General features: G+C 39.5%; 57 protein-coding genes and 1 riboswitch (1 of these 58 running past the window's edge). Of the genes, 15 read left to right on the top strand and 42 right to left on the bottom strand.

The window, feature by feature from the left end; translation table 11 throughout:
• Positions 1–266 precede the first annotated feature (266 nt).
• On the bottom strand, positions 267–1,214 hold the full coding sequence (locus DIZ30_RS06020) for an NADP-dependent oxidoreductase (protein ID WP_002298358.1): 948 nt from the start codon (positions 1,212–1,214) through the stop codon (positions 267–269).
• Between the two features lie 189 nt (positions 1,215–1,403).
• Between DIZ30_RS06020 and rpsN the strand changes: the two genes are divergently transcribed.
• Positions 1,404–1,673, top strand: a complete 270-nt coding sequence (rpsN, locus tag DIZ30_RS06025) for a 30S ribosomal protein S14 (protein WP_002293413.1) — start codon at positions 1,404–1,406, stop codon at positions 1,671–1,673.
• Between the two features lie 175 nt (positions 1,674–1,848).
• On the opposite strand, the gene DIZ30_RS06035 is transcribed toward rpsN, so the two are convergent.
• The 6 genes from DIZ30_RS06035 to DIZ30_RS06060 form a co-directional block, all read right to left on the bottom strand.
• Entirely contained in the window at positions 1,849–2,211 is a 363-nt protein-coding gene (locus DIZ30_RS06035; RefSeq protein WP_002289874.1) for a type II toxin-antitoxin system PemK/MazF family toxin, read from the bottom strand.
• Positions 2,212–2,221: 10 nt separating this feature from the next.
• On the bottom strand, positions 2,222–3,343 hold the full coding sequence (gene alr / locus DIZ30_RS06040) for an alanine racemase (RefSeq protein ID WP_002294207.1): 1,122 nt from the start codon (positions 3,341–3,343) through the stop codon (positions 2,222–2,224).
• 15 nt (positions 3,344–3,358) lie between these two features.
• Complete coding sequence (acpS, locus tag DIZ30_RS06045) at positions 3,359–3,709, bottom strand: holo-ACP synthase (protein WP_002296554.1); 351 nt, start codon at positions 3,707–3,709, stop codon at positions 3,359–3,361.
• A gap of 129 nt (positions 3,710–3,838) precedes the next feature.
• A complete protein-coding gene (gene cshA / locus DIZ30_RS06050; RefSeq protein WP_002294211.1) occupies positions 3,839–5,350 on the bottom strand; it encodes a degradosome RNA helicase CshA in 1,512 nt (503 codons plus the stop codon).
• A 321-nt stretch (positions 5,351–5,671) separates the two neighbouring features.
• Positions 5,672–7,024, bottom strand: a complete 1,353-nt coding sequence (gene murF, locus DIZ30_RS06055; protein ID WP_002317074.1) for a UDP-N-acetylmuramoyl-tripeptide--D-alanyl-D-alanine ligase — start codon at positions 7,022–7,024, stop codon at positions 5,672–5,674.
• A 152-nt stretch (positions 7,025–7,176) separates the two neighbouring features.
• The gene (locus DIZ30_RS06060; protein WP_002293424.1) at positions 7,177–8,253 is read right to left on the bottom strand and encodes a D-alanine--D-alanine ligase; all 1,077 of its coding nucleotides are present in this window, start codon (positions 8,251–8,253) and stop codon (positions 7,177–7,179) included.
• Positions 8,254–8,448: 195 nt separating this feature from the next.
• Between DIZ30_RS06060 and DIZ30_RS06065 the strand changes: the two genes are divergently transcribed.
• Positions 8,449–10,194, top strand: coding sequence for an AarF/ABC1/UbiB kinase family protein (locus tag DIZ30_RS06065; protein ID WP_002317554.1), 1,746 nt, complete (start codon positions 8,449–8,451; stop codon positions 10,192–10,194).
• A 248-nt stretch (positions 10,195–10,442) separates the two neighbouring features.
• Here the strand turns inward: DIZ30_RS06065 and DIZ30_RS06070 are convergent, their stop codons facing one another.
• The 7 genes from DIZ30_RS06070 to DIZ30_RS06105 form a co-directional block, all read right to left on the bottom strand.
• Complete coding sequence (locus DIZ30_RS06070; protein WP_002294214.1) at positions 10,443–10,910, bottom strand: YaiI/YqxD family protein; 468 nt, start codon at positions 10,908–10,910, stop codon at positions 10,443–10,445.
• Entirely contained in the window at positions 10,894–12,267 is a 1,374-nt protein-coding gene (locus tag DIZ30_RS06075) for a hypothetical protein (protein ID WP_002294217.1), read from the bottom strand. Before DIZ30_RS06075 ends, DIZ30_RS06070 begins: the two co-directional genes overlap by 17 nt.
• A 321-nt stretch (positions 12,268–12,588) precedes the next feature.
• A complete protein-coding gene (locus tag DIZ30_RS06080) occupies positions 12,589–13,077 on the bottom strand; it encodes an N-acetyltransferase (RefSeq protein ID WP_002296548.1) in 489 nt (162 codons plus the stop codon).
• A gap of 21 nt (positions 13,078–13,098) precedes the next feature.
• On the bottom strand, positions 13,099–13,701 hold the full coding sequence (locus DIZ30_RS06085; protein WP_002294220.1) for a TVP38/TMEM64 family protein: 603 nt from the start codon (positions 13,699–13,701) through the stop codon (positions 13,099–13,101).
• A gap of 503 nt (positions 13,702–14,204) precedes the next feature.
• Positions 14,205–14,834, bottom strand: coding sequence for a uridine kinase (gene udk / locus DIZ30_RS06095; protein WP_002289751.1), 630 nt, complete (start codon positions 14,832–14,834; stop codon positions 14,205–14,207).
• Positions 14,835–14,917: 83 nt separating this feature from the next.
• The gene (locus DIZ30_RS06100) at positions 14,918–15,613 is read right to left on the bottom strand and encodes a YjjG family noncanonical pyrimidine nucleotidase (RefSeq protein ID WP_002289749.1); all 696 of its coding nucleotides are present in this window, start codon (positions 15,611–15,613) and stop codon (positions 14,918–14,920) included.
• A 12-nt stretch (positions 15,614–15,625) separates the two neighbouring features.
• On the bottom strand, positions 15,626–16,342 hold the full coding sequence (locus DIZ30_RS06105) for a 16S rRNA pseudouridine(516) synthase (RefSeq protein ID WP_061573544.1): 717 nt from the start codon (positions 16,340–16,342) through the stop codon (positions 15,626–15,628).
• A gap of 329 nt (positions 16,343–16,671) precedes the next feature.
• Here DIZ30_RS06105 and DIZ30_RS06110 point away from each other — a divergent pair, with 329 nt between their 5' ends.
• The 3 genes from DIZ30_RS06110 to DIZ30_RS06120 all read left to right on the top strand — a co-directional run bounded on the left by DIZ30_RS06110 (position 16,672) and on the right by DIZ30_RS06120 (position 19,480).
• A complete protein-coding gene (locus DIZ30_RS06110) occupies positions 16,672–17,280 on the top strand; it encodes a 50S ribosomal protein L25/general stress protein Ctc (RefSeq protein WP_002299254.1) in 609 nt (202 codons plus the stop codon).
• A 324-nt stretch (positions 17,281–17,604) separates the two neighbouring features.
• Positions 17,605–17,928, top strand: coding sequence for a DUF960 domain-containing protein (locus DIZ30_RS06115; protein WP_002289744.1), 324 nt, complete (start codon positions 17,605–17,607; stop codon positions 17,926–17,928).
• 181 nt (positions 17,929–18,109) lie between these two features.
• Complete coding sequence (locus tag DIZ30_RS06120) at positions 18,110–19,480, top strand: MATE family efflux transporter (protein WP_002289277.1); 1,371 nt, start codon at positions 18,110–18,112, stop codon at positions 19,478–19,480.
• 129 nt (positions 19,481–19,609) lie between these two features.
• Here the strand turns inward: DIZ30_RS06120 and DIZ30_RS06125 are convergent, their stop codons facing one another.
• The 5 genes from DIZ30_RS06125 to rpsO all read right to left on the bottom strand — a co-directional run bounded on the left by DIZ30_RS06125 (position 19,610) and on the right by rpsO (position 26,759).
• On the bottom strand, positions 19,610–20,911 hold the full coding sequence (locus DIZ30_RS06125; RefSeq protein ID WP_002294228.1) for a hemolysin family protein: 1,302 nt from the start codon (positions 20,909–20,911) through the stop codon (positions 19,610–19,612).
• Positions 20,912–21,264: 353 nt separating this feature from the next.
• Positions 21,265–23,256, bottom strand: a complete 1,992-nt coding sequence (locus DIZ30_RS06130; RefSeq protein ID WP_002289279.1) for a KUP/HAK/KT family potassium transporter — start codon at positions 23,254–23,256, stop codon at positions 21,265–21,267.
• Between the two features lie 143 nt (positions 23,257–23,399).
• Positions 23,400–23,666, bottom strand: coding sequence for a GlsB/YeaQ/YmgE family stress response membrane protein (locus tag DIZ30_RS06135; protein ID WP_002289280.1), 267 nt, complete (start codon positions 23,664–23,666; stop codon positions 23,400–23,402).
• A gap of 509 nt (positions 23,667–24,175) precedes the next feature.
• Positions 24,176–26,302 carry a polyribonucleotide nucleotidyltransferase gene (pnp, locus tag DIZ30_RS06140; protein WP_061573545.1) on the bottom strand — a complete coding sequence of 709 codons (2,127 nt, stop codon included), beginning with the start codon at positions 26,300–26,302 and terminating at the stop codon, positions 24,176–24,178.
• Positions 26,303–26,489: 187 nt separating this feature from the next.
• Positions 26,490–26,759, bottom strand: a complete 270-nt coding sequence (gene rpsO, locus DIZ30_RS06145) for a 30S ribosomal protein S15 (RefSeq protein WP_002289282.1) — start codon at positions 26,757–26,759, stop codon at positions 26,490–26,492.
• A gap of 250 nt (positions 26,760–27,009) precedes the next feature.
• Here rpsO and def point away from each other — a divergent pair, with 250 nt between their 5' ends.
• A complete protein-coding gene (def, locus tag DIZ30_RS06150) occupies positions 27,010–27,573 on the top strand; it encodes a peptide deformylase (protein ID WP_002289284.1) in 564 nt (187 codons plus the stop codon).
• Positions 27,574–27,825: 252 nt separating this feature from the next.
• Here def and DIZ30_RS06160 read toward each other — a convergent pair whose 3' ends face one another.
• From DIZ30_RS06160 to DIZ30_RS06170, 3 genes are read right to left on the bottom strand one after another with little or no spacing between them, the layout of a single operon-like run.
• Complete coding sequence (locus DIZ30_RS06160; RefSeq protein ID WP_002294232.1) at positions 27,826–28,347, bottom strand: transcription repressor NadR; 522 nt, start codon at positions 28,345–28,347, stop codon at positions 27,826–27,828.
• Between the two features lie 2 nt (positions 28,348–28,349).
• Positions 28,350–29,192, bottom strand: a complete 843-nt coding sequence (locus DIZ30_RS06165) for a chorismate mutase (RefSeq protein ID WP_002294234.1) — start codon at positions 29,190–29,192, stop codon at positions 28,350–28,352.
• Positions 29,185–29,910 (bottom strand): NAD-dependent protein deacylase, encoded by a 726-nt coding sequence (locus DIZ30_RS06170; RefSeq protein WP_002297083.1) that lies wholly within the window; start codon positions 29,908–29,910, stop codon positions 29,185–29,187. Before DIZ30_RS06170 ends, DIZ30_RS06165 begins: the two co-directional genes overlap by 8 nt.
• A gap of 175 nt (positions 29,911–30,085) precedes the next feature.
• Here DIZ30_RS06170 and DIZ30_RS06175 point away from each other — a divergent pair, with 175 nt between their 5' ends.
• The 4 genes from DIZ30_RS06175 to DIZ30_RS06195 all read left to right on the top strand — a co-directional run bounded on the left by DIZ30_RS06175 (position 30,086) and on the right by DIZ30_RS06195 (position 34,812).
• A complete protein-coding gene (locus DIZ30_RS06175; protein ID WP_002293448.1) occupies positions 30,086–30,382 on the top strand; it encodes a hypothetical protein in 297 nt (98 codons plus the stop codon).
• Between the two features lie 255 nt (positions 30,383–30,637).
• Positions 30,638–30,812: riboswitch (Lysine riboswitch) on the top strand.
• Between the two features lie 137 nt (positions 30,813–30,949).
• Positions 30,950–32,542 (top strand): ABC transporter permease subunit, encoded by a 1,593-nt coding sequence (locus tag DIZ30_RS06185; RefSeq protein ID WP_002297081.1) that lies wholly within the window; start codon positions 30,950–30,952, stop codon positions 32,540–32,542.
• 12 nt (positions 32,543–32,554) lie between these two features.
• Complete coding sequence (locus DIZ30_RS06190) at positions 32,555–33,295, top strand: amino acid ABC transporter ATP-binding protein (protein WP_002294240.1); 741 nt, start codon at positions 32,555–32,557, stop codon at positions 33,293–33,295.
• A 167-nt stretch (positions 33,296–33,462) separates the two neighbouring features.
• The gene (locus DIZ30_RS06195; RefSeq protein ID WP_002294242.1) at positions 33,463–34,812 is read left to right on the top strand and encodes an amino acid permease; all 1,350 of its coding nucleotides are present in this window, start codon (positions 33,463–33,465) and stop codon (positions 34,810–34,812) included.
• A 127-nt stretch (positions 34,813–34,939) separates the two neighbouring features.
• On the opposite strand, the gene DIZ30_RS06200 is transcribed toward DIZ30_RS06195, so the two are convergent.
• Positions 34,940–35,530, bottom strand: a complete 591-nt coding sequence (locus DIZ30_RS06200) for a TMEM175 family protein (RefSeq protein ID WP_002297079.1) — start codon at positions 35,528–35,530, stop codon at positions 34,940–34,942.
• A gap of 146 nt (positions 35,531–35,676) precedes the next feature.
• Between DIZ30_RS06200 and brnQ the strand changes: the two genes are divergently transcribed.
• Positions 35,677–37,029 (top strand): branched-chain amino acid transport system II carrier protein, encoded by a 1,353-nt coding sequence (gene brnQ / locus DIZ30_RS06205; protein ID WP_002294246.1) that lies wholly within the window; start codon positions 35,677–35,679, stop codon positions 37,027–37,029.
• 799 nt (positions 37,030–37,828) lie between these two features.
• On the opposite strand, the gene DIZ30_RS06210 is transcribed toward brnQ, so the two are convergent.
• The 7 genes from DIZ30_RS06210 to treR form a co-directional block, all read right to left on the bottom strand.
• Positions 37,829–38,203: a hypothetical protein gene (locus DIZ30_RS06210; RefSeq protein WP_002289815.1), complete on the bottom strand. Its 375-nt coding sequence runs from the start codon at positions 38,201–38,203 to the stop codon at positions 37,829–37,831.
• Positions 38,204–38,361: 158 nt separating this feature from the next.
• Positions 38,362–38,802, bottom strand: coding sequence for a low molecular weight protein-tyrosine-phosphatase (locus tag DIZ30_RS06215; protein ID WP_061573431.1), 441 nt, complete (start codon positions 38,800–38,802; stop codon positions 38,362–38,364).
• A gap of 51 nt (positions 38,803–38,853) precedes the next feature.
• On the bottom strand, positions 38,854–39,432 hold the full coding sequence (locus DIZ30_RS06220; protein WP_002289813.1) for a TetR/AcrR family transcriptional regulator: 579 nt from the start codon (positions 39,430–39,432) through the stop codon (positions 38,854–38,856).
• Positions 39,433–39,460: 28 nt separating this feature from the next.
• Positions 39,461–40,462, bottom strand: coding sequence for a Holliday junction branch migration DNA helicase RuvB (ruvB, locus tag DIZ30_RS06225; protein WP_002289812.1), 1,002 nt, complete (start codon positions 40,460–40,462; stop codon positions 39,461–39,463).
• A gap of 12 nt (positions 40,463–40,474) precedes the next feature.
• The gene (ruvA, locus tag DIZ30_RS06230; protein ID WP_002290528.1) at positions 40,475–41,077 is read right to left on the bottom strand and encodes a Holliday junction branch migration protein RuvA; all 603 of its coding nucleotides are present in this window, start codon (positions 41,075–41,077) and stop codon (positions 40,475–40,477) included.
• Between the two features lie 169 nt (positions 41,078–41,246).
• Positions 41,247–41,693: a peptide-methionine (R)-S-oxide reductase MsrB gene (msrB, locus tag DIZ30_RS06235; protein WP_002294252.1), complete on the bottom strand. Its 447-nt coding sequence runs from the start codon at positions 41,691–41,693 to the stop codon at positions 41,247–41,249.
• Positions 41,694–41,769: 76 nt separating this feature from the next.
• Positions 41,770–42,483 (bottom strand): trehalose operon repressor, encoded by a 714-nt coding sequence (gene treR, locus DIZ30_RS06240; RefSeq protein WP_002294254.1) that lies wholly within the window; start codon positions 42,481–42,483, stop codon positions 41,770–41,772.
• Positions 42,484–42,705: 222 nt separating this feature from the next.
• On the opposite strand from treR, the gene treP reads away from it, so the two are divergent.
• On the top strand, positions 42,706–44,694 hold the full coding sequence (gene treP / locus DIZ30_RS06245; RefSeq protein ID WP_002297133.1) for a PTS system trehalose-specific EIIBC component: 1,989 nt from the start codon (positions 42,706–42,708) through the stop codon (positions 44,692–44,694).
• An 84-nt stretch (positions 44,695–44,778) separates the two neighbouring features.
• Here treP and DIZ30_RS06250 read toward each other — a convergent pair whose 3' ends face one another.
• Genes DIZ30_RS06250 through DIZ30_RS06270 form a run of 5 tightly spaced genes read right to left on the bottom strand, consistent with a single transcriptional unit; the run spans position 44,779 to position 51,304 of the window.
• Positions 44,779–45,339, bottom strand: a complete 561-nt coding sequence (locus DIZ30_RS06250) for a nucleoside triphosphate pyrophosphatase (RefSeq protein WP_002294256.1) — start codon at positions 45,337–45,339, stop codon at positions 44,779–44,781.
• 21 nt (positions 45,340–45,360) lie between these two features.
• Complete coding sequence (gene mutL / locus DIZ30_RS06255; RefSeq protein ID WP_061573432.1) at positions 45,361–47,469, bottom strand: DNA mismatch repair endonuclease MutL; 2,109 nt, start codon at positions 47,467–47,469, stop codon at positions 45,361–45,363.
• A 17-nt stretch (positions 47,470–47,486) separates the two neighbouring features.
• Complete coding sequence (mutS, locus tag DIZ30_RS06260; RefSeq protein WP_002297135.1) at positions 47,487–50,132, bottom strand: DNA mismatch repair protein MutS; 2,646 nt, start codon at positions 50,130–50,132, stop codon at positions 47,487–47,489.
• A complete protein-coding gene (locus DIZ30_RS06265) occupies positions 50,116–50,529 on the bottom strand; it encodes a YlbF family regulator (protein ID WP_002297923.1) in 414 nt (137 codons plus the stop codon). Before DIZ30_RS06265 ends, mutS begins: the two co-directional genes overlap by 17 nt.
• Complete coding sequence (locus DIZ30_RS06270; RefSeq protein ID WP_002297139.1) at positions 50,507–51,304, bottom strand: TIGR00282 family metallophosphoesterase; 798 nt, start codon at positions 51,302–51,304, stop codon at positions 50,507–50,509. The genes DIZ30_RS06265 and DIZ30_RS06270 overlap by 23 nt, the downstream gene beginning before the upstream one ends.
• Positions 51,305–51,556: 252 nt before the next feature.
• Between DIZ30_RS06270 and DIZ30_RS13655 the strand changes: the two genes are divergently transcribed.
• On the top strand, positions 51,557–51,715 hold the full coding sequence (locus DIZ30_RS13655; protein WP_002297924.1) for a hypothetical protein: 159 nt from the start codon (positions 51,557–51,559) through the stop codon (positions 51,713–51,715).
• Here DIZ30_RS13655 and DIZ30_RS06280 read toward each other — a convergent pair.
• Genes DIZ30_RS06280 through DIZ30_RS06290 form a run of 3 tightly spaced genes read right to left on the bottom strand, consistent with a single transcriptional unit; the run spans position 51,712 to position 53,899 of the window.
• A complete protein-coding gene (locus DIZ30_RS06280) occupies positions 51,712–52,485 on the bottom strand; it encodes a Cof-type HAD-IIB family hydrolase (protein ID WP_002294261.1) in 774 nt (257 codons plus the stop codon). The two genes, DIZ30_RS13655 and DIZ30_RS06280, sit on opposite strands and share 4 nt — an antisense overlap.
• A 19-nt stretch (positions 52,486–52,504) precedes the next feature.
• Positions 52,505–53,140, bottom strand: coding sequence for a DNA alkylation repair protein (locus DIZ30_RS06285; protein WP_002294262.1), 636 nt, complete (start codon positions 53,138–53,140; stop codon positions 52,505–52,507).
• Between the two features lie 27 nt (positions 53,141–53,167).
• Positions 53,168–53,899, bottom strand: a complete 732-nt coding sequence (locus DIZ30_RS06290) for a formate/nitrite transporter family protein (protein WP_174130979.1) — start codon at positions 53,897–53,899, stop codon at positions 53,168–53,170.
• A gap of 261 nt (positions 53,900–54,160) precedes the next feature.
• Here DIZ30_RS06290 and rpsD point away from each other — a divergent pair, with 261 nt between their 5' ends.
• Complete coding sequence (gene rpsD / locus DIZ30_RS06295) at positions 54,161–54,772, top strand: 30S ribosomal protein S4 (protein ID WP_002294265.1); 612 nt, start codon at positions 54,161–54,163, stop codon at positions 54,770–54,772.
• 139 nt (positions 54,773–54,911) lie between these two features.
• Positions 54,912–55,451, top strand: coding sequence for a biotin transporter BioY (locus DIZ30_RS06300; protein WP_002297927.1), 540 nt, complete (start codon positions 54,912–54,914; stop codon positions 55,449–55,451).
• 69 nt (positions 55,452–55,520) lie between these two features.
• On the opposite strand, the gene DIZ30_RS06305 is transcribed toward DIZ30_RS06300, so the two are convergent.
• The 4 genes from DIZ30_RS06305 to DIZ30_RS06320 all read right to left on the bottom strand — a co-directional run.
• A complete protein-coding gene (locus tag DIZ30_RS06305; RefSeq protein ID WP_002294268.1) occupies positions 55,521–56,030 on the bottom strand; it encodes a QueT transporter family protein in 510 nt (169 codons plus the stop codon).
• A 380-nt stretch (positions 56,031–56,410) separates the two neighbouring features.
• Entirely contained in the window at positions 56,411–57,172 is a 762-nt protein-coding gene (locus DIZ30_RS06310) for a 3-oxoacyl-ACP reductase (RefSeq protein WP_002297929.1), read from the bottom strand.
• On the bottom strand, positions 57,169–57,390 hold the full coding sequence (locus DIZ30_RS06315; protein WP_002290506.1) for a DUF2829 domain-containing protein: 222 nt from the start codon (positions 57,388–57,390) through the stop codon (positions 57,169–57,171). The genes DIZ30_RS06310 and DIZ30_RS06315 overlap by 4 nt, the downstream gene beginning before the upstream one ends.
• Positions 57,380–57,671 carry the end of a helix-turn-helix domain-containing protein gene (locus DIZ30_RS06320; RefSeq protein ID WP_002348592.1) on the bottom strand. 1,322 nt of this gene lie beyond the right edge of the window, so the window shows 292 of its 1,614 coding nt (coding positions 1,323–1,614); its start codon lies beyond the right edge, outside the window; its stop codon occupies positions 57,380–57,382. Before DIZ30_RS06320 ends, DIZ30_RS06315 begins: the two co-directional genes overlap by 11 nt.

The following is a 57,671-nucleotide window of genomic DNA, read 5'->3' on the forward strand; positions in this document are numbered from 1 at the left end:
GAGTTTTGAGACTACTATATGCGTTTTTTTGTTGATTTACCAACATGTTTAGACATTTTCCTCTAGGAAAAAATTAACTAGCACCACGGGTATATTGAGAAATAATTAAGGATTACAGCCTTTACTTTATCATGAAATAAAAGGGAAAGATAATTTTATGCCAAAGTTTTTATCTATTATACGTATACGCAAAAAAGCTAAAACATTTTTTGTCTTTGCCCCTACAAAAATGTTTCAGCTTTTTTCGTTTTTTATTCCTGTATTTCTTATTTTTCGAATGACAGGATGATTTTCCCAGCAGGAGGATGTCCTTCAACTAGCTGATGTGCTTGGATGACATGCTTAAGTGAAGCAGACAGATTCATTGAAATAAAAACATGAAAGGCTCCTTTTTGGTAGGCTTTGATTATGCCAGCAAAGGCTTCTGCATCTAGATATTCCTTTCTTGGAACAAACGATTCATAAAAGCCTTCCTTTTTTTGCCGCAAATCTAGATCTGGGAGGTCATTTAATGCAACATACCTGCCGCCTGGTTTCATGATCTGGATGCCGGTTTCTCCTTTGATACTTCCTTTCGTCGCATCGATTACAAGGTCTGCCTGATCAGCAAATTGCAGACCTGGATTTGTTTTATCATAAGCAGCAAATGCTGAAGCTCCTAATTTTTTTACCTTTTCCTCACTTTTACTGGATGCACTGGTTAAGATTCGGATTCCCTTTTCATGGAGAAGCTGGATCAGACTTGACCCGACCGCACCTGATGCTCCTAGTATCATTACAGTATCTGTCGGCTGGATTTCCGTCAAATGGTTGATTAGATTATAAGCCGTAATTCCTGGCGTGACCATTCCGGCTGCTTCTTCCCAACTCATTTTATCTGGAATTTTTGCTACTTTTGCTGATGGCAACACGACTTCTTCTCCGTAAGTCCCGCCGACTGCATGGACAGCTACTCGATCACCTACATGAACAGTTGTGACATCTGAACCAATCTCTGTCACAATACCAGCGCCATCATTACCTGGTACATAAGGGAATTTCAATGTTCGTATCTCTTTCATTTCTCCTAAACGCAAGGCAACATCATAAGGATTCACACTGAATGCTTTTATTTCTACACGAACATGTCCAGAACCGACTTCTCTGGGATGAGCATCGATTTCTTCAAAAACATCTTGTGCTTCTCCGTAACCGTTAATTGCAAATCTTCGCATGGTCACCATCTCCCTTTTTCTTTAAGTTTACGTTTATGCCTTTATTTTGACAAAAAAAATGTCTTTTCGTTTTGGCGCATGATTCAAAACAAAATAATTGTCTTTTTTCGCGAAACGTGTTAAATTATTTATCTAAAAGCGTAAAGATTACGATTTACGCTAATAAAAAATAATTGGAGGAATTTGTTGATGGCTAAAAAATCAAAGATTGCCAAAGCAAAAAAACAGCAAGAAACGATTGAACGCTATGCTGCTTTACGCCAGGAATTAAAAGCGCAAAAAGATTACGAAGGCTTGCGCAAACTTCCTTTAGATGCTCGTCCAGAACGATTGAAAAATCGTGATTTGATCGATGGACGCCCTCGCGGATACATGCGTAAATTCGGGATGTCCCGTATAAAATTCCGTGAATTAGCACATAAAGGTTTGATTCCAGGAGTAAAAAAAGCCAGCTGGTAATCCAAGTCTGGCTGTAATATAAAGGAGGAGGGCGCATGGACCACTCCTTGGATCATCAAAAAAGATACGTTCGCTTCTTCTAGCAGAAATGCTGGTACTAGAAGCAGACGTATCTTTTTTTACGCACAGCTGGTCCTTTTTTATATGTAAAGGCTGCATGGTTACTTCGCTATATTTATTTAGTAACAGGAGTCAGTGCTTCGATACCCACACTAATTTTCAATGCTCGGTCAACTTCTGCCATAATGGGTCGATCCAAATGGCAGACCTTTTCTTTCAATCTTGATTTATCGATCGTTCTGATCTGCTCCAACAGGATAACGGAGTCTCTTTCTATTCCTGTTCCAGTAGCTTTGATCCCAATGTGAGTCGGAAGCTTAGGTTTAGCCATTTTTGCCGTTATGGCCGCAACAATGATCGTCGGGCTAAAATGGTTACCTAGATTATTTTGAATAACCAAAACTGGGCGTGTTCCGCCTTGCTCCGATCCCACGACTGGAGAAAGATCAGCAAAATAAATATCTCCTCTTTTTACCATAGGATCCTCCTTATTCTTGATATTCTCTTGGTATCCGCTGTCCTAATCCGCAAGCCACTTCATAGTGGATCGTACCTAATTGATCTGCTATATCCTGCATAGTGATTTCTTTGTCTGCATTTTTGCCGATAAGCGTCACTTTTGTTCCGACAGGAAATTCTTGAGGCAATCGGATCATCAGTTGATCCATACATACACGCCCAATCGTTTCACAGTAGTTCCCTTCTACCAATAGAGAAAAACCCTGCATCTTTCGTGGCCAGCCATCTGCATAACCGATCGGTATCGTTCCGATCCACTCTGCTTCAGGAGTGATATATGTTTCTCCATAGCCGATTCCTTCACCTGCTGGGAGTTTTTTGACTTGAATTAATTCAGAAACCAGCTCAAGTGCTGGCTGCAATGGATAAACTTCCGGTAGTGCGTGCCCAGAGGGATTAAGTCCGTACATTGCTACTCCATAACGAATCATATTGCCGATTGTTTCATCATGCCATAAAGCCGTTGCACTATTGCTGACATGTATATATCGAGGAAGTTCGGGAAGTTTTTTTAGCACTTCTATAAAGCGTTCTTTTTGCAGATTCCAATATGTATCATCTGCCTGATCTGCTGTAGAAAAATGGGTAAATAAACCTTCCCATTCTAATACACGACTTTCTTTGATGAATGCAGCTGCCTCTTTTACTTCTTCAGGTGTACAAAATCCGATACGACCCATCCCAGTGTCTGCTTTTAGATGAATCGAAAGAGGCGTCTCTAGCTTACTTTTCTCTAAAACAGCAGCTGCTGCCTGCAACCATTCCCGTGTACCTGCAGTTACTGATAAATCATGAGCAACAGCTACAGTCAGTGCGTCGTAAGGAACCATATTCAAGATAAGGATGGGCTGAGTAAATCCAGCTTCTCTCAACTCGACTCCTTCATCTAAATTTGAAACACAAAAGCCCGAAGCTCCACCTGCAACTGCTGCCTCAGCTGTTTCAATAGCTCCATGACCGTATCCGTTTGCTTTTACTACTGCAAACAATTCTTTTCCTTGCGGAAGTCTTGCAACTTCATTTGCTACATTTTCAGTTATAGCTTTTTTATGTATCACTGCTTTCGTTGGGCGGTGCCAAGCGACAACCATCGTTTTTCCTTCTTTCTAGTCTTCCAAAATAATTTGTGCAAAAGCTGTTTCATTTGTATGAGTAATACTGACCCATACATTGCCTTCATGAGGTGAACGCGTCACAACAGGCTGACCATTTTCATTTTTTAAAATCTCGACATCTTGAAAGGTAACTTTTCCGATCCCAGTTCCCCAAGCTTTAGAGAAAGCCTCTTTGCAAGCGTAACGCCCGCCTAAAAATTCTACTTGGCGATGAAAAGGCAAGGACTGGAATAGTTTCATTTCATCAGAGGTCAAGATTCGTGCAATGAATTTTGGTTTTTCTTCGATCAGCCGAGTGATCCTAGGAAGTTCGACTGCATCGATCCCAATTCCTTTTATCATATGCTTTTCTCTTTTCAATAAATTTAGAACACTCTCATTCTACCAAATTATAACCATTTTGCCACAAATAAGTCCACAAATAACAAAAATGAAAGTTTCTCTTAAAAAAGAGAAACTTTCATTTTATGTTTAATCGTTATTTGAACGGATTACAAATCCGCGTTTTTTATCATTGTGACGTTTACCGCCATCTTTTTGGCTGTTATTATTTTTGCTATAACCGCCTTTTGATTTGTTTCCACGATAATTACCGCCGTCACGACGATTACGGTTGTTTCCGCCACCACGTTTGCCATTTTTATTGTATCCTTTTTTCTGCATTGGCAATGGGCGTTCTGGTGTGATCTTCACTGGCACTGCATCAGCTGGATCTTTTGCTGTCGTTTTTAGCAAAAGTGCAACTAAATCTTGTGCAGAATATTCTTCTAATAATTTATCTGCTGTTTGCAGGTATTTATCTAGACCATTTTCTGCAAGTTTTGTTTCGATTTGTTCAACTGCAGCACCTAATTGACCTTTGAATGCTTCTTTTTCGGTTGGTGGACGTAAAGTCGTCATCCGTTTTTTCGTCAAGTTTTCAATCACATGCAAGTAGTCCATTTCATTTGGTGTAACGAAAGTCACAGACATACCGCCTTTTCCGGCACGGCCTGTACGTCCGATACGGTGAACGTAGCTTTCTGGATCTTGAGGGATATCATAGTTGTACACATGAGTGACACCTGAAATATCTAATCCACGTGCAGCAACGTCTGTCGCTACAAGGATATCTAAATGACCGCTCTTAAATGAACGCAATACGCTCATTCGTTTTTGTTGAGACAAATCGCCATGGATTCCTTCTGCACGGTAACCGCGTGCTTCTAATCCGCGTGCCAATTCATCTACACGGCGTTTTGTACGTCCGAAGACGATTGTTAGTTCAGGTGTTTGAACATCAAACAAGCGAGTCATGATATCGAATTTTTCGTATTCTTTTGCGCGGACATAGTATTGATCGATCAAGTCAGCTGTCATTTCTTTCGCTTTGATCTTCACATGATGTGGATTTTTCATGAATTTAACGCCAATATTCTTGATAGCTGGCGGCATCGTTGCTGAGAAAAGTAATGTTTGTCTTTGATCAGGAACTTGTGAAATGATTTTTTCGATATCTTCCAAGAAGCCCATATTCAACATTTCATCTGCTTCATCCAAAACTAATGTTTGAACGGTTCCAAGTTTCAATGTGTGGCGGTTGATGTGGTCAAGCATACGTCCTGGTGTACCCACAACGATATGTGGACGATCTTTCAAGCCACGGATCTGACGGCCAATATCTGCTCCGCCGTAAACGGCTTGTACACGTACTTTTTTGTCGCGCCCTAAACGATATAATTCTTCTTGTGTTTGGATAGCTAATTCACGTGTTGGTGCGATAACTAAACCTTGTAATTCGTGACGATCTGGATCGATTTTTTCTAACATTGGTAATCCAAATGCAGCTGTTTTCCCTGTACCTGTCTGTGCTTGTCCAATAACGTCTTTTCCAGCTAATGCTAGTGGAATCGTTTCTGATTGGATAGGTGTTGCTTCTTCAAAACCAGCGCGTTCGACTGATTTCAACAATTCTGGTGATAATTCTAGTTCTTTAAATTTCAAATGAATCCTCCTATATGGTTGTTAACTGAGGATGTAGCTTTTTTGCTACCCCGTCGATTTGTTCGGTCAAAGTGTATTGTTTCTTTTTGACAGTGGCCACGCACGTTTTTATCCATTCTTAGCCCCTGTGGCACCACCGAAAAATCACTTTGCGAAGTTTAGGCATTAGAAAAGCCAAACGGGTCGCGTTCAGCTTTATCATTATTATGACATCTGGCTTCAACAAGTTGTTTCTATGGCAAAACCAGTCCAATTTCTCTTCATCTTTCGGCAATAGGTTATTCTAACATAGTTTTTCGTTTTCTGCAAGTTTACAGATTTTTATTTCATTTGCTGAAGCTGTTCTACCACTTCAAATAAGCCCATGCTGTTGCTGCCTTTTAGCATAATACTATCTGTTGCTTCAAGATTTTGTTTTACAGCATCAATCAATTTATTCTTTTCTTTTTCAAAATAGAACACAGGTAGTTGGGGGTATTTTTGGTTCAATTCTTCTTTTAGTGCATGCATTTGTTCCCCATAAAGGAAAATCATGGCGAATTTCTCAGGATCGATATGTTCACTCATTTGCGCATGCATATTTAAAGACTCTTTCCCTAATTCCAGCATATCTGCTAACACAGCGATTCTGCGTCCTTTTGTTGGTAGATTTTTAAAAGTATCTAATACCAGTCCCATGGCTGTTGGATTTGCATTATAGACATCGCTCAAAATAGCTGCACCATTTCCTGCCGTTAGCCATTCGGTTCTGTTTTGAGTGATAGAAACATGGGCGAGCCCTTGGCGTATCTCAGGTATGGACAGTCCAAAGAAGCGCCCGATCGTATACGCAATCAAAGCATTCGTTACATTATAACTTCCAGGCAGCGGGATCGTAAATGTTTCTCCTTCTACTACAAAATCGGTTTGTGCTTTTCCTTTTGCTGTCACTTCCGCATGAACATCGCCATTTCCAATACCGAATGTTGTGACTGTTTGTACTAATGTTGCCGTTAAAGGTGTCAGCAACGGTTCATCTGCGGGCACAACGAGTAATCCGTCTGGTACAAGTCCGTCAGTGATTTCCATTTTGGCTTTAGCGATTCCTTCTCGCGACCCAAGATTTTCTATGTGTGCTTCACCGATCATTGTGATTGCTGCAGCTTTTGGTTGAGCCATAAGTGAAAGTTCCGTGATTTCATTGGCGTGATCCATGCCCATTTCCAAGACGATCTTTTCTGTATCTTGGGGCATGTGCAAAATCGTGTAAGGAAGACCAATATTATTGTTGTAATTTCCTTGCGTCTTATATGTTTTGTATTTTTCAGACAAGACAGACGCGGTTAGATCTTTCGTGGTGGTTTTACCATTGCTTCCTGTAATTGCAACGACTTCTGCGCCTACTTTTTCCAAGTAATAGGTTGCCAATTGCTGCATGGCTTTCAAAGGATCTGCTACAGGAATAACTGGAAAATCTTTTGGAGCTTGTTCAACAGGCAAGCTCCAAAATGAAGCAGATGCTCCGTTTGTGATCGCTTGCTGGATAAATTCATGTCCATCTCGCGTACCAGCAAGAGGAACGAATAAACTTCCTTCGGTTATCTTCCGGCTGTCAAATTCGACATTGGTAATCTTTGTCAGTGCAGAGCATTCGCTGCCCACGGCTTGTGCAATTTCTTGTATTGTTAGATTCATTGAGATCTCTCCTAAAAAAGGTTGTGAAAAAAGCGTTTGGCCTAAACGGCGGGTTCGCATGACTCTCACTTCCAAGTAAATTTCTCTATTCGTATTTAGAAGCTAGAATGAACGCGGTTACGCAATCACTCCAGCTTCTTCTTTATTTCTCTTTATTCATTTTTTTCAAAAAAAGATTGACGCTGATGGTATCGATTCATTCCTAATTGAATCAGTTCTTCAATCAAATCACCGTATTTCAAGCCCATATTTTCCCATAAGAGTGGGTACATACTGAACTCCGTAAATCCTGGCATAGAGTTTAATTCATTCAGGAATAATTCATTTTTATTTGTCAAAAAGAAATCGCACCGGCTCAATCCGCTTCCACCTAACATCGTGTAAGCTAACTTCGCGTACTCTTGCGCTTTTTGATAAACTTCTTCCGGCACTTCGGCTGGAATCTGCATTTCGATTTTATTATTGATATATTTGGCTTCATAATCATAGAATGCTACGTCTTTTACGACTTCGCCAGGCAAAGTCGTCCGAACATCTTCATTTCCTAATACAGCAACTTCGATTTCGCGCGCTTCAATTCCTTGTTCAACGATTGCTCGAGAATCATACTGATAGGCTGTTGCTAAAGCATTTTGCAGCTCTTCTCGGTTTTCTGCCTTTGTAATGCCGACACTAGAACCCATATTCGCAGGTTTGACAAACATCGGATAAAGCAAAGAACCTTCACATTGATCAAATACTTTTTTAGGATTTTCTTTCCATTGATTCTTAAGTACTGGTACATAAGGAACTTGCGGCACACCAGCAGCTTGTAAAATATACTTGGTCATGATTTTATCCATGGCACATGCACTGGTCAATACGCCTGCGCCGACATAAGGCATATTCAATGTCTCTAAGAAGCCTTGGATCGTTCCATCTTCCCCGTTTGGCCCGTGTAAAACTGGAAAAACGATGGCTCCTTCTTCTTTGATTTCTCCCGGATTGATCACTTTTCCTGTAAAGCCTTCCTCTGTCTGTCCACTTGGGTCCCATGAAAGATGCAAGACATCTTTGCTAGCAGGTTTTTCTGTTAGTAATGGACCTTTGACCCATTGTCCTTCTTTTGTAATAAATACGAGTTGAACTTGGTAATAATTATAATAAATGGCATTTAAAACTGAAAATGCGGAAAGAATGGAAACTTCATGCTCTGCGCTGCGTCCGCCATATAGTAAAGTAATCTTCAAAAGATTGTCCTCCTGTATTCTAAATCGTTCAGTGATTTACTCTCATATTTTAGCACAAAACAAAAATAAACGAATAACTTATTTATAAAAAAACGAGTTGGTTTCTAAAAGAACAAACGTCATTTATTTTTTGTCAGCTAGATTATTTGTCCCGTTTTTTATAAAAAGTTATGATAAAGAAAAGGAGGGATGATGATGGCGCAAACAAATCCACGTAGCCGCTTGGCAGAAATCATTCGAGTGTTCATCAATTACAATGTAGTGCCAAACTTTGTACAGCAAAAAAATCCCGAACAGGTAAAAAAAGCCTTTGAAGAACTAGGCCCCACCTTCATTAAGATAGGACAGATGCTTTCTGTTCGAGAAGATTTGCTTTCTTCTGCCTTCACTCAAACATTCAAAACATTACAAGATAGTGTACCTAGCGACACATTTTCAACGGTCAAAAAGACGATCGAAACAGAACTTTCTCTTTCATTATCAGATATATTCGATGATTTTTCCAAATCGCCTTTTGCCTCTGCTTCTATGGGGCAGGCTCATCGTGCCAAGCTGAAGAACGGTGACTCGGTCGTCGTTAAGATCCAACACCCTAACATCGCCGAAGAGATCCGACTTGATCTTCAACTATTTGAACGAGCGATCCCTTTGATCAAATACATTCCTGAAACTAGCGTAGTTGATCTAAAAGGGGTACTCCAAGAAGTAAAACGTTCCTTGATCAATGAAATGGACTTCTTAAAAGAAAGTCAAAATGGCGAACAATTCTATCAAAAGAACAATGGCTGGAAAGAGATCCGCAGCCCCAAGATTTATGACGCTTTTTGTTCGAAAAAAGTGATCGTGATGGAAGAAATGTCTGGTAAAAACTTGAACCATTTAATGAACGCCGAAAACAAAACTGAAACTTTTATCACTGGAATTCAAAACAAGCAGCTGAAACAAGAAGTTGCAAAGCTTTTAGTTGAGAACTTTATGAAACAGGTATTTGATGATGGTTTTTTCCATGCTGATCCTCATCCAGGGAATCTGCTATTCCATGTACTAACAAAAGAAGAACAGACACAAGCTAGCCGAAAAACTGAAATAGTCCATGAAAAAGAGTTCGGTTCCTTTGCTTTTCGAGCCTCCACTTCTACAGAAGACCCTGTTGCGCCATATACCATCAACTACATCGATTTTGGTATGATGGGGCATCTTTCTGCAGGACTTAGGCAAAAACTCACACAAGCCGTTTTAGCGCTGTATACGAAAGATGCTTATCGAATCGAAAAAGCGGTCCTTCGACTTTGTCAGCAAGAAGGCTCGTTTGATGAAAGTCGGTTCCACCAAGAACTGACAAGTTTTCTTGAACAGTATTATGATTCTCCTATTGATGAAATCAACTTGCAAGAAGTATTCACACACGTCGTGACGATTTGTCATCAAAATAATCTGCAGTTCGATCGTGATATCACGCTTTTGCTGAAAGCATTTGGGACATTAGAAGGGGTGATCCGCGTCCTTGACCCTGAAGTTTCCCTCATGGAAGTCGCTTCGCCTTTTGCCCAACATTATTTTCTCACTCATCTGGATGTAGAAGATACATTGAAACAAAGCGGATTAGACTTATTGGAAGGGATGAAGGCTGCGCCTAAGATCCCTCAACAGCTCCACCATCTATTAGAAATGTGGACTTCGGGACAAGGAAAAGTCAATTTGGAATTGAAAAAGCAAGACAAATTATTGAGCAGGATCGAAAGTATGATCAATCGGCTTGTTTTCGGTATGATTTTAGCTGCATTGATCGTAGGGTCCTCCCTGCTTGTCCAAGCAGCACCTGTAGAAAACGCAGAGGTCGTTTCCTTATTAGGGATATTTACGTATGCTATTGCCGCATTCGTCATTATTTTTTTGGCAATCGATGCATTGATCCAAATGTATAAGAAGAGGAAAAAGTAGAAAAAGGTTGTGACAGAAAGAATCAGCTTCAAGAAATAAGAAGGGATTTTGCATAAATTGTTTCTCAAATTTTTGTGAAAATTCGGCTTATTTTTCGAAGAGGCTACTTCTGAAGCACCGAGAATAAAAAATGTGAAAAAGCTGTTCTGCACCCAGTAATAAGAACAATCAAAAAGGAACATGGAGCACATTTATCCTGTTTCCCTGTTCCCTTTTTGATGTATTCGAGCATAAATAAAATACCTTCGTTACCTACTATCTTCTGTACTTGGTAAACCTTGGTCAATTGCCTTTTTTAACGCTTGACAAAAAGACATATGATCTTTCTCCGTAAAGGGTTTTGGACCCTTTGTCCTTATGCCAGCTTTTCTTAACTTTCCACTATGATAACGTTGTTCTAGAAGCGTGCCGATATTCGCTTCGTCAAATTCTTTTCCAGAGTGATGGAACACTCGGACGCCCTTCGGCAATACAAGTGAAGCTAAACCATAATCTTGCGTGATCAAAAAGTCATTCTTCTTAACCATACCGACGATTTTATAATCCGCACTATCAGCTCCGCGGTCTACGTAGACGATTTGGACATGATTAGCGTATTCTTTGGTCGTATAATGGTCCACACTGGTCACGATAACCACGTCAAGACCATAGGATTCTCCTAATTTTATGACATCTTCTTTTACTGGAGAACCATCTCCATCAATGAATAGCCTCATTCTTTTTCGCCTTCTTCCATAAATGATAAACAGTTACTAATCCGCTCAGTAAAAGACCAACATTGATCCATTTTGCCAAGATAAGCAGTTGTACACTTTCTATCGGCACTGATTCATGGTTCAGCGTGATCAATAATAGATGGATTGGCTCTCCCATTTCTTTTGCTAAAACAAACAAAAGCGTCATCAATAAAAACTGGTGGATCACACTCCCTTTATTTTGAGTAGTATACTTGACAACGATCCGGCGATCCATTGGAATAGCTGCATCAGTTTGATAATATTCCTTATTTAGCCAGCTGCCTGTTACTACGTGCCAGAAACTAAGCAGAAAGACACCTATCGCAAAACCATTTGGAATCAAGAGGACCAATAAAGAAGAACTCAGTCCAAGCAATTGCATAGCCAATGGAGACCATGTTAAACGTTTCAAAATCCATGGTCCGACTATTTTTGCTGCAATCAAGCCTGCTGCATAAGGCAAATACATAAAAATCGAAAGTTTTTCTAATCCGTACATTATGCCAACATAAAAACTGCTAAATAAAAAAAGGAAATTCCCTAGCATTCCATTTAGAAAAGTAAACAGATTTAGCCAGCTTGGCAACTTCCATTCCTTCTTCTGGTGTCCTAAAACAAACACGAACAAGATGAACAGCAGCAAGAAACCATAAATAGCAAGATCAAAAAGCCTTTCATCGAATAACAATCGGGCATTTCTCAAAAGAAACAATAAGCCAAAGAATATCAAAAATAAAACAAGCTCTCGCGTAGCTACCAGATTTCTTTTGATGTCTTTGAAATCCAGTTCGTAACGCGGATAATGACTAACCGTATGGTAGGCCATGACGTAAAAAAGTGTATAAATAGTAAAGCTTGCTGCAATCTGAGTCGGTGCAGGCAACTCAATCGCTTGATACAGGAGAAATAGCCAGATAGCTGCAAATAAGTACTTTTTCCCATCCATATTGATAAAACCTTGCGTCTTTTCGTGAAAATTGACCGTGGTATTAGCAGGTACAAGCCATGCTGCACTCAGCCCTAGCAAAACACTTGAAAAATAAAATAAAGGAAAATAAAATACGCCTAATATTCCAAGCAATGAACCAGCACCACCAATCAGCAGAGCGATCATCAGCAACGTGTAACTATCTAGACCAAATCGTAGACTGTTGACTAAAAATAGTCCAGTCATCCGAAAGGCATAAAACAGCGTAAATGGCAAAATCGTCAGCCAATTATGCGAGTCTGTTAGTCCCAAAAATAAAAGATAAGGAATAAAAATAACCGTGTTACTTAAGATAAAGGGCGTTGTTTGTGTAAAATTACGCCCAAATCGTTTGAGTTTTTCGAACATGACAATGGCTCCTTAAACAGTCTTATAACTAATCTGCTCTTCGATTTTAGCATTAAAGGGGAAATAAACCAATTTTACAGAATATATTCTTGTAAAAAAAAATACAGAAAGAAGCATAAGCTTCTTTCTGCATTTTTACGGTACTTGATTACTCAAGCAGACAAGCCCTTCTCCACAAAAGTCTTGCCCGACACCCCTGCATCCGGCAGGTGATAAAGATAGAAATCAATTATCCTGTGCCTCCAAAATCAATTAGGAGCTCTGTAAACCAGAGTCCTTCTCGACCCGTCGCATAAATTTACTTTAACACAGTTCCTATGTTTATGCGAGAGCTTTTTTCATTTTATAATCGACCATTTGAAATCCTTGACCGATATCTGAAATAAGTTCTTCTGTAATCTCAAATCCTTCATGCTTATAAACCTCGATTGCTTGATGATTCCCCTGATTCACTCGCAAAAAGATCTCTCTTTCCTTTGTTTGCGCAGCAAGTTCTTCATACCAGCGAAAAACTGAAGAAGTCAATCCTTGACCACGTACTTTATTTAGCAAATATAATTTACTTAAATAAATTTTTCCATTTATCTCTTCATAAGCAGTGTAACCGACAGTCTTTTCTTCGCTTTTTAATAAAAAGTAGGACACACCTTCTGTCAGTTCTTTTTGAATCTGTTTTTTTGACTGATAAGTTTTCAGCATGTAATCCACTTGTTTTTGACCAATGATCGGCACAAAAGCTTCCGGCCATACTTCTTGTATGACTGCCATCAGCTCATCCAGTTCATTTTCTGTTACTTTTATTTTTTCCATACACCCACGTCCTTTTTTACATTATAAATGACCTTGCGCTTGATGGAATAAAAAGAGCATGATCATGCTATACACACCCACCGACCATGGTTTCAAGAAAATCACAATCTGCATAAATTCCCTAAAAGATAATTTCGTCAAACCAGCTACTAGACAGATCAAGTCGTCTGGCGCAAAGGGAAGCAGCAAGGTAACAACTAGTACTTTTTTAATATCTTTCGTTTTTCTTGTCAGCAATTCATCAAATTTCTGATACTTTTTTGGCGATAAAATAAGCTGGACAAAGGCTACGCCATAGTAACGGACAAGCAAAAATCCGATTGCTTCCCCAATCACTAGGCCAATACAACTATATAAAAGCCCAAATCCATTGCCAAACATCAGCATGCCCGCTACTGAGGAGATCCCTCCCGGCAAAATAGGAATGATCACTTGGATCACTTGCAACAGAACAAATATCATCACTGCATACTTGCCAAATTGCTGGATAAACGCTTGCAAAGACGTGCTCGATCGAAAAATCCCATGATGATAAGCATAAAGAATCAACACAAAGAAAAAAAACAGACCAATAATGGGCATGATCTGAAGACATTTTTGTAAAACTGATCCTTTTTTAGACATCTATATTCCCCACATCTTTTTTCATTTATTAAAACTGCCTCCTTAGGGGGTGCGACAAAAGAGCTTCTTCAAAAAAATAAGTCGAAATCTCACACAAATTCGAGAAATAATTTTCGTAAGTTTCTTCTTATTTATTGCATCTGACCACTTCTGTTACAACCTCTCGTTAAACGGTGTTCAAAAGCTTGCATCTACGATAATAAGCCCAACCCAACGAAAAACGTGAGGAGCTGTTTTATTTGGATGCTCTTATCGCTTGATGCAAAGACAGCTTTTTTACAACCTCTACTTCACGGTGCTCAATCAGCTGACCTTCGGTATTAGCTCAAAAAACGGTAAAATATAAACAGCTATTTTCCGTTTCTTCTTTTTAATACTTAGGTCAAGATGCTGTTTTCACAACCTCTTGTTATAAATAAAAAAACAGTTGGCTGGTGACTGTTCAAAAAGCAGAATCCTTGCTTTTCAAACGGTCGCAGTCCGTTCAACTGTTTCGCTGCGCACTATTTATGGTTTAAGAAACTAGCTACTTTTGTTGTAATCAAATCAATAGCAACGTGGTTTTCTCCGCCTTCTGGAACAATGATATCCGCATAGCGCTTCGTTGGTTCGATAAATTGATGATACATCGGTTTAACAACTGTCAAATATTGTTCGATCACGGAGTCCAATGTGCGTCCCCGTTCTTCCATATCCCGTTTGATACGACGAATGATACGAATGTCATCATCTGTATCTACGTATACTTTGATATCCATCAAGTCACGCAGACGTTCGTCTTCTAAAATCAGGATTCCTTCTAGAATGATCACTTCTTTTGGTTCCTGAATGATCGTTGCCTGACTTCTTGTATGCGCTACATAGTCATACACGGGTTTTTCAATGGCTTTATAGTTCAGTAAGTCGCCTACATGCTGAATCAGCAGATCATTATCAAAGGCAAATGGGTGATCGTAATTTGTGTTCAATCGTTCTTCAAAACTCAAATGGCTCTGATCCTTGTAATAAGAATCTTGTTCAAGCATCATGATGGAATGGTCCGGGAAGTTGTTGAAAATCGCACGGCTGACACTTGTCTTTCCGCTTCCGGATCCACCCGTCACACCAATGATAATTGGCTTGCTTTTTGTCATTGACTAAAACCTCTTTCGTATCCGTTTTTTCATTCTAATCTATTATAGCGAAAAAACACGAAAATGCTATATTTTTCTGAAAATTAATCCTTTTCAATTTCCAATAATGAATAAAGTTCCTCTAATGAATCGATTCGATAAGTAGGCTGGATTTCTTCGATTTCTGGTAATTTATTTCTATTGAACCAAATCGTATCGATCCCTGCCATATTTCCTCCTTTGATATCAGAAGTCAAAGAATCACCAATGATCACAGTTTGCTTTTTATCAAAATTAGGAATGTGGGAAAAGACATGATCAAAAAATTCTTTCATCGGCTTTTGCGCTCCGACAGCTTCTGAGACAAAGATATCCTTGAAGTAATCAAGCATTCCTGCATCTGTTAATCGCCGATGTTGCGTGTGCGACACACCGTTCGTCACAATATAAAGATCAGCATGCGGATGGACCTTTTTCAGGATTTCTAGACTTCCTGGAACAAGATCATGACCTTGGTTCAAGTAGTGGCGGTAGCGTTTTTCCATTTGATCACTATCTACTGTTTTCCCAAATTGCTGGAAAAGTAACCCAAAACGACTGCCTATTATTTCTTCTCGTGATAGTCTGCCTTTTTCAAACTCCTGCCATAAATGATGATTCAAAGCCTTATAGCTGGTTTCGATTTCTGGTGTCAATGTGATTCCTTGTTCTGCAAACAAAGCACTTAAAGCATTGGCTTCAGTTAATTGAAAATCTAACAATGTATCATCTACATCGAACAATAAAGTTTTATATTTCATCTTTTTGACCTCCTATTTAAAATAAATACTTAACTTTTTCATCTCTGCTAATGTCAACGATCGATACCCGCCTACTCCTAGCTGTTCATCTAATTCCAATGGTCCCATGCTTAGCCGTTTCAATGCGGTCACTTTCTTTCCTTGGGCTAAGAACATCTTTTTGACTTGATGGAATTTTCCTTCTTGGATCGTCAATAAAACCGTACTTTGGTGCTTGTCTGCTTTGAGTATTTTTAAATCAGCCGGCTTACATTGATACCCATCAGCGAATACGATTCCATTTTCAAATGCTGTTACGTCTGCCGGTGTCACCCTTTCGTTCACAACTACTTGATAAGTCTTTGAAACCTTTTTTTCTGGAAGTAGCATTTCATATCCCAATTGTCCATTCGAAGTGATCAGCAATAGTCCTGTTGTATCTCTATCTAGTCTTCCCACTGGATATAATGGTTGGAAACGATCGGCACTTGCAATCAGATCGATTACTGTCGTCTTTTCTGGATCTGATACAGCTGTAACAGCTTTTTCAGGTTTATTGAGAAGATAATAGGACTCATTTGTTTCTAAGTGTTCACCTGCTACTTCGATTTGATGCAGTAAACTATCTACATTTCGATTTTGTCGAAATTCGACTGTGCCATCTATCATCACTTGCTTCAAAGCAAACAGCCGCTTCATTTCCTTGCGTGTCGTTTCTAATTTTTCTTCTATTAATTTATCTAAACGCATGCTGTTTCCTTTCTTATTACTACTAATTAATTATACCTTGAATATTCTTGCTTGCAAATACATCATCATAGTTATTCCTTGACTTAATTAACAGTTCACGTTACGGTTAAATAGTAAAGTGAATTGGATTTCTCATACACAGCGTAATGACCTGGTGGAGAAAAGTTGAATCCTGACTTTCTAAGGGGAGATGCGCGCATCTCTCCTTTTGCGCTTTTTTAAGCGCCCTGCCTTCGATGATGTGCACGAGATTAGCCTTTAGAATTCACTTAAATAAAATCTGTCCGTTACCAAAGCAGACAGTCACATTTTAAGGAGGAATTTTGGTTATGTCAGTATCATTAGAAGTAAGTAAAAGAGAAGTACGTCCCCGTTCATTAAGAAACAAACTTCGTCACGAAGGGAAAGTTCCAGCTGTTGTTTATGGGTATAAAGTAGAAAGTACCCCTATCTCATTCGATGGTTTGACACTAAGCAAATTGTTGCGTGAACATGGAGCGAACACAGTCATCACGATGGACATCGATGGACAAAAAGTCAATACATTGGTTCACAAGATCCAAACGAACACTTTTACCAATCATTTCGAACATGCAGAATTTCTATCTGTAAACATGTCGGAAGAAACAGAAGTCGAAACAGAAGTCGTTCTTGTTGGCGAATCAGTGGGTGCTAAATCTGGTGGAGTGTTAGCTCAAAACTTGTATACAGTAGTCGTATCTGCTACACCAGACAAATTGCCTGAACGAATTGAAGTTGACGTGACAAACTTGGAATTAGGTGATTCTATTACAGTAGCCGATCTTCCAAAAAACGACGATTACAAATTCGTGACCGACAGTGAAGAGCAAATCGCTGCTGTAGTCGCTCAAAGTGAAGAAGAAGAAAGCACAGGTGAAGGTGGCGAACCAGAAGTGATCGGTTCAACAGAAGAATAATACTGAAACAATCAGGTGGTGTTAGAAGCGGCGGGTCAGCAGCTTTTAACACGCCTTTTTTATTTCTAATCGTTTATTTTCATATGGGGCTTCCACTTTTGTAAATGGCTTTACAAACGAAAAATCCTAATTTACCAAGCTTTTCCTCGCATACTTTTATCGTACCTTTATAAAAATTTATACTTTGAAAAAAAGTATTCAATTATTGTTGCATTTTTCCTGATTCTTTATTAGAATGAACCCTCGTTGAAGTAAGTATTTCTAGTTTATCCTAGGATTAATTATAAAAATAAAACATTCGTTGATTCGAAGGAGGTTAAACAGATGTTTGAAAGTTTTGATAGCAGCCGCAACCGTTACGCTTCAGTTGGTGTCGTATCAAGTTTGCCAGATGAATTGATTGACAGTATATGGTTTATTATTGACCTAGATCTTAAGGGAGTCATTCCATTAGAAAATATATTAACCTTTGATTTGATCGAAAATCGTGGAAAAGTGACGATGCATTTTTCTCAAGCAGGAAGCAATGTGGAAATGGATATTGATTTGCCGTTTGCCTATTCGAACCAATTTCCTGCTCAAGTATACGCCTATGATGACGGTACGAGAGAAACGATCCTTTTACCAAGTGAGATTAGACAATATTAAGGTGATAGATAAACGTGGATGTCCCTTATTTTACAGACCAGGCCAAGTTGTTGATTCTTTGACTCAATTCTTGGCTTCTTTTTATGGAGTTTCATAAATTATCATTGATTTCTAATTGGTATTCTCAGGATAAACGCTATATACTACTAACTAAATTTTAAAGATATAAGGAGTTTAAAAGATGCGCGATTTAACAAAAGGAAGCCCCGCTAAACTGATTTTGATGTTCACTGTTCCTTTACTGATCGGAAATGTTTTTCAGCAGTTCTACAATATGATCGATATGATCATCGTGGGTCAGACGCTAGGTAAAAATGCGCTGGCAGCGGTTGGTGCAACTGGAAGCCTGACATTTTTGATCATTGGCTTTGCCCAAGGTTTAACAGCTGGTTTAGCCATTATTACCGCACAACGTTACGGTGCAAAAGATTATCGGGGTCTGAAGAAAAGTTTTGCTGCTAGTGTTGTCATTAGTCTTGTCGTCACTGTGATTTTAACTGTCCTAAGTCTCCTGTTTATTCGTCCGATGCTTCAATTGATGCAAACTCCTCCTGAAATACTTGATCAAGCACAAACATTTATTTCAATTATTTTATTAGGGATCTTTGCATCAGTCAGTTTCAATTTGCTTTCTAATGTCATTCGCGCACTTGGTGACAGCCGCACACCACTATTCTTTCTGATCATTGCGGTCATCATCAACGTCGTACTTGATTTGATCTTTATTATCTATTTTGGCATGGGTGTGGAAGGTGCAGCTATTGCTACAGTAATCGCACAAGTTTCTTCCAGCGTACTGTGTCTAGTGTATATCAAGAAAAAAATGCCTTTGTTACAGTTACGCAAAAAAGATTTCAAATTTGAAAAAGAAGAGTTTGCTGTACACCTAAATGCTGCTTTGCCAATGGCGTTTCAATCTTCGATCATCGCTGTTGGTGCTATCGTGTTACAAGCAGCACTAAATAGTCTAGGGACAGATGTCGTAGCTGCTCAAGCCGCTGCTGGTCGTATCGACCAATTTGCAAATCAGCCGATGATGTCATTTGGTATTGCAATGGCAACTTTCACTGCACAAAACTATGGTGCGAAAGAATATGGCCGAATCTTGCAAGGGGTACGTCAAACTTTACTGATGAGTGTCGGATTTAGTCTCTTAGCAGGTGCTATCGTCATTTTCTTCGGTCATTTCTTTGTTCAATTGTTTGTTAGCCCATCAGAAACACGTGTATTTGAATTAGCACAAACCTACTTCAATATCAATGGGTCTCTTTACTGGATCTTAGCAGTCCTGTTCATTTTACGCTACACACTTCAAGGGCTTGGACAAAGCAAGATCCCTACGATCGCCGGTATGATGGAATTGCTTATGCGTTCTTTTGCAGCTATCGTTCTTACAGGAATGTGGGGATACCCAGGAGCAGCAGCAGCTTCTCCTTTAGCTTGGATCGGTTCTGTTGCCGTGTTGCTTTACTCTTATATGCGTTCGATGAAACAATTGAAACACATGGGTGAAGAGGAACATTTCACATTAGAACATGCAGAAGCAAGATAGCCTTGATTAAAAGAAATCGTTGCGGCTAAAAATGAAAACTTTTATTGAAAATATCTTCTTCGTTTACCGAAAACAGGTTTTTTAGATAACAAAAAGGCTGTGACAAAAAATGTCACAGCCTTTTTTCTTTTATTCTGTTTTTCTTTCCGTGGACTCTACTTTGAAATAATCGATATGTGCATGCTGGTATTCTAATACCGTGAAACGGAATGATGCAATCTCAATGATTGTTCCTGCTTTTATTTCTTTATATCGGCTAGAAGCAAAGCCCGCAAGTGTAGTAAAATTCGTTTCTTCAAACTCTGGAATCTCTACATGAAAATAACGCTGGAAATCATCTAATGTTAGTTTGCCGGAGATGATATAAGAGCCATCTGACTGTTCCGCTATCAATGCTTCGTCCAAATCTGTCTCATCTCGGATTTCCCCGACGATTTCTTCTAAAATATCTTCAATCGTCACTAAGCCGCTTGTCCCTCCGTATTCATCTTTTAAGATAGCAATATGCTTTCCCTTTTTTCGCATGATCGTCAATAATTTTTTTATAGGGATCGTTTCAGTTGTTACGATCGGCTCTTCAATCAACTGTTCTACTGTCAGCTGGTCATCTTTATAAGATTGCTTGATCAAATCTGGCAAGGTGACATAACCTAAAACATTGTCTTTTGATTCTAAGATAACCGGATAGCGAGTATGTCCTTGTTCAATCGAAGCTTTTATCGCTTCTTTGACGGTTTCTGAAGCTTCGAATACTTGCATGGACGTACGGTCTACTTGTATATCTTTTGCCAAGGTATCATCAAATTCAAACACGTTTTCCAAATAATGATATTCTTCTTTGGTCAACTCTCCTTTTTCATAAGAATTCAATGCGACTAATGTCAGCTCTTCTTGAGACAATGTCTCTTCTCCTTCAGATACGAGACGCACACCTAATAGCTTCCCTAGCCCTGCAGCTGAATGATTCAATACCCAAATAAAAGGAAACATTACTTTATAAAAATAATGAAGTGGTTTAACTACGAACAAGACGACCTTCTCCGTATTGACGATACTATAGCTCTTAGGAAGCAGTTCGCCAATAACCACATCGATATACGTAACTAAAATAAATCCCAGCGCCACAGAGATTGTACTGCTAATAGCCGAACTAAAAGGTAGTTTACCGATCACTGGTTCTAGTAAAGCCGCGACAGATCCTTCACCGACCCACCCGATGATCAAACCGGTTAGCGTAATTCCTAATTGACTAGCTGATAAATAGTTATCTAAATGGTGTGTAACATGAAGAGCTAGCTTGGCGTTCTTTACATTTTCCTTTTCTAGTTGTTCCAATCTTGATCGTCTGATTTTCACTAAAGCAAATTCACTTGCTACAAAAAATGAAGTAATTGCAATCATCAAAAATAAAATAATGAAATTGATAACCATATTCTCCCGCCTTTCTCTTTTTCTATTGTACCCTTTTTCTACAAAAGGATTGAAAATAATGCGTATTCATATTTAGGAATAAAAAAGGAGATGCGGCATTTTTCAGCCACATCTCCTTATCACTTCAAAATCATTGCGTTACTTGTTGCTAAACAGCTTTTTCATGACCTCTGATAAAAACGGTATTCAAAAGCTTGCATCTGCGGCATTAAGCCCAAACAGATGAAAAACATGAGAAGCTGTTTTTATCTGCTCGTTCTTACTGCTTGTTGCAGTACAGCTTTTTCATGACCTCTGATAAACGGTGTTCAAGTAGCTGACATTCGACATTAGTTCAGGTCAAAGCGCTACTTTCACAACCGCTCTTTCAACCATGTTTTCCGAGTATTTCCAATGATAAGCGGAACAGTTTCATGTTTTACTTCGCTGTACTCTAGCCCAAACCATGTTTCTGGCGAGGTAGCGATTTTTTTGATTGCCAGTTTTGCCTGCATGATTTGACGTTGCCATTTTCCTAGAGTTGTCACATTGGAAACTACTTCATCAATCAGGACAAATTGGAAATCGCCAACTTCTCGCCCTGGTGTCAGAGAGTATCTTTGTGGCTGTTTTGGCAAACGGCCTTGTTTCATCAAATCATGGATGACTTGGCGAACATATACGTTGATTTCCTGTTGGACCCTGAAACCTAAGAACAGATTCACTTGGACAATAAAATCAGTGTCCATCATATCTACTTGATATTCTTTCGTATATGGCTCATCCGTCACTTCCACATGAACAAACCAATAGACTCGTGCTCTTTTAGGCCGTTTATCTAAAATCGAATAGATGAACTGTCGGCCAACTTTATCTTCAGCCATATCAGGAACCAAGAAGACCACATTTGTCTGATAGATTGGTAAAGAAGTATCATCACGTAATTCTCTAAGCTGCGGGATATAATCTCTCAAAGACACATCCTCGGTTGACGATTCGCGAATAATGTTCCCTTGTTCCCAAATAAACATCACGACTAAGATGATCAAACCAATCAGAACGGCTACAAAACCGCCTCGGAAGAATTTGACAACACTTGAGATAAAGAAAACGACTTCTATCGCACCGAAGAAAAAGGTAACTAAATATGCAAGCCAACGAGAATGCCCATTTTGGATAAGATAAAAGTAAAGCAGTGCTGTTGTCATCAACATCGTCACAGTGATCGATAGACCGTAAGCAGCTTCCATATGATGAGACGTTCGGAATGTGACAACCACTAGAGAACAGGCGATCCATAAAATCAGATTGACTGCTGGGATATACATTTGCCCGATACTGTTCCCAGGATACATGATCTTTAACCGAGGCAGCAGTTTCAACTTGATTGCTTCTGAAACTAGCGTAAACGAACCTGTAATCAATGCTTGCGAAGCAATGACTGCAGCGACTGTTGCAAAAGCAACGCCGATCACGATCCAACTTTGAGGCATCATTTGGAAGAATGGATTCAGGTTCTTGATTTGCTGTGCTTCAGGGTTTTGATAAACATTCAACAACCACGCAGCCTGCCCAAAATAATTGATAACCAAACAAATTTTGACGTAAGGCCAGCTCAGACGAATATTTCGTTTGCCGACATGTCCAAGATCGGAATAAAGCGCCTCTGCACCTGTCGTAGCCAGGAAAATATTTCCAAGAATGAACAAGCCTAATTTGTTATCTGCACTAAAAAGCAGCTGGATAGCATAATAAGGATTCAGTGCACGGATAACTGTCCAGTCTTGACTGAAGTTCATTAATCCCATTACGCCTAAAAAAGTAAACCAAGCGAACATGATTGGTCCGAATGCTTTTCCGACAATATCTGTACCAAAGCGTTGGACCATGAATAAAACAAAAATAATAACTAAAGTGATAATGACGATCACGTTCTGGTTATTACCGAACCGGTCAAAAAACTGCGGAATTCCTCGCAAGCCTTCAATCGCAGTCGTTACCGTCACAGCAGGGGTCAATACCCCATCTGCTAGTAAGGCAGCTCCTCCGATCATTGCAGGAATGATCAAATATTTCCCACCTTTTCGGACAAGTGTGTAGAGTGAGAAAATTCCACCTTCACCATGGTTATCTGCATTCAATGCAATCACGACATATTTGATTGTTGTCAGTAGAGTCAATGTCCAAAAAATCAATGAGACTGATCCGATAACAAAATCAGGATTGATTCCTGACAATCCGCCATTATCTTCAACAATCGATTTCATAACGTAAAGCGGACTTGTCCCGATGTCTCCGTAGACGACTCCCATCGCTACAAGCAGGCCAGCCATTGATATCTTTTTGGTATTGTGCGTTGTTGCCACGTTTTTCCCTCATTTCTTGTTATATGGATATCCTTTAGGTAAGCTTGAATGATAGATGATATTCTTATCCATGACACCCGCTTTCCTAAATTGCTTCTAATTATCCAAGTAACACACTGAAGTGTCAACTTATTTGAATAAAATTATTCTTTCTTTGGACGTTCTCTGATACGTCTTGCCACAAATGAATAAAGAGCAAGGCAAAAAATTGCACCCAATAATGCTGGTATCAAATAAAAACCGCCGAGTTCCGGTCCCAGTGGTCCTAGTAAAAATTCGCCGAGCCAACTACCTAAAAAACCGATAATGATATTTCCAGATACGCCTCCCGGGACTTCCTTTCCTAAAATTGCGCCAGCTATCAAACCTAATATACCGCCGATAAATAACGACCATAAAAAATTCAGCATCTCCTTTCCCTCCTTTATCCATATTTCTCACTTTTATTTTACGCTTTATTCAGAAGGACTCCAAAAATATGCGCCAAGAAACTCCAGAAAAAAAGAAGTTGTAACAAAAGTGTTCAGCTTATTTCCGTAGAAGCTGCTTCTGGAACACCGTGAATCAGAGGTTGTGAAATCAGCGGTTTGACCTGAGTATTAGAGAAACAAACGGAAAAATAGTTCCTCATATTTTGCCGTTTTTTGAGCTAATATCGAGGGACAGCTGATTGAACATCGTTTATTGGAGAGGTTGTAAAAAAGCTGTTCTGCATCAAGTAATAAGAACAGCCAAGTAAAAACAGCTCCTAATGTTTTTAACTTGGCTGGACTTATTACCGCAGATGCAAGCTTTTGAACACCGTTTATTCGAAAAAAAAGGACTGTGACACGGCTTTTGTCACAGTCCCCTTTTTTCGAATAATTATTGTCCCCCTGTCACCTTCACGATCACAAGTACATTATTCCTATGAATTAAATTATTTTTCTTCATTTTTCGTTGAACCATCTTCGTTCAACATTGCTTTTCTTGACAGATTTACGCGTCCTTGTTTATCGATTTCAGTTACTTTCACAAGGATCTCATCACCTAGTTTAACAACATCTTCGACTTTATTGACACGATCGTTTGCTAATTGGGAAATATGGACAAGTCCATCTTTTCCTTTGATCAAGTTGACGAATGCACCGAATTTTTCGATACGGACAACTTTCCCTAGATAAACTTCACCAACTTTGACTTCTTTGGTCAAATCTTCGATGATCTTGATAGCTTTTTTGATCATTTCTGCATCAGCTGAAGCAATACTTACTTTTCCATCTTGATCGATATCGATTTTCACACCAGTTTCATCGATGATTCCGTTGATCGTATCGCCGCCTTTACCGATAACATCTTTGATTTTAGCAGGTTCGATCTGGATCATTTCGATTTTTGGTGCATATTGGCTTAATTCTTCACGTGGAGCAGCAATCGTTGAAGTCAATTCTTCTAAGATTTCCATACGTGCTTGTTTTGCTTGAGTTAATGCTTCAGTTAGGATTTGTTCTGTGATTCCTTGAATCTTGATATCCATCTGTAAAGCAGTGATACCATCTTTTGTACCGGCAACTTTAAAGTCCATATCGCCAAGATGATCTTCCAGCCCTTGGATATCAGTTAGGATCGTATAGTTTTCACCATCAGAAACAAGTCCCATCGCAATACCGGCGACTGGCGCTTTGATTGGTACACCTGCATCCATCAATGCTAATGTGCCAGCACAGATACTTGCTTGGGAAGAAGAACCATTTGATTCCAATACTTCTGCTACTAAACGGATCGTATAAGGAAATTCTTCTTCTGAAGGGATTACTTGTGCTAACGCACGTTCACCTAATGCGCCATGTCCGATTTCCCGACGCCCTGGAGAGCCTGCACGTCCTGTAGAACCAACAGAAAATTGAGGGAAATTGTAGTGGTGGATGAATCGTTTGCTGACTTCCACCCCTAAACCATCAATGATTTGGTGCTCTCCTAGAGGTGCGAGTGTACAAGCTGATAAAGCTTGTGTTTGTCCTCGTGTGAACAAACCTGATCCATGTACACGTGGCAATAAGCTGACCTCTGATGACAATGGACGGATTTCATCCAATTTACGCCCGTCAGGACGGATCTTATCGATGGTGATCAATTCACGTACGACATCTTTTTCAAGATCTTCTGTGATTTGTTTAACTTCTTTCAACAAGTGATCTTCATCTTCATGACCTGCAAATTTCTCAGCATAAGCTTCGCGGATATCGATCTTCACCTGCTCGATATTATCTTCGCGAGCAAGTTTTTCTTCAGTCATTACTGCTGCTTTCATTGTAGCGTAAGAAGCATCAAAGATTTCTTTTTTCAATACTTCATCAACTTGCAGTAAAGTCACTTCCATTTTTTCTTTCCCTACTGCTTGAACGATTTCTTCTTGGAAAGCAACTAACTCTTTGATAGCGTTAAAACCAAACAGCAATGCACCAAGCATGTCTTCTTCTGAAACTTCTTTCGCGCCGCTTTCAACCATATTGATGGCTTGTTTCGTTCCGGCAACAGTCAATTCGATATCTGTTTGTTCTGCTTGTTCTACTGTTGGATTCAAGACGTACTCGCCATTTACACGACCAACTTCTACGCCTGCGATTGGGCCGTCAAATGGGATATCTGAGATTGATAGTGCTAAAGAAGAACCTAGCATTGCTGCCATAGCTGGCGAGCAGTCTGTTTCTACACTCATCACGATGTTCGTTACTTGGACTTCATTACGGAAGCCTTCTGCAAACATCGGGCGAATTGGACGGTCGATCAAACGGGCAGTCAATGTTGCTTCCGTACTTGGACGGCCTTCTCGTTTGATGAAACCTCCAGGGATTTTCCCTGCTGCATACATTTTTTCTTCATAATTGATCGTTAATGGGAAAAAGTCTGTATCTTTTGCTTCTTTAGAGGCCACAGCTGCACTTAAGACTACTGTATCTCCATAACGGACTAAAACGGCTCCGTTTGCTTGTTTTGCTAGCTGACCGACTTCGATTTGTAAGGGACGGCCGCCCCATGTCGTTTTGAATACTTGTTTTTCTGACATAACTTCTCCTTTTCCTTCTCGTGAAAGCAAGACGCTACTAAACAAATGAAAACTGCCGAAAGCCGTCTTTTGAGCAGCTTTCATTTGGTTAGTAGGAGTCCATCTAGCTTGATCACGGAATTTTACTTAATTGATATATGAGTAAAAAAAGTGAGATTCATGTGAATCCCACTCTTTTTGACTAAAATTAACGACGCAAGCCTAAACGTTTGATCAATTCGCGGTAACGTTGAACGTCAGTTTTACGTAAGTAAGCTAACAAGTTACGGCGGTGACCAACTTTTTTCATTAGGCCGCGGTATGAATGATGGTCTTTTTTGTGCACGCGTGCATGTTCATTCAAGTGGTTGATTTCTTCAGTTAATACAGCGATTTGTACTTCTGGAGAACCAGTATCCCCTTCATGGCGAGCGTATTCGTTGATGATTTCATTCTTGCGTTCTTTTGAAATTGCCATTTCTTTCACCTCTTTCGATTATTCCCCTGCGACTGAGTAAAACGTTGGTGATTCGCTTAACCAAGTGGCAGGTCATGTGCCTAGAGCACACAGCTATACTTTACCTGAAACCGGGTTGAAAATCAAGTAGTTAATCATTAAGAAAAGGTAGTTTTCAAACAATCTTACTACTACTTTTCCATTTTTGTGGTAAACTATAATGCGAAAATAGACTTGAAACACAGTCTTTTAAGAAAGGGGTACATATTCCATGATTACAATGGATGATATCATTCGTGAAGGAAATCCGACCTTACGCGAAGTTGCAAAAGAAGTTTCTCTTCCATTAAGCGAAGAAGATATCTCTTTAGGAAAAGAGATGCTTGAGTTCTTAAAAAACAGCCAAGATCCAATCAAAGCTGAAGAACTACACTTACGAGGCGGTGTTGGCTTAGCTGCTCCTCAATTAGATATTTCTAAAAGAATCATTGCTGTTCACGTACCAAGTCCTGACCCAGAGGCAGATGGACCTTCTCTAAGTACTGTTATGTATAATCCTAAAATTTTGAGCCATTCTGTTCAAGATGCTTGTTTAGGGGAAGGTGAAGGCTGTTTATCTGTTGATCGAGAAGTACCAGGATATGTTGTTCGCCATGCCAAAATCACTGTGTCTTATTATGATATGAATGGTGAAAAACACAAGATTCGTTTGAAGAATTATGAATCGATCGTCGTTCAACATGAAATCGACCATATCAACGGTGTGATGTTCTATGACCACATCAACGATCAAAATCCATTTGCACTAAAAGAAGGCGTATTGGTGATCGAGTAGAGAATTGGCAGGTTCCTTCGATACTATGCTACAAGAAAGCTTTATAAAAAAGGGGAGTGCTCAAAAGCTGCACTTCCCTTTTTTATGTTTCTCCACTAATCGAAATTTAGATAGACATCTAGAAATCGCAATTCCAAAAAATTCTGTGTATTGGATACGCATCTTTTCTTATTTTTTCTTATTTCTTCCATATGGGTGTTTATCTCAGAGATGATAGAATAGTTTCTAGGATAAAAAGTAGCAGCTACGATGTTATCCTTCGTAGAGGATTCCTGCTTCAGCTAGTTTTTGTTTGATGTTTTTCAGCATATGCTTTTCTGGGTAGCGGATCGTATGCAGATGGATGCCGCCTGTTAATTCGGATAACAAAGTAGCATTACTTTTTTGATAACGTCTCATAAAGGAATCGATATCTTGTGGCGTTTTGATGTGCAAAGTTCCTGCTAACTCACCGTAAAGGGGATGTTCCACAATTACATCAATGATTTCACCACCATTTTCAACGATTAGTCTCAGTTCTTCTTCTGTTTGATCTTTTCCATGCTGGACAGCGATTTTACTGATGTGCCCAGTATTGGTTTCTTCTGTTTCGAGGATATAACCTCTTGCTGTTGCCACGATACTTTTACCTGCAGCTCGTAGTAAAGCAATATCGCCTACAATGATCTGACGGCTGACTCCAAAAGTTTTCGCAAACTTGCTAGCACTCACTGGTTTTTCTGTATTTGCCAAGGTTTGCATGATTTGTTTTCGCCGTGTCTCTCCTTCGATCACACTTATTCCTCCTTCATTTTGTTTTGGTATTCGCGCGAGTGTTTCATCAAATCAACATACGTGTCTGTTATTGTTTCCTTATATCCCTTATTTTTCAGCAGACTAACAACTTTATCCAATACTTGCTGCTCTCTTTTTGCATCATAAACTGCTTGGTTTTCTTCTTTTTTCACTTGTCCTATTTTAGTTACCGTATCCATTCTTTTTTCTAATAAAGCAACCAACTCTCGATCGATCATATCGATCTTATGACGTAATGTTTCAAGAGACTCTTCTGTTAGTTCTTCCTCTACTGTCTTGATGATACGAGCAGGATTTCCTGCAATCACTACATTGTCGGGAAAAGATTTGGTCACAACCGAACCTGCGCCGACTACTACGTTGTCCCCTAGAGTGACACCCGGCGTGACGATAACTCCTCCGCCTAACCAAACATTATTACCGATTTTAATGGGTTTTGCGTACTCCAGACCGCTGTTACGTTTCACTGGATGTAGTGGATGCGTCGCCGTGTAAAGCTGGACATTCGGAGCGAACATGCAGTTATCACCGATTTCAATCGTGCTGACATCTAAAAATGTACAATTGAAATTTGCATAAAAATTCTCCCCAACAAATATATTATATCCGTAATCAAAATTGATAACTGGCTCCATATAGATTTTTTTCCCTGTACGGCCAAAAGTCTCTTTCAACAATTGGGATCGCAGTTCCGCTGATTCTGCTTGGTTGATGATTTGGCTTTGACTTCTTGCAAACATACGGTCGGCAACCAGCTCAGGATCATTGGCAAAATAAAGCTCGCCTGCAATCATTTTTTCTTTTTCGGTTTTGAATTCAGTCATAATCTGCTCCTAATTCTTGTATTTTTTTGAAAACAACCGCTCCGTCTTCTTGAATAAACGTATAAGGCTCCGCTAAATAAACAGGCGTTTGATTGATTACTAAGATTTTGGCTGACGGCTGGCGAAACTGTACCAGATCACAAAACGGATGAACTTGAAAACTCGTTCCAACAATGACGATCAGCTCTGCTTGGCTGACGGCATAAGCCGCCTGCTCCATGACTCCATCTTGAAACCCTTCACCATATAACACGATGTCTGGGCGTATTTGTCCTCCGCATGCTTGATGTTTGTCGCTGTGAAGATATTCTTTCCAGTCTACCGTTTGTTGACATTTTCGACAATGACATTGATACAGACTCCCATGAAAATTGACGAGTTGCGGGCTTTTAGCCTTTGCGTGCAAACCGTCGATGTTTTGGGAAACAACCCAAACATTTTTTTCTTTCGCTAGATGTGCTATTTCCAAATGAATGATATTGGGTTTTGCTTCAGGATGATAAATCTTTTTGACAAATTGATAGAATTTATCCGGTTCATTCACCATTGCTTGATGACTCAGCAAGTATTCCGGCTGCTCCATCCCGTGGTAGATTCCTGACAAAGATCGATAGTCTGGCACTCCAGAAGGTGTGGATACCCCTGCACCGGTCAAAAATGTAATTTGCTGATAAGCTAATATCTCTTTTGCTGCTTCGTCTACTGTTAATTGTTTCATGTTTTGTCACCTCACTTTCCATTATAGCCCATACTCGAACAAATTTATTGTTGAAAAGTCAGAAAAATGGGAATAAAAAAGTGTTATGGGCATTTGAGCAATTTATCACAATGTTCACTGACAAAAGAATGAAAACGTGTTACAATACTGCTGTATAAAAGTGAGGTGAATCGATATGTTACCATTCTTTATTTATTGGGGCGTTATTCTGGCTTGTATCGCCTGGTTAGCGTTAAGCGTTTATTTCTCTGTTTTTTATCTTGTACGCAAAGAAAATGGAAATCTTTGGGCTTTTGCTTTATTCAACGTGATTGCCGCAATTGTTTTAGCCATTACATTAGCCGTATATCGAACATGGGGCTGGGGAATCACCCAATACTCAAGTTTGATTTATCTAATATTAGCCATTTATGGCGTCGTTGTTCTTTTGCAAGCGATCCTAGGACGTGAGCCAAAGAAAGCGGCAGCTTAAATGATCGAGATGGAACTGGACACAGGAAATTTTCTGTTCTAGTTCTTTTTTTATTGTATTACATACATTTTTGTGTATAATTATACTATCGTTTGCAATGGATAGATGATTCACATTTTGATTGTTTTTTCGGTAAAAGTAAAGATTTCTATATTTATCAGTATTTTTTCAAAAACCAGCAGTTATAGATTGACAAAGCCTCTCGAGTATCGTAAACTTTTTTTGTATAAATAACTGAATACGAGATGCCTCAATCAATGAGGTAGAGGTCGCGAGAATCATTAACCCTGTGGAGTGAAGCAAACATGGAGAAGCAGGAATAGGGAGGATCGCCGAAATGTGCACTTTTTTGCTTGGAGTGTATGTTGGGACGCAAGTTAAGAGCTTGCGGACTGTCTTAGCAGTGATGCTAAGTTGCGCTATGTTTTGTGAGAGGTTTATCACCTTATGGAATTTTAGCGGCCTTTTTATATCTATAAATCGGTCGCTTTTTATTTTTTCAGATAAAGCTTTACCGCATTTCATCTAGACCGCTCGTGTATCATATAATCAGAAAGGGAGAAAAAAATGAAAAAAAATATGGTTTCAGTTGCCGTACTATTTGCTTTTGTCTTCTCACTATTCAGTGTGGGATCTCTGGCAAATGCAGATGAAAAAACACCGAGCGATGAGTTTCGCGTAGGTATGGAGGCTGGGTATGCACCCTTCAACTGGTCTCAACAAACAGATGAGAATAATGCCTTGCCAATTCAAGGCCAAAATAGTTACGCCGGCGGTTATGATGTTCAAATCGCTAAAAAAGTAGCAGATGGTTTAGGGAAAAAATTAGTCATCGTCCAAACGAAATGGGATGGTCTGGCTCCTGCCCTTCAATCAGGCAAGATCGACGCGATCATCGCCGGAATGAGCCCTACTGCTGAACGACGAAAAGAAATTGATTTTACCGATCCTTATTACGAATCACAATTAGTAGTAGTAGTTCAAAAAGATAGCAAATATGCAAAAGCAAAAAGTTTAGCAGATCTTTCTGGAGCAAAGATCACTGCTCAGTTAAATACATTCCACTATACTGTGATCGATCAGATACCAGATGTGCAGAAACAACAAGCAATGGATAATTTCTCAGCAATGAGAACAGCTTTAGCTTCTGGAATGATCGATGGTTATGTCAGCGAACGTCCGGAAGGTGTAACGGCAACTAGTGTGAACAAAGACTTGGAAATGCTTGAATTCAGCGGTGCAGATGGCTTCCAGACAAACCCGGAAGATGTTCAGATTTCTGTTGGTATGCGTAAAGGCGACCCGGATATCCAAAAAGTAAACCAGATTCTTTCTGGCATCTCTAACGATGAACGAACCAAAATTATGGACCAAGCAGTCAAAGATCAGCCTGCTGCAACTGATAGTGAAGAAAAACCTGGCATCATTTCTGATTTCACTACGATTTGGAAACAATACGGCAATATGTTCTTACGAGGTGCTGGACTTACCTTGTTCATCGCATTGATCGGAACAGTTGTCGGTACTACACTTGGATTACTGATTGGTGTCTTCCGTTCGGTACCTGAATCAGGAAATGCACTGACTCGCTTCTTCCAAAAAATCGGAAATGCACTTCTTTCTATCTATGTCGAAGTATTCCGCGGAACACCGATGATGGTACAAGCAATGGTCATCTTCTACGGTCTGGCACTCGCTTTTGGCATTTCATTGAACCGAACGATTGCCGCTTTGTTTATTGTCTCTCTCAATACTGGAGCTTACATGACAGAGATCGTTCGTGGGGGGATTTTTGCAGTAGATGAAGGGCAGTTCGAAGCTGCGCAAGCCATTGGTATGACCCATGGCCAAACGATGAGAAAAGTTGTTATTCCACAAGTTTTACGGAATATCTTGCCAGCAACAGGAAATGAGTTTGTTATCAATATCAAAGATACAGCAGTTTTAAGTGTAATCGGCGTAGCTGATTTGTTCTTCCAAGGAAACTCTGCTTCCGGTGCGAATTTCCAATTCTTCCAAACATTTACGATCGTCGGGATCATCTACTTAGTCATGACCTTTACGATCACCAGAATCCTGCGGGCGGTAGAAAAGAAAATCGATGGTCCTTCAGCTTATACCAAGCTTGAAGAAATCGACAATTCAAATTTGCAGGAATAAGGAGGAAGAATCATGAATGAAAAAATTATTGAAATCAAACATCTAAGAAAAAGCTTCGGTGAAAATGAAGTATTGAAAGATATCAGCGTAACAGTCAATAAAGGTGAAGTTGTGACGATCATCGGTTCTTCCGGTTCTGGTAAATCTACTTTCTTGCGCTGTATCAATTTACTGGAAAAACCAACAGGCGGCGAGATCATTTATAATGGAGAAAATGTATTAGCTCCTAAATATAATTTACCTAAATATCGAACGAATCTAGGTATGGTTTTCCAATCCTTCAACCTGTTCAACAATATGAATGTCTTGGAAAACTGTATGTCTGGTCAAACAACTGTCCTGAAACGAGATAAAGAAACTGCCAAAAAAGTAGCAATCGAAAATCTGGAAAAAGTTGGTATGGATCGTTATATCGAAGCCAAACCAGCACAATTATCTGGTGGACAGAAACAGCGTGTCGCAATTGCTCGGGCATTATCAATGAATCCAGATGTATTGCTATTCGACGAACCTACTTCGGCGTTAGACCCTGAAATGGTTGGCGAAGTGCTTAATACGATCAAAGACTTAGCACATACTGGCTTGACAATGCTTATCGTGACGCATGAGATGGAATTTGCAAAAGATGTATCTGACCGTGTCATTTTTATGGATAAAGGTGTGATTGCAGAAGAAGGTACACCAGAAGATATCTTTGTCCATCCGAAAGAAGAACGTACAAAAGAATTCCTTTCACGTATTTTAAATGCTTAGGATCAATAGCTGATTGGGACAAAGAGCTGCGGTGTTTACCGCAGTTCTTTTTTATGAATTACTCATAAAAGGTAAATTTCTGAAAATTTTGGAATCTTAGTTGTGTTTTTCAGAAAACTCTCTTAATATGGAAGTAATTAAACTTTTTTAGTTAGGATGATTTAAAAATGAATGAAGAGCAAGAACTGCAGCGTGGACTGAAAAATAGACATGTCCAACTGATTTCTATTGGCGGAGCGATTGGAACGGGGTTGTTTTTAGGTTCCGGAAAGTCTATCCAGCTAGCTGGCCCTTCGATATTGCTCGCCTATCTTATTACTGGATGCATCTGTTTTTTCATTATGCGTGCGTTAGGCGAACTTCTGTTATCAAACACCAATAACCATTCTTTTCTGGATTTTGTTGCAGAATATCTTGGCAAAAAAGCGGCTTTCATCACTGGCTGGACGTATTGGTTCTGCTGGGTATCGATTGCAATGGCCGATTTAACAGCCATCGGAATGTATGTACGCTACTGGGCGCCTGGTGTTCCTCAGTGGCTTCCTGAACTGATTGCATTAGGTCTTCTTCTTTGCTTGAATATGGTGGCTGTCTCATTGTTTGGTGAGTTAGAGTTTTGGTTTGCATTGATCAAAGTTGTAGCGATCATTGCCTTTATCCTCGTAGGAGCTTATATGATCCTCACCCACTATACGACAGATATTGGCACAGCCAGTATCACGAATCTATGGTCTCATGGCGGATTCTTTCCAACTGGTGCAAAAGGATTTATCTTAGCTTTCCAAATGGTAACCTTTGCTTTTGCTGGGATAGAATTAGTTGGATTAGTCGCTGGAGAAACAGAAAATCCTGAAAAAGTGTTGCCGGAAGCTATCAATAATATTCCTATCAGGATCATCTTATTTTACTTAGGATCTCTTTTTGTCATTATGGCAATCTATCCATGGAACAGCTTGAATCCAGATAACAGTCCATTTGTAGAAGTATTTTCGGAAATTGGGATCACGATTGCTGCTTCCTTGATCAATTTAGTCGTATTAAGTGCAGCAGCTTCTGCCTGCAACAGTGCAATATATAGTACAGGACGTATGCTTCGTTCTTTAGCGCAAGAAGGCAGTGCCCCTAAAAAATTCAAAAAGTTAACAACACATCATGTGCCAGGGAATGCTTTGACATTTTCTACTATCGTCATTTTCATTTCTGTTATCTTGAATTACGTGATGCCTAGTGAAGTATTCACACTAGTAAGCAGTATTGCCACTACTTGTTTCTTGTTTATCTGGAGTATGCTTGTCTACACGCACATGAAATATCGTAAAAGTATCCTCGGCAAAAAAGCTCATTCATTTAAAATGCCGTTGTACCCATTTAGTAATTATCTGGTATTTCTTTACATGGCCTTTGTGTGTGTCGTCTTGTTCCTAGGAAAAGATACGAGAATCGCTTTATTACTAACACCTGTGTGGTTCTTGCTTCTATTACTAATCTATCATATGAAATATGAACGTAAGAAGTAAGAAAGTAGTTGTGACAGAAGTGGTCAGCTTCGAGAAATAAGAAGGAATTTACGAAAATTGCTTCTTAAATTTTTGTGAAATTTCGGCTTATTTCTTGGAGTTAAAAGCTTCTGTCCCAGCCTCTTTTCTATTTCCCCGGAAACAACCGCTGATAATAGGCATCTGCTTTTTTATAGGAAAAAATCCAAATACCAGATACAAAAAAACGTCCGAATAACCCGATCAACGGTACAAAAAAGACACCGGCAATCAAGCATAAGTTAATCATCATGGAGATAAGACTTCGACGGTCCTTTGACAAAACTCTCACGACATGGGAATCTGGTTTATTTGCTTTCATGATTTGCCTCATCAAGATACCAAAAGAAAAACTCCACATCGTGTATACTAAGACATAAGCCATCTCAGGCCAAAAAGCTTCAGGGTTACGCCCGACCCAACTAGTAACAGAAGGACATAAAGTCAGCCAAAAGAGCAAAAAGATATTCGACCAGACCACTCGGTAATTAATTCGTTCTGCCATCTGAAATATACGATGATGGTTCACCCAGATCACCGCAACAAATATAAAGCTGATGGTATAAGCTAATAATGTATTTCGGATGACCCATAAAGAATGAAAGCTAGATGTATTAGGGATCTTGATCTCTAATACAAGAACTCTCAAAACAATGGCTACCACTCCATCAGTAAATGCTTCTAATCTCGACTTTGTCACGATGATTCCTCCTCAGATGATTCAGCGCTTTTATTTTATCACTTACGTTATTAAATAACCATCGTTTTATATAGGAAATTTTCTGAAAATTGTTGCATATTTTTCGAAATTTTGTTACTTTTAAAAAAACCGTAAAGGAGTTATGTATGACAAAAAAATTATCATTTAAAGACTATCTTTTTATAGGCTCCATGCTTTTCGGTCTATTTTTTGGTGCTGGAAATCTTATCTTTCCCGTTCATTTGGGTCAAGAAGCAGGCGCTGCTACCTTTTGGGCGAATCTAGGTTTCTTGGTTACCGGTATCGGTCTTCCCTTCTTAGGGGTGATTGCCATTGGTGTATCGAAAAGCTCAGGTGTATATGAATTAGCAAAACGGATAAATCAAACATATGCGATGGTTTTTACCATCTTGCTTTACTTAGTTATCGGACCGTTTTTTGCTTTACCTCGCCTTGCAACCACATCTTTCGAGATTGGTTTAGCACCATTTATCGATCCTAGCAGACAGACGCTATATCTAGCAATTTTCAGTATTGTATTTTTTGTGCTGGCTTGGTGGTTTTCAAGAAAACCGACAAAGATATTAGATTATGTTGGAAAGTTCCTGAATCCTGCATTTTTGGTTTTATTAGGTGCTTTGCTTCTCCTTGCTTTTTTGAATCCACTAGGTTCTGTAAATCAAGCGCCTATTCAGCCAAATTATCAAGAGCATGCTTTTTTCACAGGGTTTACTCAAGGATATAACACATTAGATGCGCTTGCTGCTTTAGCATTTGGGATCATCATTGTCACAACAATCCAAAACATGGGTGTAACAAAACCTGCTGAAATCGCTAAAGACACGATCAAATCTGGTGCGATCAGCATTATATTGATGGGAATCATTTATACTTTGCTCGCTTATTTAGGTGCTATGAGCTTAGGTAGCTTTGCTCTAAGTGAAAATGGCGGGATCACGCTGGCTCAGATTGCTGATCATTATTTAGGTACTTATGGCAGTATCTTATTAGCATTTATCGTTATATTAGCTTGCTTGAAGACCGGTATTGGTTTGATTACAGCTTTTGCAGAAACATTCACAGATTTGTTTCCGCAAAGAAATTACGCATTCTTTGTTGCACTTGCTAGTATCCTTCCTTGTTTAGCGGCAAACGTAGGCTTGACGAATATCATTCAATTTTCGTTGCCTGTTTTGATGTTCATCTATCCATTAGCAATGACACTGATTTTACTAGTGTTAGTTGGTCCTTTGTTTAAGCAGCGTACGGCTGTTTATCGAATGACTACTTATTTTACATTGATTGCTTCGATTTTTGATGGGTTGAACGCTTGCCCAGAAACTATCAAACAAACACCTATTGTTCAAAATCTTTTATATGTTGCGGAAAGCTACTTGCCGTTTTTCAAATTGGGGATGGGGTGGATCGTACCAGCAGTTATCGGTTTTGTTATCGGACTGATTTGGAGTTTCGCTAAGAAAGAAGAAGTAGCAGATTGATAAAAGAGGTTGTGAAAGAGACGTTCAGCCTTATTGCCGATAGGCTGTCTCTTGAACACTGTTTATTGAGAGGTCGTGAAAAAGCCGCTCAGTTTCGAGTATTAAGAAATATTTTTTGAAAATGGCTTCTCACATTTTTGCATAAATTTGACTTAATACCGAGAAACTGACTTTTGAACACCGTTTATTGAGAGGTCGTGAAAAAGCCGCTTAGTTTCAAGTATTAAGAAATATTTTGTGAAAATGGCTTCTCACATTTTTGCATAAATTTGACTTAATACCGAAAAACTGGCTTTTGAACACCGTTTATTGAGCGTCTATAAACTGACCTGAGTATTAGAGAAACAAAACGGCAAAGTAGCTCCATATACTTTGCCGTTTTGTTTTGAACTAATACCGAAGAGAAGCTGATCAAACAACATTTCTTTTATAATATAGATTTTAGACATATATATGATATAAAAATAGTTTTCGCAAAAAAACTTAACAACTTTCGAAAACTTTCGTCACAAAATATTCACAACTAATGACTATTATATAAGCATACCAACAAACAACCCTAACAACACTTTTTCATTTTTAACTCCTTATCCTGCTAGCTCCCCGGCTAGCAGGACCTTTTTTTATCAAAAAAACTTGTACCATCCAATCGATTCAACTAATCAACCGAATGCTGTCATGCTATGATACTCATCCTAAAACGTTCCGTTTTACTGATATCAGCTTAAAGCATTCGGTTATTTTTGATTAGTAATGATTGATGGTACAAGCTCATACGTGCTTTTCTATCTGGTATAAATTATTTTGATAACCGTTCCTGTTCCCCTGCTGGTGAAAGGATTGTTATTTTTTCAATTTGTTCTACAGGAACCATCCGGATCTGCTGCTCTTCGTTTTGTAGGCGGATCATCACTCGGTCTTTTTCGACCGTTTTTGTCGCCACCCAGCCTGAGATCGTTTCATACTTGCTACTCAAACGATTTGCTCTTACTTGTAAGATAACTAGACTATGTTCAGTAGCAGCTTTTTGCAGCTCAAGAATAAACTTTCCTTGCAATCGTACATTCTTAGCATGTTCTTCAGTGTCATTTACAAAAGAATCAAAAAGTTGATACGAAGTATGAGTAACTAACTTCGTAAGCTTCTTCATTGGCGATACTGTCTCTTCGTTCATCGAATGCACTCCTCCTTTAGCTAAGAAAGTGTTACTTAATTAATTTTATTTTACCTAACATTTTACAAAAAAACAAGGAAATGCTCTAACATCGCCTTAAAAAGAAAGCGTTAACTTTACAAATTGTTTGTTATTTTATTTTCATCAATCCAAATATTCTACCAATGATTCAGGCCTTCTGTGATCAAGTGATATGTCTCATCAAAGTTATTGGTATAGTATGGGTCGGGAACATTTTCTTTTTCTTTTCCAGGAATGCTACTTAAAAACAAATGGATTTTCCCCTGCGCTGAGCGTGGTGCTCTTCGTTTCAGTTCTTCTACATTTTCTTGATCCATGCCAATGATCCAATCAAAAGTTTCAAAATCGTGGGGTGTGATTTGCCGAGCAACCATATTCGTCATATCTACTTTTTCTTGGTTTAATATTTTTTTCGTTCCAGGGTGCGGTGTCTTTCCAACTTCATACGTGCTTGTAGCAGCAGAATCCACAAAAAATTCTGCTTCCCTTCCTTCTAATGCTATTCGTTTTCTCAGCAAGCCTTCTGCCATCGGTGAACGGCAAATATTTCCCAAACAAACAAATAAAATTTTTGTCATTTCCCCATCTCCTTTTAGCGATCATTGCTTTTCCAACAAAAAATTTTTCTATTACTGTTCTTCCAACTCTTCTTTTGCATAAAGACGATAAGAATATAATTCCGTATCCTTGGCTAAACGGAAAAGCTGCATAGCGATTTCCATCGGTGTTTCTTCATATTCATTCGTGATCCAATTGACTAATACACCACTGCAACCGTAAGAAAAAAAACGAGCATAAAATAGTTTGTCTCTTGCAGAAAGTTGTCTTTCTTCATCCATTTGTTCAAAAATCTTGATAAATGATTTTTGGATCAGTTGAGAAAACTCTTTTTGTAAAATTTCTGGGTCAGAAAGCACAGTATTTGCATAAAATTCTTTCTTCTCAGCAATTGCTTTCAGCATTTTCAATGCTTGCTCTTCCCAATTATCAAGTGAAAGACATTGTGGATCTAAATAATGCAATGCATCCTCACAATAGACCCAACGAAGCAAATCGTATTTATCTGTAAAATGATAATAAAATGTTTGTCGATTGATTTTTGCTTCATTTGCGATTTTTTGGACGCTGATTTTTCGAAAAGATTGCGTTTGGCACAAATCAATCAATACGTTTTTGATCAATTGTTTCGTACGTGTTGTATCACTCATTCATTTTCCTCCAATCTAAAAGCAAAAATCATATATGATAGTCGTAACCAAAATGTTCATAGGCATAAGCAGTAGCAATTCGCCCTCTAGGTGTACGCTTTAAAAATCCTTTTTGGATCAGATACGGTTCATACATATCTTCTACCGTCTCACGCTCTTCTCCTATGTTTACTGAAAGCGTACTTAATCCTACTGGTCCGCCGCCATATAACTCGATCATTGTTCGCAACAATTTCTGGTCAACATAATCCAATCCAGCCTGATCGACCTGTAGCAAAGTAAGTGCCTGATCCGCTATAGGACGATCGATTTTCCCGTCTCCTTGGACTTGCGCAAAATCACGAACCCGTTTGAGCAAGCGATTAGCGATTCTAGGCGTTCCTCGTGATCGGCGAGCAATTTCCAATGCCCCTTCTTCAATGATCTCTGTTTGAAAAATATCCGAAGAACGTAAAACGATCTCCTGCAGATCCTGTTCGTCATAATATTCCATATGAGAAATGATGCCAAATCGATCTCGTAAAGGTGCAGAAAGCATACCTGCCCGTGTCGTCGCGCCAATCAAAGTAAAGGGAGGAAGAGGGAAATGAACCGGATGTGCGGTTGGCCCTTGTCCTACCATGATATCTACATAGAAATCTTCCATAGCTGAATAAAGCATCTCTTCTACCACTCTAGGTAATCGATGGATCTCATCGATAAACAGGACATCCCCTGCTTCCAGTTCATTCAAGATTGCTACTAAGTCACCCGGACGTTCGATAGCAGGGCCACTCGTCGTACGAATATTTACGGTCATCTCATTAGCAATGACCATGGCCATCGTCGTTTTTCCTAATCCAGGAGGCCCGTACAACAGAACATGATCTAAAGGTTCTTCCCGATTTCTGGCAGCTTCGATGTAAATCTGAAGTTCTTGTTTGACTTTTCTCTGTCCGATATATTGAGAAAGCAGCTGTGGTCGAAGAGATTTTTCCAAACTCAGTTCATTTTCGCCAGATTCTGGTGATAACAAGTATTCATCTGTCATTTGGTCTCCTCCTTATTTTTTCATCATTAGCTTGAGTGCTTGGCGTAGATACTCATCCGTTGTCTGATTATCTACTTCTTTTAATTGTTTTTCTACACGTTTGATTTCTCGATCACTGTAACCAAGAGCCGAGAGAGCTTCCATTGCTTCAGATAGAGCTGTAGCGTCTTTTGTGTTTGCTTCATCAAATAGACTAAAAGGTGTATCGATACTCAGCTCACCGAATTTTCCTTTTAGATCCAAGATCATTTGTTGTGCTGTCTTTTTCCCTACTCCTGGAAATTTCGTCAAATAAGTGACATCACTGGATTCTACTGCTTGAATCAAACCGGAGTGGTCTTCGCTTGCCATGATTGCAAGGGCACTTTTCGGACCGATTCCTGAAACACTTACTAATCGCAAAAACAGTTGCTTTTCTTCTAGCGAATCAAATCCATACAGAAGATGCGCATCTTCACGTATTACCTGATGGACATAAATTTTTATTTTTTGATTTAGTTTGCTACTGTAGCGGTAAGGATTTCCTAGTGCAATCTGGTAGCCGATACCATTGGTTTCTACTACTATGTAATAGGGGTTGATAAAGGTAACCACACCTGTCAGATATTCATACATATTCTAGTCCTCTTTCTTTTGCACACATACGTTCCCTTTATTGTAGCACATTTCACCTTGTGAAAAAAGGAGTCTGGGGAGCGTTTCTTTCAAATAGCAATCGCTTGAATAAAAAAAGAGCGGACGATCGAGTAAATCCCCGTATTGTACCGCTCTTTGTGTATTTCCATTATTCTACAAGTGATTTGAATTCCCCATAACCTAATTCATCCATCTTTTCATATGGAATGAATTTCAGTGAGGCAGAATTGATGCAGTAACGTAGACCACCTTGATCTACTGGTCCATCGGTAAACACATGTCCGAGATGAGAATCTGCTTCTTTGCTTCGAACTTCTATTCGATGCATGCCATGAGAAAAATCGGCTTTTTCGCGCACTTGTCTTTTCGTTATTGGTTTGCTGAATGATGGCCAGCCACAACCTGCATCATATTTTTCTGCAGAGCTGAATAACGGTTCACCGCTGACGATATCTACATAGATCCCCTTTTCGTAAAAATCATCATATTTCCCGCTAAATGGTCGTTCTGTTGCATTTTCTTGTGTGACTGCATAAGCCATGGGTGATAACTTTTCTTTCAGTTCTTCTTTTTCTGGTCTTATTGGTTTATCCATTAAAAATGCCCCCTTTGTGATCCTATCATAGCGCCAAAGTGGACAGATGCCAACAATTTGCTTTCTTTTGAACTATTTACACTTTTCGGCGTCGGGCAAACTCAACGAAACGGAATTTATCTAATCGGTGAACCGACTCAGAATACTCGAAACAGCGGGTATCTTCCAGATGAACGAGGCTTCTGACTACTACTGCATAAGTGTCATCGTGAAGATCCATCGCTGTTTTCATGATTTCCGTTACTTCTTCTACTGTGATCTCCTTTTGCGCGTAAGCAATCGTCAAAGAAAGCTCATTTTCAAAATATTCATAGATCGATCCTTGTGCTTGTGCTGGAGTTAAAATAGGAACGATTTCCTTTAATAGATAATCGGTGTCTAATATAACTACTTCGCCATTGATTTTTCTTTCGCGTATCAAATGCCAAACAGGCGCACCGATCTCCCAGCCAGTGATCTCGTTCAATGCTTTTGTCACTTCTGTTTCTTCTAACGTATGGATGATCGTTTCACTTGGAATACGTTGGGTCTCCTGTAGCTCTTTATAGCTAGTCAATCCAGAAATAGGAAAGTCGAAGCGATTCCGATCCAGTACGATCGAACCTTTTCCTTGTTTTTTTTGAATATAACCTTCCGTAGTCAAAAGATTCAGCGCTTTTCTAATTGTTTCTCGTGAAACACCATAAATTTTGATCAATTGGTTCTCACTGGGTAAAAGCGAATGCGGAGGATATTCTTTCGCTAAAATTTTCTGTTCCAAATCTAAAAAAATTTCATTGAACTTATTCATGTTTTTTCCCTCACTCGTTCTTCCATCATTTCTTCACTATACTACAGCTCTTTTTGTATTTCAATGTTCCTATTTTTAAGAAAAGCTTATTTTAAGCTTTTTAAAACGATATCATTTTCTCTCGTACTTTTTAATAAAACGCTTGCAATTCTCTCCGAAAAAAAGTATAGTAAATGAAGAAACAACTTGCATAGACAAGTTAAGAGAAAGGGGTTTATTGATATGGCAAAATATCAAGCAGATGCCGAGAAGCTGTTACATGATATCGGCGGAAAAGAAAATATTGCTGCAGTTAGTCATTGTGCGACTCGTATGCGTTTTGTCCTGAATGATCCAGGAAAAGCGGACGAAAAAGCGATCGAAGATATACCTAGCGTAAAAGGGATGTTCACGAATGCAGGACAGTTCCAAGTCATCATAGGAAACGATGTTTCTACTTTTTATAACGACTTCGTTGCAGTATCTGGAGTTGAAGGGGTTTCCAAAGAACAAGGAAAAGCAGCTGCAAAACAAAACCTTCATCCCGTTCAACGTGCTATTGCCGTTTTAGCAGAAATCTTTACACCACTGATTCCTGCAATCATTGTCGGTGGATTGATCCTTGGATTCAGAAATGTACTTGAAGGTATCCAGTTTGAAAGTCTTGGTGGAACAATCGTTGAACACTCGAAGTTTTGGAATGGTGTCAATGCCTTTTTGTGGTTACCGGGTGAAGCAATTTTCCATTTTCTTCCAGTAGGTATCACTTGGAGTATTGCAAAAAAGATGGGTACTACACAAATATTAGGAATCGTTTTAGGAATTACGTTAGTTTCTCCGCAATTATTAAATGCTTATAGTGTAGCTTCCACAGCCGCAGCAGATATTCCATTTTGGGATTTTGGTTTTGCTCAAGTCCAGATGATTGGTTATCAAGCGCAAGTTATTCCAGCCATGCTGGCAGGGTTTATGTTAGCGTATCTAGAAATCTTCTTCCGCAAATATATCCCTCAGTCGATCTCGATGATTTTTGTTCCATTGTTTTCATTGTTACCAACTGTTTTAGCTGCACACGTTATTTTAGGTCCTATCGGCTGGACAGTCGGAAGCTGGATCTCAAATATCGTAAATACTGGATTGACGTCTTCTATCAGCTGGTTGTTTAGTGCCGTATTCGGATTCCTGTATGCTCCTTTAGTGATTACTGGTCTCCACCATATGACCAATGCCATCGATATGCAGCTGATTGCAGATTTCGGATCAACGAATTTATGGCCGATGATTGCTTTATCAAATATCGCCCAAGGCTCTGCAGTCTTAGCCATCATCTTCTTACATCGTGGGAATAAAAAAGAAGAACAAATCTCGATTCCAGCAATGATTTCTTGTTACTTAGGCGTAACTGAACCTGCTATGTTCGGAATCAATTTGAAATACGTCTATCCTTTCGTCGCTGCAATGGTCGGCTCTGGATTAGCTGGCATGTTTGCTAACTTGATGGGTGTTCGAGCTAACGCGATCGGAGTAGGCGGTTTGCCAGGAATACTAGCTATCCAAGCAGAAACATGGGTACCTTTCATCATCGCAATGATCATTGCTGTCATCATTCCATTTGGCTTGACGATCATCTTTAGACGTCAGGGAATTTTGAATAAGATTGATCCTGCTGTTCCTGAAAATGCTGCTGATGTACAACTTCAAACAGCAAATGGCGCAACAGCAACGCCACAGTCTTTCGAACCTGTTTCAGCAACTGGTACGGCAGTTGCAACAAAAGAAACATTATTCGCAGTCGCTGCAGGGACCATCAAGGAAATAACTGAAGTAAATGACCCAGTTTTCTCACAAAAAATGATGGGTGACGGTTATGCTGTCGAACCGTCAAACGGCAAAGTCTATGCACCAGTAAACGGTAAAGTGACGAGTGTCTTTGAAACAAAACATGCCATTGGTATTCTTTCTAATGAGGGGCTGGAAGTACTTGTTCACATGGGATTAGATACTGTTGAACTAAAGGGTGTTCCTTTCAATGTATTCGTGAAAGAAGGATACCTTGTCACACCAGAGACCCTGATTGCTGAAATGGATTTGCCAGAAATAGAACAAGCTGGCAAGAAAACTGACATTATTGTTGCTTTGACCAATAATGAAAAAGTTGCAGGACTTTCTCTTGACCAATCAGGACTTGTTCGCCCGGGCGAAGCAGTCGGTAAAGCTGAAGTAAAATCTTAGTCAGAGTAGATAAGTAATCTTTTCAATAAAAAAAACGGGCTATCATGGATTTTCAATCGAAAATCAGATAGTCCGCTTTTTTGTTTAAATGAATGTTTTCAGTGCCTGATTGACAGCACCAATCGGAAATCCTACGATACTGTAATAATCTCCAGAAATTTCTTTGACGAATACACTCGCAGCATTTTGGATGCCGTATGCCCCTGCCTTATCCGCATAATCCCCCGTCTCCAAGTAGCGTTTGATCTCTTCGTCTGTCAAAGGATAAAAAGTGACATGTGCTTCTGCTAGTATCCGTTCTTCTCGTTCCTTTGTTTTTAAAACAACAGCTGTATATACAGTATGTGTTTCCCCGCTTAGTTTTTTCAGCATGAATTCAGCCTCAGCCAGATCTTCTGGTTTACCCATGATCTCTTGATTGAGAACAACAGTCGTGTCACTGGCAATCACTAAATGGTCTTCTTTTTCATCTTGTTCCCAGACAGTTCGTGCTTTTTCTTCAGCCATTCTACGAACATAATCGACGGGCTGTTCGTCTGGAAATGGCGTTTCATCGATATCAGCAGGTTCAATCTCGAATTCTGAAACGATATGAGCCAATAACTCTTTTCTTCTTGGTGATTGGGATGCTAATACAATCTTCATGTTTTCCCTCTTCTCTTTGACTTAATGCGGGTCTTGGATTCGTTTGAACATCCTTTCCATATCCGAATTGGTAAAGTGAATCAATACTGGACGGCCATGGGGACAATTGAAAGGATTTTCGCATCGTGCCAGATCCTTCAGCAGCACACGTGCTTGTGCTTCATTCAAATAATGGTTGGCTTTAATCGATCGTTTGCAACTCATCATGATTGCTGTTGCTTCACGGAATTTTTTTACACTCACACTTCCAGTTGTCAGCAGCATATCGATCATCTCCCGAATAATCGATTCTTCTTCTCCATTGGGATACCAAGTAGGATGGGCCCGTACAATAAAGCTGTTTTGACCAAATTCTTCTAAATAAATCCCTGCATCTTCTAGCAAGTGTTTTTGCTCTTTTAATTTCAAAGCATCACTGTTTGGATAGTCTAACACAAATGGAACAAGCAATTCTTGCAGATCATCAGATACTTCCCCAATTTTTTCCCGGAAATATTCATACTTAACGCGCTCTTGGGCAGCATGCTGATCAATGATGTACAACCCATCGCTACTTTGGGCAAAAAGATACGTTCCGTGCATCTGTCCAAAATATTCCAACTGAGGAAAACGTTGTACTGGTTTTTCCGTTTCTAATTTCTTGATGGCTTGTTCTAATGTTTTGTCGTTTCCTTGAGTGAAATCAAATTCAGGATGGAGTGTCAATTCTTCCTCGTAAATCTTTTCATCCTCTTCTACGGATTTATCTGCTTGTTCTTCATTTGTTTTCTCCATGTTATCCACAATGGGAAATTCTTTCTTTTCAGATTTTTCCACTGTTTTTTCTACAAAGTTATCAACATTTTCACCAAACTTATCCACCGTTTTCGCTGTTTTTTCTGGATAAGTGGTGTTTTCTTCAGAAAAACCAGAATAGTTTTCAACATTTTCCACAGACTTATCAACAATTCTGTCAACAAATGTGTTCTTTGGTTCTTCTACGAAAAAGGTACCTGTCTCTCGATCAAAATTCAAACTACTTGGCTTTTTAGGTTTTTCTTCTTCAAAAGCGTAGGACAAATCGATTTCGATTTGTTCTGTTTTAGGCTGATCAGGTACTTTTTTCTTAAACCGTAGATTATCCGCTGCACTTGGAATCAGATTTTCTTGAGACAATGCTTTTTGAATGGCGTTACTAATTAGCTCTGTTAGTTCTTTTTCCTTCGACAGCCGGACTTCCTGCTTCGTCGGATGAACATTTACATCTACTAAAAGCGGGTCCATTTTGATTTCCAATACAGCAATAGGGAAACGACCGACCATTAATTTTGACCCATAACCTGCAACGATTGCTTTATTCAAGGAAAAGTTCTTGATAAAACGTCCATTGATGATCGTCGATAAGTAATTCCTACTGGCACGAGTCACCTCAGGCAATGAAACATAGCCAAATAACTCAAAATCTAGATCTTTTCCTTCGATTTTCAGCATTTTTTTTGCGGTAGATAATCCGTAGATTCCCGCAATTGTTTGTTTCAGATCGCCATTTCCAGCAGTTGCCAGCATTTTGTTTCCATCATGTACTAAACGAAAAGCAATCGATGGATGACTCAATGCCAGTCGATTGACGATGTCCCCGATGTTCGCTAATTCTGTGTGCAGTGTTTTCACGTATTTCAAGCGGGCTGGCGTATTGAAAAACAGATTGCTGACGGTAATCTTCGTTCCTTGACGCAGTGGTGCTGGTCGATGCTCAATAACTTCTCCGCCTTTCAGCGACAGATAGGTGCCTTGTTTTTCTTCCTGATTCGCCGTTTCCAGAGTCATTTCAGAAACAGAGGCAATACTTGGCAAAGCTTCCCCTCGAAAGCCCAGCGTTCGTATGCGAAAAAGATCGTCGCGATTATGGATCTTACTTGTCGCATGCCGCTTGAAGGCATTCTCTACGTCGTCTGCCAAAATGCCTTCTCCGTTATCAATCACTTGGATCGTCCGCAGTCCCGCTTCTTCAACTAAGATATCAATCTGAGTACTGCCGGCGTCAATTGCATTTTCCACTAATTCTTTCACAACGGAAGCTGGTCGCTCCACTACTTCTCCCGCAGCGATCTGATTAGCTAAACGTTCAGATAATTCTTGGATTTTGGCCATCGATATCCGCCTTCTTCCTACAGTTGTTTTTGTAATTCATATAATGTGTTTAGTGCATCCATTGGCGTCATTTCTAGTAAATTTATTTGCTTCAGTGATTCAATGACTTCTGTTTCATTTTCGGATAATTCACTGAATAAAGAAAGCTGTTGGTTTTCTTCTTTTACACGGTCTTGTATATGGTCTTGATTTACTTTTTCTGCAGGTGGTTTTATTTGCTCCTGTTTGGCTGTTTTAGTTTTCTCTTCTACTTCAGCTGGAACAGTATGGTGTCCGTTATCGCCATTTTCTAGCGTATGCAGGATATCTGCTGCTCGTTCTAGTAGATTGGAAGGCAATCCTGCGATCTTTGCCACATGTATGCCGTAGCTTTTATCCGCAGGTCCATCCATCATTTTATGCAAGAAGACAACTTCTCCGTCTTTTTCAACGGCTCCAACATGGACATTTTTAAGCTGCGGAAGTTCTTTCTCAAGTACCGTCAGTTCATGATAATGAGTAGAAAAGAGTGTTTTTGCTTGTACATGACGATGGATATATTCGATGATTGCTTGGGCCAACGCCATTCCGTCATAGGTTGCTGTTCCTCGCCCTAGTTCGTCAAACAAAATCAAACTGTTTGGCGTAGCATAACGCAGGGCTTGATTGGCTTCCATCATCTCTACCATAAAAGTACTTTGTCCAGCAATTAAGTCGTCACTTGCACCAATTCGGGTAAAAATCCGATCAAAAATAGGTAAAACTGCTTGTTTTGCCGGAACGAAACAGCCCATTTGCGCCATCAGAACAGTTAATGCCAACTGTCGCATATACGTACTTTTACCAGACATATTCGGTCCTGTAATCAGCAAGATCATTTCGTCTTCTGCCATTTCTACGCTGTTAGGGATATATTCCTGATGTCCTAATACTTTTTCTACTACAGGATGTCGTCCGTCTTTGATCAGAAGCTGATGCTTGTCACTGACAAGTTCTGGCCGAACATACTGATAGCGTTCGCTGATCGTTGCAAAACTTTGTAGCACATCTACTGCACTGATTGCTTTTGCAAGTACTTGTAGCGGCTGGATAGCCTTTTTGACTTCTTCTCTCACAGCTAAAAACAACTGATATTCTAAATCAACAGATTTTTCTTCTGCTTCGAGGATTTGTGTCTCCAATTCTTTTAGTTCTGGTGTGATGAAACGCTCTGCATTTGCTAAAGTTTGTTTTCGTTCATACTTCTCCAGTTCTGCATTTCCAAGATTTGCTTTTGTGATTTCTATATAATAACCGAAAACGCGGTTAAATCCGATTTTTAAGTTTTTGATTCCTGTTTCTTGACGCTCTTTTGCTTCAAGTTCTGCCAACCATTTCTTTCCGTTTCTCATAGCAGAACGGTACATATCGAGCTGCTCATTGAATCCATCTTTGATGATGTTTCCTTCCGTTATTTGTAACGGCGGATCATCTTGGATAGCTTGGTCGATCAATTGGACGAGATGGTCCATCGGCTGCATTTCTGAAAGCAGACTTTGCCATTGACCTTGATCGATTCCTTCAATCAACCCTCTGATCATTGGCACTTGTTCTAAAGAAGTTTTCAGCTGGATCAAGTCTCGCCCATTGACATTACCGAAAGCTACTCGACCTGCTAGGCGTTCCAGATCATAGACTTTCGTTAATGCTGACTGCAAATCGATACGTTCAAAATAGCTGTCTAGCAAAGAAGCGACCATTTCTTGTCTTGCTTTAATTTGTTTTGCCTGGATAAGCGGACGGTCTAGCCATTGTTTTAGTAAACGGCCACCCATTGCTGTTTTTGTTTCATCTAACAACCATAGAAGAGTGCCGTGCTTTTTCCCAGTCCGAATAGATTGGCTTAATTCTAGGTTGAATTTTGAATAATAATCCATTTTCAAAAAATGATCTGGTTGGTATTCTACTGCTTTTTGGATATGAGCTAAACTCCGCTTTTGTGTCACCGATAAATAAGTCAATAGTTTGCCGGTTGCTTCTTTTTCCAGCGGATCGACTAGTTCGCTTGTCAAAAAGCTAAATTCCGCGTTTTCTTCCATCTCATTTTGTTGAGAAAAGACTAGCCCTAAACGCCCGCTTAGCTGTTCACGAAGGGTATCAGTGATCTCACTGCCTAATACGAGTTCTTTTGTCTGCAATGCAGAGGCTTCATTTAAAACAGCTTCTTCATCATGCAACCGAGCCGTCTTCAATTCTCCCGTACTTAAATCGGCATAAGCAAAGCCAAATTCATTTCCTTGACTAACTACAGCTGTTAAAAAATTGTTGTCTTTTGCCGACAATCCTTTGCTGTCCATGACTGTACCAGGAGTGACTAGCTGGATCACTTCGCGCTTGACCATCCCTTTAGTCGTCTTTGGATCTTCTACCTGCTCGCAAATCGCTACTTTATAGCCTTTTTCAATCAAGGCATCGATATATCCTTGTGCTGCATGGTGAGGTACACCGCACATAGGAATAGGTTCTTCTGCATTTCGATTTCTGCTCGTCAACGTTAATTCCAAAAGCTGTGACGCTTTGATCGCATCTTCGTAAAATAGTTCATAAAAGTCTCCTAAACGATAGAACAAAAAAGCATCTTGGTATTGGGCCTTGATGCTTAGATATTGTTCCATCATAGGAGTATTTTTAGTTTTTTGAGGCATGTTTTTCCTCCTCTATTTGTCCATTGATTTCTTCTTGTATCATAGTTGTTAAATGATGAAGCAGATCATCTGCTTCCAACAGCTGTTTTCTATAAGCTACAACAAGCGGATGCTGATCAAATTCTTGCATGAATTGATCCGCTTGTTTGATTGCTTCTTGTTCTGCTGCTGGTTTGTCATAGTGGGCAAAATGAACAGCATCTTTTTGCGCTTGTTTGATTTTTTCTCTCAACTCAGCTAAATACTGGTTTTGCTGGATCTTTTCTTCAAGTTCTTTGTAGCGAATGATCGTTTCATTCTCTCTTAAAAGTTTTGTCAGTTTCCTTACTTCTTTTTGAATTTCCGGCTCCTGCTGCAAAAAACTGCCTCTCTTTCTACTCCATGAACGGTCGATCATCGTTGATCTGAATCAGCTGGATTTCTTTTGCATGACCTGTCGTATCATCCAATTCCAAGATACAGCCGCTTAAAATCGATCGGCCTTGTTCCACAACTTCAAAACGTTTTGGTAATGCGGTCAGAAACTTTTCGATTACAGGTTCTCTGCGCATACCCAAAATACCATCATAGGGACCTGTCATCCCAACGTCTGTCAGATACGCTGTTCCTCTTGGCAAAATTCGCGCATCATTTGTCTGAACGTGTGTATGTGTACCGACCACTGCTGAAACTTTCCCATCTAAAAACCAGCCCATTGCTTGTTTTTCACTTGTTGTTTCTCCATGAAAATCTACAAAAATGATCGGCGTACGTTTTCTGGCTTCTTCTACCAGCTCATTCATTTTACGAAAAGGATCATCCAAGTCCACCATAAAAGAACGAGCCTGCATGTTGATCACTGCCAGTTCGACTTGGTTCACTTTGACAAAGACCATCCCTTGTCCAGGCGTCCCTTCCGGAAAATTTGCCGGACGAACCATCTTTTTAGCTTCATTTACAAACTCAAAGATTCCGCGGTTGTCCCACGTATGATTCCCCATCGTCACGACATCTACGCCGTCTTGCAAAAATTTTTTATAGATTTTTTCTGTGATTCCACGTCCAGAAGCGGCATTCTCACCATTTACAATCGTTACTTGCGGACGGTACTTCTTCTTCAATCTAGGAAGATATTCAGTAATCATCTCTCGTCCCATTGAACCTACTACATCACCAATAAACAATACCCGCACACTAAATTCCTCTTCTCTTTTAACATCACTCTATATTATAGTTGTTTTCAATAAGAAAGAAAAGGTCAAACAAAAGGAACTCTTTCCTGGTATTTCTTAGTTTTGAAAAATAAAATAAAAAAATGGGACTATGACAAACATCTTGTCACAGTCCCATTTCCCGAATAAACGTTGTTTCATCTACTTCTTCAGAAATAAGCCGTAATTTTACAAAAATTTGAGAAGCAATTTTCGTAAATCCCTTCTTATTTCTTGAAACTGACCACTTCTGTCACGACCTCTTCCTTAAACGGTGTTCAAAAGCTTGCATCTGCGGTAATAAGCCCAGAAAAACGAAAAATAGGAGGAGCTATTTTTGTTTGGCTGGGCTTATTACTTGATGCAGAACAGCTTTTTCACAACCTCTTTTAAATCACGCTTAACTCTTTCAATGCCTTCCAAATTCCATCCTGATCGTTTGTATCAGTGACCATCTTAGCTTCTGCTTGTACTTCTGGCACAGCATTCCCCATAGCTATCCCAATTCCTGACATGCGCAACATTTCACGGTCGTTTTGTCCATCGCCAAAGCTGATGATGTCTTCATGAGGGATGCCTACTTGTTCTGCTAAGTGCAGAATTGTCGCTGCTTTAGAACCATTTTTAGGTACGACATCTACACTGTTCTCATGCCAGCGGACAAATCGAATTTTATCATATGAAGAGAACTTCCCATCATATGTTTGATCGAAAAATGCTAACGCTTGGTATATTTCTTGTTCCTCTGCAAAAAACTGATCTAATTCAGGCAAGACAGCACCGAAAGAATGCATCGCTTCTTCCATCACCGTTACATCATTGGAAGAAGAACGCTTGATATTGTCTAAGCTGACAAAAGCTGTATCGATCTGCTCATGATGCGCTTCTTGAACGAACGCATCCAACTGGTCGCGATCTAGTAAATTCTTATATACTTGTTCATGGTCTAAAAAACCGGCCGCTCCATTACATAAAATGTAGTTCGTAAAATCAAGATCGCGAATGATCTCTTGCGCATGAAATCGGCTCCGCCCTGTAGCAATCGTGACCAGATGACCGGCTTTGCGTAATTTTTCCAATGCTTCTCTCGTGCTATCTAAAGCTTGTTTGTTTGAATCTAACAACGTTCCATCAATATCAAAAGCAAATAATTTGCGTCTCATCTCTTGTCGTCTCGCTTTCTTATAAATACTTACTTGCCTCTCGAACAGCTAACTTACTCAAATCTGTTGTCAGCTGTCTTTTTACCCAATCGGCATCGGTCTTACTGTAATCGCGTAATGCCCAACCAATTGCTTTTTGGATAAAGAATTCCTTTGTTTGACGATCTTCGTCTATTGCTCGGATCAATAGTCCTGTGTCTGTTTGCTGTTTATAACCTAATTGCAACGTGATTGCTATTCGACGTAGCCAAAAATCTTCCTTTTTTTCAAACAATTGAAAGACTTCTTCACGCTGCTCTGGGTAGGCTTTACACCATGTGCTGTATACTTTTCTCCAAGAGTCGATGCTGTCCCACCATTCTTTTTTCTGAACTAGTGGCAACAATACGACTAAGTCTTCAAATGTAAGCCGTTTGATGTTTTTCTGGACTAAATCGATCGCTACATACTGATACTCTCTTTCGATTTGTTCATAATAATAATAAACAAAAGCTAAAACTTCAGAAATAGATAAATTTTTGCTCTCATCCAGTAACGGTTGTTGTAAAAGAGCGCGTTCCGGCTTAGGTACTCCAGCAAAGGAAAAAAGATTTTTCATGTACTTTTCCATTTGTAACGCTTTTTCCTCATTTTTTGGAAAAACTAAAACTTCCATGGCACTTCCCCTTTAATGAACGACTTTTTAGTCCACATAGGATGATTTTGACTGATTCAGCCAAGCATATCCCAGTCCCATTACTAAACCGCCACCAATATAATTTCCTGCCAAAGCAAAAATGAAAATGATGAATACGACTGTGATCACTTTCCCGGCATCCTCTTTCATCCGCATGCTGATCAGTACAGCGGTATTGACAACGATATTCGCAAACATCCCTTCCACCAAAATCGTTGCTGCAGGTTTTGCTAGTTTTACTGCTATTGATTCTAACATAAAGTTGTCCAACGTTAAATCTTGAAATGGCGTAGTCATAGAAATAAGAAATCCACATAATATACCGCCAATCATATTGAAAAAAATACAGGCAAATAGAATCTTGGCTGCCTTACTTAAAGCAAGTCTCTGCCGAAAAACACCCACGGTCATATAAAGCATATTCGATGTTCCTAATTCAGCGTTCATGTATAGAATCATGACCAGACCCCAGCTGAACATAAATGCGTATAAAATCTTTCCTAGACCATGCGCGATATCTTCCCCCTTCATCGCGATTGCAAATGCCACAGCCGTTCCTAAAGTCAAAAACAAACAGGCGAGAACCGCTCGAACAGCGTAACGTGAAAAGCTGTTTTCAAAAAGATTCGCCTTCTTTTCAATTGAAGCATCGATTTTCTCAAATAATGGTGATACCGGATTCATTGATTTTCTCCTTAAACTTCCTTCGCTTTTTTCCATTTGCACATACCCTCTCATTTTATAAAGACAGCCTAGGTTTGTAAAGCGTTTTTATGTACTAATTATCTTGACATTCGTGGATGATCTATCATATACTGTAGTTTGTGTAAAATAATGCAGCAGAAAAATAATAACTCATCCCTAGTTTGTTGCCCCGTCTCGGGTTCGATTGTGTAACCGCGGCTGCAAAGGTGAAGATTGAAGAACAAACTATATGATTATGAATTTTTCAACGGATTATTTTACTCCAAAAACTTATATTCATTGGAGGAAATTTTAATGTCTCGTTATACAGGACCATCATGGAAAATTTCTCGTCGCTTAGGCATCTCATTGTCAGGCACAGGAAAAGAATTAGCACGTCGCCCTTACGCACCAGGTCAACATGGACCTAACAGCCGTGGCAAACAATCAGAATACGGCATGCAATTAACTGAAAAACAAAAACTTCGTCACATGTACGGAATGAACGAACGTCAATTCCGTAACTTGTTCGTAAAAGCTAGCAAAATCAAAGAAGGTAAACATGGTGTTAACTTCATGATCTTACTAGAACAACGTTTAGACAATGTTGTTTACCGTTTAGGACTTGCAACGACTCGTCGTCAAGCACGTCAATTAGTTAACCATGGTCACATTTTAGTTGATGGCAAACGCGTTGATATCCCTTCATACCACGTAGAAGTGGGTCAAGTGATCTCAGTTCGTGAAAAATCACAAAACATCGTAACAGTAAAAGAAGCTGTAGAAGCAACTGTTGGACGCCCAGCATTCGTAAGCTTTGACGCTGAAAAATTGGAAGGTTCATTGACTCGTTTACCAGAACGTGACGAACTATATCCAGAAATCGACGAAGCTCTTGTCGTTGAATACTACAACCAAAGCTTATAATTTCAAAAGCTTTCTTGAAAAAGACCGCTATCTATTGGATAGCTGGTCTTTTTTTATATTTTCTATTTACAAAGTAATCACTTTGTTTTACAATTTCGTTAACCAAATAAAAATATTAAGTTAACGAAAAGAGGGCATTATGAACCGAACATTGAAAGAATTAATACTTGCTGCGGAATTTGCCGCGATTATTTCTGTCCTTTCTCAGATGACCATTCCTTTTGGCTTGGTTCCTTTGACGGGGCAAACATTTGCTATTGGATTAACAGCAACTTTTCTCGGAAGAAAACTAGGATTGATATCTGTTGCAGTTTATCTTTTACTTGGCTTGATTGGTCTTCCTGTATTTTCAGGGATGACTGGAGGTATAGCTGTTTTATTTGGGCCAACTGGCGGATATTTGATTGGATTTCTCTTACAAACGTGGATAACTGGTTGGATGATCGAAAGAACGGATGCTCATTACTTATATGCAATCTTTGCCAATCTAATGGGCTCTCTTGCTGCATTGATCTGCGGAACGATCTGGCTGAAAATAAGTGGTGATCTTACTTTTACAACTGCATTTGCCAGTGGACTACTGCCGTTTTTACTGCCGGAAGCAATCAAGGCAACTGGAGCAGCTTATATCGGTATCTTGATGAAAAAACGGCTAAATCGATTTCTTCATACAAATTAATCAAAAAAGCAGCATGGAAGAAGACTCAAAGTCTCTTCTACGCTGCCATATTTTAAATTAAACAGATCTTTATTTTGACAAATCCACTTTTTTACCGATCCAATAAATAATTATCCCACCGACAATCATTGATGCCAATTCTCCTAAAGCAATCACCCACCAATTCAAGAAAAAAGGTAGTTGATATAAAATCGTTAGCTGACCAGCTACTGTAAACATGGAAAAAGCAAATACGCATGCTGTCACAGCCATTTTGATTTTCATGTTTTTGATGCGACTAGTGATTTTATAGTTGATAAGCAATACAAGCAGCGTGCTGACGCTTCCTACTACAACATCTATCAGTCCAAGAGGAGAAGCCATATTAGCCAAAGCTACTCCCGCTGTTACCGCGACGATGTATCTTTTGTTATACAAGGACAGATAGTTGAACATCTCCGAGAGACGAATCTGAATCACTCCAAAGCTAAAGACAGACAAAACCAGCGTCACTGCCACATATAAACCAGTGACTAGCGCCATCCGAGTCACATCTGTCGTTGTCCAGCGTTTGGCTGAACGGGTATTATTTTTTTCCATGTTCTATTTCTCCTTTGCAAGATAATTTTATCTTGGTAATGACTGCGACCAAAGGATGGGAAGAAAATTCCAACTGAAGTGCCGCAGAAGGTAGTGAAAAAGCTGCCCTGCAACAAGTAATAAGAATAGTCAAATAAAAATAGCTCCTTATATTTTTCATTTGGCTGGACTTGTTACCGCAGTTGCAAGCTTTTGAACACCGTTTATATCAAAAGGTCGTGAAAAGCCGCTTAGTTTCGAATATTAACGATTATTAAAAAGAATTTTTTGAACTGGCTGTTCGGCATCGAATGTCGGGAACAGTCATCGACTTTCTTTTATCATCAACCGTTGTTTCTCTCTTTAGTTTTATCATACAGAAGCTTGAAAAAAACACAAGGTTATTTTAACAACCATCCGCCATCGATTGGGATGATCGTTCCTTGTATGTAGCTTGCTTGAGGAGAGGCAAGAAATAACGTCAGCTCAGCTACTTCTTCCGGCTGTGCCCATCGCTTGACTGGTGTTTCATTTGCGACCCACTCAGCCATCTCACCTTTCCCTTCAAAATCAGCCGCATTCATTGGTGTTTGGATGGCTCCTGGAGCAATTCCTTTTACTCGGATACCCTGTCCTGCGTAATCCAGAGCGAGTTGTTTGGTAAATCCGACGATTGCATGTTTCGCACTTGTATAAGCGATCCCACCTCCGCCAGCAACCAAACCCGCAATCGAAGCCATGTTGATGATTGTTCCGCTTTTTCGGCGGATCATATCAGGAAGGATGATTTTTGTCAGCTGATACATGCTTTTCACATTCGTCTCATAAATAAGATCCCACAGCGATTCGTCAGTTTCCATCAATGGTTTGTAGGCATCCAATATCCCCGATGTATTCAGTAAAATCGTAACTTCACCAAAACGATCCTGGCATTTCGATACCGCTTGTTGGAGTTCTTTCATTTGTCGAACATCACCTAGTGCGTAGGCAAAAGTTTCAGGAAATCGCAAAGAGAGTTCTTCCATTTTACCGAACTTTTGATCTAATCCAAATACAAAAGCATCTTGTTCAAGAAACGCTCGGGCTTGCGCAGCACCAATTCCAGAAGCAGCTCCTGTGATAAATACAACCTGTTTAGCTAGATCTGGATACTGGTTTTTCATTCTACGATCGCCCAATCATCTGCTAAAATATCACAAACTGTAGGAGCGAAGCTGGAAAAACCTTCGTCACTTGTTTTGATCAATAAGTAAGGTGTCACTGGACAGCCATCAAATTCATCATCGGATACGAGAACAACATAAAGTTCAAATCCACTCCATCCTTTACGAATAATCTTTGCACCTTTTTTCAATTCTGGTAAAATTTCTTCAAATGTCATCTTTTTTCTCCTTCTTTGTTATTGTTTTAATAGTTTTTTTTTGAATCATTTCAAATTTTTGAGATAGTTGGATGTAATCAATTAATTTTAGTTCTTCGGTCACAATAAAATAGTCAAGATCCGCCCATGGTTTGCGGTGGACTTTACTTGTCGAAATCAGAAGATCAACTTCTCTCCCCCGATAATCTGTTGGCAGAAAAATCAGCTGATACTCATTACGGAAAAATGTCCGTAATCCCTCCTCTAACAGTTGCTCTTCAAATAATGGGAAATCTGTCATT

The sequence above is a fragment of the Enterococcus sp. H57 genome, from assembly GCF_003112495.1.
Lineage (GTDB): Bacteria > Bacillota > Bacilli > Lactobacillales > Enterococcaceae > Enterococcus_B > Enterococcus_B faecium.

What these genes read in the sequence shown, in the direction of transcription:
- DIZ30_RS06175 (WP_002293448.1), top strand. Translation starts at nt 30,086, where the DNA reads ATGTTACCATTCTTTATTTATTGGGGCGTTATTCTGGCTTGTATCGCC.
- ruvA (WP_002290528.1), bottom strand. Translation starts at nt 41,077, where the DNA reads ATGTATGAATATCTGACAGGTGTGGTTACCTTTATCAACCCCTATTAC.
- DIZ30_RS06250 (WP_002294256.1), bottom strand. Translation starts at nt 45,339, where the DNA reads ATGAAGATTGTATTAGCATCCCAATCACCAAGAAGAAAAGAGTTATTG.
- DIZ30_RS06220 (WP_002289813.1), bottom strand. Translation starts at nt 39,432, where the DNA reads ATGAGTGATACAACACGTACGAAACAATTGATCAAAAACGTATTGATT.
- DIZ30_RS06035 (WP_002289874.1), bottom strand. Translation starts at nt 2,211, where the DNA reads ATGGTAAAAAGAGGAGATATTTATTTTGCTGATCTTTCTCCAGTCGTG.
- DIZ30_RS06110 (WP_002299254.1), top strand. Translation starts at nt 16,672, where the DNA reads ATGTCAGTATCATTAGAAGTAAGTAAAAGAGAAGTACGTCCCCGTTCA.
- rpsD (WP_002294265.1), top strand. Translation starts at nt 54,161, where the DNA reads ATGTCTCGTTATACAGGACCATCATGGAAAATTTCTCGTCGCTTAGGC.
- DIZ30_RS06020 (WP_002298358.1), bottom strand. Translation starts at nt 1,214, where the DNA reads ATGCGAAGATTTGCAATTAACGGTTACGGAGAAGCACAAGATGTTTTT.
- ruvB (WP_002289812.1), bottom strand. Translation starts at nt 40,462, where the DNA reads ATGACAGATGAATACTTGTTATCACCAGAATCTGGCGAAAATGAACTG.
- DIZ30_RS06285 (WP_002294262.1), bottom strand. Translation starts at nt 53,140, where the DNA reads ATGGAAGTTTTAGTTTTTCCAAAAAATGAGGAAAAAGCGTTACAAATG.
- acpS (WP_002296554.1), bottom strand. Translation starts at nt 3,709, where the DNA reads ATGATAAAAGGAATTGGGATCGATGCAGTCGAACTTCCTAGGATCACT.
- DIZ30_RS06300 (WP_002297927.1), top strand. Translation starts at nt 54,912, where the DNA reads ATGAACCGAACATTGAAAGAATTAATACTTGCTGCGGAATTTGCCGCG.
- treP (WP_002297133.1), top strand. Translation starts at nt 42,706, where the DNA reads ATGGCAAAATATCAAGCAGATGCCGAGAAGCTGTTACATGATATCGGC.
- DIZ30_RS06125 (WP_002294228.1), bottom strand. Translation starts at nt 20,911, where the DNA reads ATGGTTATCAATTTCATTATTTTATTTTTGATGATTGCAATTACTTCA.
- rpsN (WP_002293413.1), top strand. Translation starts at nt 1,404, where the DNA reads ATGGCTAAAAAATCAAAGATTGCCAAAGCAAAAAAACAGCAAGAAACG.
- alr (WP_002294207.1), bottom strand. Translation starts at nt 3,343, where the DNA reads ATGGTTGTCGCTTGGCACCGCCCAACGAAAGCAGTGATACATAAAAAA.
- DIZ30_RS06195 (WP_002294242.1), top strand. Translation starts at nt 33,463, where the DNA reads ATGAATGAAGAGCAAGAACTGCAGCGTGGACTGAAAAATAGACATGTC.
- udk (WP_002289751.1), bottom strand. Translation starts at nt 14,834, where the DNA reads ATGACAAAAAGCAAGCCAATTATCATTGGTGTGACGGGTGGATCCGGA.
- DIZ30_RS06210 (WP_002289815.1), bottom strand. Translation starts at nt 38,203, where the DNA reads ATGAACGAAGAGACAGTATCGCCAATGAAGAAGCTTACGAAGTTAGTT.
- pnp (WP_061573545.1), bottom strand. Translation starts at nt 26,302, where the DNA reads ATGTCAGAAAAACAAGTATTCAAAACGACATGGGGCGGCCGTCCCTTA.
- DIZ30_RS06185 (WP_002297081.1), top strand. Translation starts at nt 30,950, where the DNA reads ATGAAAAAAAATATGGTTTCAGTTGCCGTACTATTTGCTTTTGTCTTC.
- DIZ30_RS06315 (WP_002290506.1), bottom strand. Translation starts at nt 57,390, where the DNA reads ATGACATTTGAAGAAATTTTACCAGAATTGAAAAAAGGTGCAAAGATT.
- DIZ30_RS06190 (WP_002294240.1), top strand. Translation starts at nt 32,555, where the DNA reads ATGAATGAAAAAATTATTGAAATCAAACATCTAAGAAAAAGCTTCGGT.
- def (WP_002289284.1), top strand. Translation starts at nt 27,010, where the DNA reads ATGATTACAATGGATGATATCATTCGTGAAGGAAATCCGACCTTACGC.
- mutL (WP_061573432.1), bottom strand. Translation starts at nt 47,469, where the DNA reads ATGGCCAAAATCCAAGAATTATCTGAACGTTTAGCTAATCAGATCGCT.
- DIZ30_RS06070 (WP_002294214.1), bottom strand. Translation starts at nt 10,910, where the DNA reads ATGAGGCTATTCATTGATGGAGATGGTTCTCCAGTAAAAGAAGATGTC.
- DIZ30_RS06290 (WP_174130979.1), bottom strand. Translation starts at nt 53,899, where the DNA reads ATGAGAGGGTATGTGCAAATGGAAAAAAGCGAAGGAAGTTTAAGGAGA.
- DIZ30_RS06085 (WP_002294220.1), bottom strand. Translation starts at nt 13,701, where the DNA reads ATGTCTAAAAAAGGATCAGTTTTACAAAAATGTCTTCAGATCATGCCC.
- msrB (WP_002294252.1), bottom strand. Translation starts at nt 41,693, where the DNA reads ATGGATAAACCAATAAGACCAGAAAAAGAAGAACTGAAAGAAAAGTTA.
- DIZ30_RS06100 (WP_002289749.1), bottom strand. Translation starts at nt 15,613, where the DNA reads ATGAAATATAAAACTTTATTGTTCGATGTAGATGATACATTGTTAGAT.
- DIZ30_RS06105 (WP_061573544.1), bottom strand. Translation starts at nt 16,342, where the DNA reads ATGCGTTTAGATAAATTAATAGAAGAAAAATTAGAAACGACACGCAAG.
- DIZ30_RS06120 (WP_002289277.1), top strand. Translation starts at nt 18,110, where the DNA reads ATGCGCGATTTAACAAAAGGAAGCCCCGCTAAACTGATTTTGATGTTC.
- DIZ30_RS06265 (WP_002297923.1), bottom strand. Translation starts at nt 50,529, where the DNA reads ATGATCGACCGTTCATGGAGTAGAAAGAGAGGCAGTTTTTTGCAGCAG.
- DIZ30_RS06305 (WP_002294268.1), bottom strand. Translation starts at nt 56,030, where the DNA reads ATGGAAAAAAATAATACCCGTTCAGCCAAACGCTGGACAACGACAGAT.
- DIZ30_RS06075 (WP_002294217.1), bottom strand. Translation starts at nt 12,267, where the DNA reads ATGTTCGAAAAACTCAAACGATTTGGGCGTAATTTTACACAAACAACG.
- treR (WP_002294254.1), bottom strand. Translation starts at nt 42,483, where the DNA reads ATGAATAAGTTCAATGAAATTTTTTTAGATTTGGAACAGAAAATTTTA.
- DIZ30_RS06135 (WP_002289280.1), bottom strand. Translation starts at nt 23,666, where the DNA reads ATGCTGAATTTTTTATGGTCGTTATTTATCGGCGGTATATTAGGTTTG.
- DIZ30_RS06080 (WP_002296548.1), bottom strand. Translation starts at nt 13,077, where the DNA reads ATGGAAAAAATAAAAGTAACAGAAAATGAACTGGATGAGCTGATGGCA.
- DIZ30_RS06310 (WP_002297929.1), bottom strand. Translation starts at nt 57,172, where the DNA reads ATGAAAAACCAGTATCCAGATCTAGCTAAACAGGTTGTATTTATCACA.
- mutS (WP_002297135.1), bottom strand. Translation starts at nt 50,132, where the DNA reads ATGCCTCAAAAAACTAAAAATACTCCTATGATGGAACAATATCTAAGC.
- brnQ (WP_002294246.1), top strand. Translation starts at nt 35,677, where the DNA reads ATGACAAAAAAATTATCATTTAAAGACTATCTTTTTATAGGCTCCATG.
- DIZ30_RS06280 (WP_002294261.1), bottom strand. Translation starts at nt 52,485, where the DNA reads ATGAGACGCAAATTATTTGCTTTTGATATTGATGGAACGTTGTTAGAT.
- DIZ30_RS06065 (WP_002317554.1), top strand. Translation starts at nt 8,449, where the DNA reads ATGGCGCAAACAAATCCACGTAGCCGCTTGGCAGAAATCATTCGAGTG.
- rpsO (WP_002289282.1), bottom strand. Translation starts at nt 26,759, where the DNA reads ATGGCAATTTCAAAAGAACGCAAGAATGAAATCATCAACGAATACGCT.
- murF (WP_002317074.1), bottom strand. Translation starts at nt 7,024, where the DNA reads ATGAATCTAACAATACAAGAAATTGCACAAGCCGTGGGCAGCGAATGC.
- DIZ30_RS06165 (WP_002294234.1), bottom strand. Translation starts at nt 29,192, where the DNA reads ATGACTGAATTCAAAACCGAAAAAGAAAAAATGATTGCAGGCGAGCTT.
- DIZ30_RS06215 (WP_061573431.1), bottom strand. Translation starts at nt 38,802, where the DNA reads ATGACAAAAATTTTATTTGTTTGTTTGGGAAATATTTGCCGTTCACCG.
- DIZ30_RS06170 (WP_002297083.1), bottom strand. Translation starts at nt 29,910, where the DNA reads ATGAAACAATTAACAGTAGACGAAGCAGCAAAAGAGATATTAGCTTAT.
- DIZ30_RS06115 (WP_002289744.1), top strand. Translation starts at nt 17,605, where the DNA reads ATGTTTGAAAGTTTTGATAGCAGCCGCAACCGTTACGCTTCAGTTGGT.